Below are 57,671 nucleotides of genomic sequence, written 5' to 3' on the forward strand. Positions count from 1 at the left end.
CTGCGTCGTCTGGCGACAATGGAAGCGGCCCTCAACGAGGGCACGTAACTTGATGCGCCTGGGGCTTAGCGAAGCTCGCGCCTGCAAATCAGCCTTCAATGGCCGAGGCCCATGGTGGAGCTCAGGCGCATCTCATATGAATCAGGCGCTGCCGAAGAAACTATGGGGTCAGCTTGGGTTAGTTTCGGTACTGGATACGATAAACCGGCTTAGCCGCATAGCTTGAACCGCCGTATACGGATCCGTACGTACGGTGGTGTGAGAGGACGGCGGCTGTAAAGCCGCCTCCTACTCGATCTTGAGAAAGTGAGTTTCACTGATCCTTTTCGCAATTCACCATCCACGAGACACCAAACCGATCAACCAACATGCCGAAGCGAGCCGCCCAGAACGTGGTTTCCAGTGGCATTTCAACCTTGCCGCCGTCCGACAACGCAGAAAACACCCGTTCAGCCTCCGCAATGCTGTCGACATTCAGTGAAACCGAACAGCCGCTCATTTCGTCAGAGGGGCGATCAGGTGTTGTGTCCGAGCCCATGATTGCCTGATCGCCCACCAGCAGGCGGGTGTGGATGATCAGGTTGTGGTAGTCCGCCGGAAAGTGCTCGCGTGCGGGGCTTTCGCCGAAGGTCATCATGACTTCGATCTGGCCTGGCAGGCTTTGGGCATAGAAGGTGAAGGCGGCTTTGCAGTCGCCGTTGAAGATCAGGTAGGGATTGATTTTCATGCTTTGCTCCCGGTAACGAAGAGGCGAAGAGAGGCCGAATTCACCTCAGGCTCCGCAGTGATTGGGCTCCCTTTAGCAAAGCGTTAGATGTCGTGATTGGCAGGAATCGTTTAGATGTTTTTTCTATTGAAGCGGCGTGGCTTATGGCTTCCGGCGCCTGTGTCGATCCACGGTCACGGGGATATCGTCCTGGGTCCTCAAGCTGCTGCGCGTGGAACCGAGGGGCGTAGCAAACGTTCGATGGCTCCACTCACCAGACTCTCCAACAGCTCAACGCGCTCTCGCTCATCCAGCGAATGTTGCGCCAACCAGCCGGGTGCGCTGTTGAGTAAGTTTGCGATTGCATGTCCGGCGGCCAGCAGACCCTGTTCACTGAAGCGGGACCGGGCCCCGAGCATCAGCAACAATTTGCGCTCGTATTGCTCGCGCAGCTGCCGAACCCGTTCCTGTTGCTCTTCATTCAGGCAGCCGCTGTCACGCTCTGCCAGACGAAAATGCCAGGGCATCTCCTGATGCAGGTTCAAATGCGCTCGGATCAGGGCATGGAGTTTGTCACGTTTTGCCGGCGCCTTTTGCTCGATCCGCCCCAAGGTTGCCAGCAACTCTTCGTAGAACTCTTCGATCAGGTCGAGCAGCAAGTGCTGTTTGCTGGGGTAATGGTGATACAACGAGCCGGGAGCGAGCCCCAGGCAGGTCGCGAGCTCACGCATGCCGACCTGTCCGAAACCTTTGCAGGCGAACAGCTCCAGCACCTTGTCCCGGTACTCGGCAAAGCGCGAGCAACGCTCAGGCATAGGCATGGAAGCCACGCCCCGTTTTGCGCCCCAGGTAACCGGCGGCGACCATTTCCTTGAGCAGTGGAGCAGGGCGGTACTTGCTATCGTTGAAGCCCTCGTAGAAGGCTTCGAGGATCGCCAGCACGGTGTCCAGGCCGATCAGGTCCGCCAACGCCAACGGCCCGATTGGCTGATTGCAGCCCAGGCGCATGCCGGCGTCGATATCTTCGGCGCTGGCCAGGCCTTCCTGAAACACCAGGATCGCTTCGTTGATCATTGGCACCAGAATCCGGTTGACCACGAAACCCGGACGGTTGCCCGCGGTGATCGCGGTTTTGCCGAGAGTGGTCGCCATGTCCAGCGCCAGGGCGTGGGTGGCGTCGCTGGTTTGCAAACCGCGAATCACCTCGATCAGGCCCATCACCGGCACCGGGTTGAAGAAGTGCAGGCCGATGAAGCGCTCAGGTTGGCTGACACTGGCAGCGAGCTGGGTAATGGACAGCGAAGACGTGTTGGAGGCAATCACGCAATCGTTGCTGACCTGCGCGGCGATCTGTTGCAGCACGCGCAGTTTCAGCTCGAGGTTTTCGGTCGCGGCTTCGATCACCAGTTGCACGTTCAGCAGGCTGCTGTAATCGGTGCTGGTACGGATCTTGTCCAGGGCGGCGAGTTTTTGCTCTTGCGTCAGCGTTTCCTTGGCAACCTGCCGATCGAGGTTTTTTTCGACGGTCGCAACGGCCTTTTGCAGGGCTCTCTCGGAGATGTCGAGCAAGGTCACGTTAAAACCGGCCAAGGCGCAGACTTGCGCAATGCCATTGCCCATGGTGCCCGCGCCGATCACGCCAATGTTTTGCAGATTCATGTTCTGTCCTTCCGATCAAATCCCGCGATACCTTGGCCGCCGTAGTGGCCTAAGGCGTACTATTGGCCGCGAGTCTAGAGCCGGCAGGGCGGTTGTCCTATGCCGAAACTGTTCAACGGCACTGGTGTTTTTTGCCATTCGGGTGATGGGGAGAGAAGCGTTCACATGCGGGAAAAGGACTCGGTTTCCGCCTACTTCGTGCAGGCAATGATCCATGGGCTGGGAGACAATCCGCAACGTCAGAGGGCTGCGCTTGAACAGGCCGGCATTGATCCGGCGTTGATGGAGCAGCCCACCGCGCGTGTACCGGCGAGTGCGTTTGCCGCGTTGTGGTTGATTCAGATCCGCGAGCTCAACGATGAGTTCTTCGGGCTCGACTCCCATGGCATGCCGCCGGGCGGTTTCGCCCTGATCTGCCGGGCATTGATTCAGGAACCAGACCTGCACAAAGCCATGCGCCAGTGCCTGGCCAATTTCGCGCTATTCCTCCACGACTTTCGCGGCACGCTGACGGTGCGTGGAAAACGTGCGGTGATCAGCTTGCAAAACCACTCGCCAAACAGCGACGTCAGTCGTTTGGGCGAGGAGACGTTTCTGGTGTTGATGATCAGTCTGCTCTGCTGGCTGGGTGGCCGGCGCATCCCCATCGACCGCGCAGACTTTCGCCATCAGCGTGTGTCGCTCAGCGATGACCGTTTGCTCTGGGGACCGAACCTGACCTTTGGTGCCGAGCGTACCGAAATCGAATTCGCCAGCCACTACCTGCGCCTGCCGGTGGTTCAGGATCTGGCATCCCTGAAAGTGTTTTTGCGCACCGCGCCGCAATGGCTGGTGATCCGTTTTCGCAATCAGCACGGCCTGGCGTCGCAGGTCCACCAGCGCCTGCGTAACAGCCATTACAGCCAATGGCCGACCTTGCAGGCCTTCGCCCTGGAACAGCACCTGAGCCCCAGCACCTTCCGCCGTAAGCTCGAACGGGAAGGGTGTTCGTATCAGGAGATCAAGGACGAGGTGCGGCGTGCCGTTGCCTTCGAACAGCTGCGCCAGAGCCGAGCGAGCATCAGTGACATTGCCGAGCAGCTTGGCTTTCAGGAACCGAGTGCGTTTCACCGGGCGTTCAAGAAGTGGACGGGAGAAAGTCCGGGACGGTATCGGGCGAGGTATCAGGTGGAGCTCACGGAGTGAACCCTGTTCTTGATCGTTTCACATCATTACTCGACCAGGCGAGACGCGCCTTGCTGCTGGTCTGGGCAACGTCTCGCGGACTGTTTCTGGGATTGGTACTGGCTACGCTGATCGCCGGCGTACTTCCTGCACTAGCCGCGTGGTTAGGCCAACGTATCGTCGATGCGGTCGTCACCGCCATGCAGTTGCACGCGCAACAGGGCAGTGCGCCGTTGTGGCCGGTCGTGCGTTATGTGCTGTTTGAAGCGGGCGTGCTTGCGTTGCTGTCCGGGACTCAGCGTGCGCTGTCGGTCCAGCAATCGCTGTTGCGGGTGCAGTTGGGGCAAAAGGTCAACACGATGATTCTGGAGAAGGCCCAGACGTTATCGCTGGTGCAGTTCGAGAATTCCGAGTTCTACGACAAACTGGTTCGGGTGCGCCGCGAAGCCTCGACCCGGCCATTGGCGCTGGTGATGAAGTCGTTGGGGCTGATCCAGAATCTGATCGTGTTGATCAGCTTCGGCGTGTTGCTGGTGCATTTTTCGCCTTGGGCGCTGGTGTTGCTGGTGATCGGCGCGTTGCCGGTGTTCTTTGCCGAAGCGCATTTTTCCGGTGATGCTTTCAGACTGTTCACTCGCCGTGCGCCAGAAAGTCGGCAACAGACTTACATCGAAACGCTGCTCTCCCACGAGGGCTACATCAAAGAGGTCAAACTGTTCGGCTTCGCGCCGCTGCTATTGAAACGTTATCGCGAGACGTTCGCGCGGCTCTATGCCGAAGACCGGCGCCTGACGCTACGTCGAGATAGCTGGGGATTTGTCCTCGGTCTACTGGGCACCGGCGCGTTTTATCTGGCGTATGCCTGGGTGGTGGTCGATACCGTCCATGGCAACATCAGCCTCGGGCAGATGACCATGTACCTGGTGTTGTTCAAGCAGGGACAGACGGCGGTGAGCAGCAGCTTGAGCGCCATCAGCGGTCTCTACGAAGATGGCCTTTACCTCTCCAGTCTTTATGAATACCTGGCCGAACCTGTTGTGGCGGATACCGGCAACCTCTCCGTGGGCGCGGTACCCGGCGATGGCCTGCGTTTCGAAAACGTCGGCTTCCGTTATCCGGGTGCCAGTCGCGCTGCGTTGGAAGGCATCGATCTTCACCTTGTGCCCGGGCACAGTGTGGCGCTGGTGGGGGAGAACGGTTCGGGCAAGACCACGCTGATCAAATTGCTGACTCGGCTGTACCGTCCTGATCAGGGCCGCATCCTGCTGGACGGCAGCGATCTGCAAGCGTGGGAAGAAGACGCGCTGCGGCGGCGCATCGGGGTGATTTTTCAGGACTACATCCGCTACCAATTCTCCGTCGGCGAGAACATCGGTGTGGGTGACACGCTGGCGTTCAACGATGAACAGCGCTGGCAGGAGGCCGCAGCCGAGGGCATGGCCGCGCCCTTCATCGAGGGGCTGGATCGAGGGTATGCCACGCAATTGGGGCGGTGGTTCGCCGGGGGGCAGGAGCTGTCCGGCGGGCAATGGCAGAAGATCGCGTTGTCGCGCGCCTACATGCGGCGCAACGCCGATATTCTGATTCTGGATGAGCCAACTTCTGCACTCGACCCGGCGGCGGAAGCGGCGGTGTTCGAGCATTTCAGTGAACACACCGAAGGCCGGATGACGTTGCTGATTTCTCACCGGTTTTCCAGCGTGCGCAATGCGGACCACATCATCGTGCTGGACCATGGAGCGATCCTTGAGCGGGGCGATCACGACAGTCTGGTGGCCGCGGGCGGGCGCTATGCGCAGTTGTTTGATTTGCAGGCCCGCGGTTACCGATAGATCTCAAGACTCCCGAAAAATCCGCGTAACCGCCGGCCCGGCCATTTGTGTTGGTTTTGTATTCATCAAGCCGTCGAGTGCCTGGCGATACTGGGTACCGCCCCGGCTCATGCTGTTGTTGTGCGTACCACCAGGCATGCAGGCTTTGCCCGGCCTTGAAGCTGGCGGGTTTGATGTCGAATTCCTGAACATCCTTCGGCAGACCGCGATACCAACCAGCGTTGCCCGGCTCAATACGAAACAGCAGCTCGCGCTCTGTGTACTTGAGTACGCCGCAGCTCACCGGCAAGCCGACAATTAGCACGGCCATGCACAGCAGCGGCAGCCAGCGTCGGCCCAAGCGGCTCATCAAATTCGAAAACATGCAGGGGGCCGGAGGATGAAAAGGAAAGTTCGGGTTTTAACAGAAGCGTGGGGAAAGGTGGGGATAAATTCGACAGTCGTATGAATGGCCCGGATCAGTCGGTGATGCTCAGGGCCTCATCGTCGGAACGCCGCCCGGAGCAAGCTCGCTCCCACAAGGGACCGCATTTCAGTGTGGGAGCGAGCTTGCTCGCGATGAGGCCATTCCTGCCCATACATCTTCGAAGCCGTGCGCAAAGCCGCTCGCGATTACCTGAAGGAACTCGGGGATGGCAGTAAATTGTCCATCCTCTTTCGGGTGAATATGGATGGGGTGGCGAATCTGGCGACGGCTGTGAATTTTCCGGCGCGTATCTATACCGTCGTGGGAAGGAAGAGCGGTCTCTTATGAAGCCGTTTTTTTTGCCTGGAAGAAAGCTGATGGCCAGGAGAAGCTGCTTAACTACAGCGTGGCCGAAGGGCTGTTCGGCTTGCTGCTGTTGATTCTGTTCAGCAGCCTCTTCATCGCCGGGCCGAAACGGCCGGTGCTCAATGTCCGTTTCACCGGAGCCTTGCGTGATGCCCGAATCCAATCGTTTCGAGGAAGTCGTGACCCTGATCGTCAAACACCGGGTCAAGGCCGGTTTTGAAGTGCCTTACGAAGCCTGGCTTCGACACATCGTGGGTGTGGCGGGGCAGAGCGAAGGGCATTTGGGCGTGGACGTGATTCGCGGCAAGAGCGGCGGCCTGGATATGTTCACCTGCGTGCTGCGTTTTTGCTCCACCGAGGCGATGCAGCGCTGGCTCGATTCGCCGCAACGGCAAGCACTGGTCAACGAAGCCACGCCAATGCTGGCGGACGGTGATCAGACTGAGGTCAGTCCGGTTAATGAATTCTGGTTCGCCCCGCAGGCCGAAGCGGGATCGCCACCGCCGCGCTGGAAGCAGGCCGTGGTGACGTTGTTGGTGATTCTGCCGCACACTTTGCTGGTGCCGCTGATCTGGGGGCCGTTGCTGCAGCTCAACGCTTTCCTCTCCAATTACATCGTTGCCACCTTCCTGATCACCCTGACCATCGTGCTGTCGGTGGTGTACCTGTTCATGCCGATGGCGACGCGATTGTTCGCGCCCTGGCTGTCCCGCTCCGTTGATAGTCGCTGACGTTATCGGCGGTTAACACGATCCATTGTAGGAGCCGGAGCAAGCTCGGCTCCTATAGTGATATGTGTTGTTTGGGCATCAGCGGTTGTCAGGACTTTTTGTCATCGCCAGGCTCGCCACCAACATGCACACCATGGTCGTCACCCGGTTCACCGCCGACATGCACACCGTGGTCGTCACCCGGCTCACCGCCGACATGCACACCGTGGTCATCGCCAATTTCACCGGAGCGATGCACGCCGTGGTCATCGCCGATTTCACCGGAGCGATGCACGCCATGATCATCCCCCGCTTCGGCATGAGTGCCGCTACGCCCGGAGGACGATGAGGCTGAATCGCCGGAATGACCCGAGCCATGGTCGCTGCCACTGTGACCGCTGCCACTGTTGCCGCCACTTCCGCTTCCGCCGTGACCACCGCCATTGCCGCCGCCACCGCTTCCACCGCCGCCACCATTACCGCCGCCACCGCCACCATTGCCGCCGCCACCACCACCATTGCCGCCACCGCCACCGCCACCGCCACCGCCGCCACCGCCACCGCCGCCTCCACCACCGCCTCCACCACCGCCACTGCCTCCGTCTTTGGCTTGAGCACTCGACATACCGGACAGGCTATCCGGTATCAGAACGGTGGATGCCGACAGAACTGCGCCAATAGCCACTGCGAGCAAAAGCTTTTTCATGTGCATATCGTTCTCCGTCTTCTTATTCAGCTTGGAACGTTGATGAATGCAACTTGCTACCTGATTCAGTGGGTAAACACCTCACCGTACGGTTTTATTCAGTTGTCACGTCGATGAGTTCTGAAACGTCCAGCTCGACCCTGTTCCAGGGGTCAGTGAATACTCGAGGCCAGCTCGAAAATCGGGATGTACATCAGGATCACGATCACCCCGATCAGCAGGCCGATGAAGGTCATGAGCAAGGGTTCGAACAGCCGCACGAACCATTCGATCCAGCGGCTGATTTCTTCGTCGTAGAAGTCGGCGCTGCGTTCCATCATTTGCCCGAGGTTGCCGGACTGCTCGCCAGCACGCAGCAAGCGCAGGGACACCGGTGTCACGAGGTGATTGAGTTCCAGCGCGGTCGATAGCGACTGACCCTCGCGCACCCGTTCGCAGGCCTGGTCCAGACGCGCGCGGGAGGCGACGGTGAGCAGGCCGCGAACCATGCCCATGGCGGTGACGAGGGGAATCCCGCCTTGCAGCAGAATCCCCAGCGAGCGGTAGAAGCGCGCCAGTTCGTACATGAAAATGCGTTGATGGACCGCCGGGAGTTTTTCAATCACACGGTCCAGGCCTCGACGAAAGGCCGGTTGGCGCTGGAGGAAAGTGAGGGCGACGATGATCGCCAGCAATGCGCCGAAGAATTCGCCCTGATGGGTGTGCAGGAACATCCCGCTGCTCATCAGGATCTGCGACAGCCACGGCAGGTTCGAGCCCAGCCCTTCGAACACCAGGCTGAAGCGCGGCACCACGTAGCCCATCAGAAACAACACCACGCCACCGCCCACCACCAGCAACAGCAGGGGGTAGATCGAAGCGCTGACGATTTTTTGCCGAACCTCGTCCATGCGCTGGCGATAGCTGACATAGCGGCCCAAGGCGTCGCCCACGGCGCCGGTCTTCTCGCTGGACTGCACCAACGCTACGTAGAGCGGAGGGAAAACCGCCGACAATTGGGCCAGTGCCTGGGAGAACGATTTGCCTTCATAAAGCAGGCGCACCAGTTCGCTCAAGGTCTTGCGGGCCTGGGGCGCGTTCTCTTTTTCCGCCAGGCTTTCCAGCGCATCGATCAACGGCAGGCCCGCATTGAGCAGCGTCGTCAGTTCCTGGCTGAACAGCACCAGGTTGAAGGTCTCGCGCTGTCGAACCCGCAGCGCACGCCAGTGACGCTCGGCGTACAGGCTGATCACCCGATAGCCCTGGTCTTCGACGATGCACCGGGCTTCGCTGTGGCCGAGCGCCTCGACGGTCATCGAGACGACGCCGGCCTTGCCAACGGCTTTGAGATGAAAACGCATGATCGCCTCCCGTCATTGCCAGCTGGTGACTTCGGCGTTTTCGCCTTCGCCGCCGGGTTGTCCGTCCTTGCCCATGGACAGCAAGTCGTATTCGCCGTTTTCGCCGGGGCAGCGATAGCTGTAGTTACGGCCCCACGGATCCTGCGGGAGTTTTTTCTGCAAGTAAGGGCCGGTCCATTTGGTTTCATCGCTGGGCGCGGTGACCAGCGCCTGCAAACCCTGTTCGGTCGACGGGTAATGACCGACCTCCAGACGGTACAGGTCCAGTGCCTTGCCCAGGCCTTCTATTTGCGCCTTGGCAACCTTCACTTCGGAGCGGCCCAGTTGGGCGAAATATTTCGGCGCGACGATGCCAGCCAACAGCCCCAGCACCACCAACACCACCAACAGTTCGAGCAGGGTGAACCCGCTTTGAGCACGCGGGGCGGAACGCAAACGCTGATTCATGATGACCTCACACAGTCGGCAGAAGGGTCGCCATGAAGGCTTATGCAATTGCCATGCACATGCCGGACATTCTTCTGCAACCCCTGAATTACGGGCCTGCGCGCATCCGGCACAGTGCTTGCGTATGGCTGGTTTACTACCGGCCATTGGGGCATTAGCCCCATTTTTCGGGGCCGGGCAGGGAGGTAAATAATGAAAACACTCACCACAGGACTGCTCGGTCTGCTGGTGCTGACCGGCGTCGTACAGGCCGATGTGTTCGTTTCCGTGGACGCCAAGGGCAGCTACGTTCTGTCCAATGTCCACCATCCCGGCCGCACCTATGAACGGGTGATTCACGAGCCAGAATCCACCCGGGTCAGCACGGATCAGCAACCCCAGATGATTGCCCGGCAGCCCTATGCCGAGCTGGTTTCGGCGGCTGCCACGGCCAATCAGTTACCGGCGGCGCTGTTGCATGCCGTGATTCAGGCCGAGTCCGCCTACGACTCCGGTGCCCGGTCACCCAAGGGGGCTGGAGGGTTGATGCAATTGATGCCTGACACCGCCCGGGAGTTGGGGGTGAAGAATGTCTACGACCCGAAAGCCAACATCCAGGGTGGCGCCAAGTACCTGAAGCACCTGATGACCCTGTTCGATAACGACATCAGCCTCGCCGTGGCGGCCTACAACGCCGGGCCGCAAGCGGTGCTCAGCCGTGGCGGGGTGATCCCGCCGTTCGCCGAAACCCAGCGTTACGTGCCCAGTGTCTTGCGCCAATACCGACGCTTGCAGGGCCTGGCCGCGGATGCGCCGCTGTGATTGGGGGTTTCCCCCATATGTGGGGCAACCCGATCCGTACCGCCGACCGAAGACCGCAATCGTCCTGTAGCAGCTGTCGAGCTTGCGAGGCTGCGTTCGGCGCGGGCCGCGTTCGGACGCAGCCGTCGTGAGATCCGCCAACGCGGTGTTTCAGGAAAACCTCACGTTCAGGTTTTACGACGGCTACGCCGCCGAACGCAGCCTCGCAAGCTCGACAGCTGCTACAGAGCCGAACGCCGACTTCGACGGTTGTTACGAAATTTGCGTTTTGGGGGAAGTTTCTTCAGCCCGAAAAGTGGGGGGAATAGATGGGGAATATCCCCCGAGTTGTTAAGTCGTTTATGTAACAGTTTGAAAAATAACTAAATTATTTATGGCATGCGGATTGCTCAAGGGGATTTGTCGAGATTTATTCCAAATGAGTACCACAGCGAGGCCCGTGATCATGACCGGCATACCCTACGCTCCGTCCTTGTTAAATCTGCTGCTGTTGGTGGCATCGATGCTGGGCATCGAGCTGGTCGAAGCGGCCGTGCGCTGCGAGCGTAATCTGGTGGCCAACGTCGTGGCCTTGGATCAGCCGCTGATGTTCAACCGCCTCGGCGCGCAAAACGTCAACGGCATGATGTTCGCCCTGCGCCGCGATGTGGTCGATGACCACGAGATGTCCCTGGCCCAGGGCGGGGCGGCGGTGCCGGGCAAAGTCTCGCTGCGGCCCGACAAGCGTCCGCGTCCACTGGTACTGCGCGTCGCTGCCGGTGACTGCCTGACCATCAACTTGCAGAACTTGCTCGCCTACCAGGCCAACCCCGGCAGCCATGAAAACGGGGAGGAGGGTGAGGGTGAGATTGAGGGCGAAGTCGCCATCGGCAACGTAGACCAATTCAAGGTCGATGAGCAGGTCACCGACCGCCACGTCGGCTTCCAGGTCAATGGCATGCAAGCGGTCAACAGCATCGACGACATTGCGTCCTATACCGGACGAAACGCCAATACCTTGATTGCCCCCGGCGCCACCCGTTCCTACACCTTGTACGCCGAGCGCGAAGGGGCGTTTGCCGCCAGCAGCCGCGGCGCGACCTTCGGGGGTGAAGGGGATGCGGGCAACGTGGCCAACGGACTGTTCGGCCAAGTGGTAGTGGTGCCCAAGGGCGGCCGCACCTATCGCAACACCGTGACCGAAGAAGAAATGCGCCTGGCCAGTGTCGGCCGCACCCCGGCCGGTCAACCGATCGTTGATTACCAGGCGCGCTACCCGCAGCGCGAACCGTGGATCCGTGAAGGCAAGGCCGGCCTGCCGATCATCAACATGGTCAACGGCAATGAAATCATTTCCAGCGAAAGCGACGCGATCGTGATGGGCAGCAACGCCGACGGCAGCTTCCCGCCGTCGACCTATCCGCTGGAAGCCATTGGAAAACGCAACCCGGCGATCCCGAATCGTCTGGAACCGTTCCGCGATTTCGCCTCGCAGTTCCAGGATGAAACTGCCGCGACCCAGGCGTTCCCCGCTTACTGGGCGGACCCGGTGATGGCCCACGTGCTGGAGCCGACTCGCGACTCGTTCATGATCAACTATGGCTCCGGAGGCATGGGCGCCGAAGTGGTCGCCAACCGTTTGGGCGTCGGGCCGATGCACGATTGCCTGTCCTGCGCCTATGAAGAATTCTTCCTCAGCTCCCACACCGTCGGCGATGTGGCCATGCTGGTGGACGTGCCGGCCAACGCCGGCCTGGAAAATATTCGTCCCGGTGAAACGCCGAGCGCCGATCAGATCGGGGTCAAGGCGACCATGGCGCTGTACCCGTCCGAGCCGTCCAACGTCAACCACAGCTACATCGGCGACTTCATCAAATTCCGCAACACCCACAACGGTCACGAGCAGCACATTTTCCACCTGCACGGGCACCAGTGGTTGTTCAACCCCAACGACGACAACTCAGACTATGTGGACGCCCAAGGCATCGGTCCGGGCGCCGGTTACACCTACGAAATCGCCAACGGTGGGTCGGGCAACCGCAACCGGGTCGCGGGCGATGCGATCTATCACTGCCACTTCTATCCGCACTTTGCCCAAGGCATGTGGAGCATGTGGCGGGTGCATGACGTGTTCGAAGAAGGCACCAAACTCGAGGTGTCCCAACAGGGGGGCGACGGTTATCACAGCGAACCTTATGCACTGCGCAGCGGTAAACCAGCGGCAGGCGCCCGCGCCTTGCCCGATGGCGAGATCGTTGCCGGCACACCTATTCCAGCCGTCGTGCCCCTGCCAGGCAAAGCCATGGCGCCGATGCCGGGCAAAGTCGCGGTCGTGCCGAAAATCGGCGAAACCCTGGTGGCCGGTGGTGACGACGATGACGAGGAGGATGACGACAGCGAACATCACGGCGGTAACGGCGGCGCTAGGGCCATCGGTTCCCTGGCCCTGGTGGATCGCAGTGAAGCCAACCGCAATGCTGACGGCAGCTTGAAAAACCCTGGCTATCCGTTCTGGATCGGCGGCATGGAAAGCTCGGTCGGCCAACGCCCACCGACCCCTCCGCTGGACATGCTCGACGCTGCCAAGGCTCAGGCCTTGAAAACCAGCGGCAACGCCTTGTGGGCCAATCTCGACCCGGCTCAGTCCGGTGGCTGGGATGGCGGTTTGGGGCGCCATTCTCTGGACGGCTTCTCCTCCGGTGGCCAGGCGCACACCATTACCACGTCCCTGGATTTCTCCAAGGAAGTGACGCGCGCCAAGCCGATTTACATGCCGGAAGAGGGCACCGAAGTCGAACAGGCGGCCATGGCGTTCCACGCCAAAAAAGACCACCCAAGCTTCGCCGTGCTGCCCGGTAATCAAATCGTGGCGCGCAGCTTCCGCACCAACGGCGCCTTGCCGATCGCGGGCGCACCGTATTACGAACCGTGCATGGATGACCGGCAAAAACGCCTGACCAGTAGCGCCGGCACCGGCGAGTTCAACAGCGGTGAGCGGGTTGATGGCATGTCCTTCAGCGGTTCCTCGACGTTCACCGCCGACCGTCCACGGGTCTATAAAGCCGCGAACATTCAGTTCGATGCGGTCTACAACAAAGTCGGTTACCACTTCCCGCAAGCGCGCATTCTCGCGCTGTGGGAAGACGCCTGGCCGGTGATCAACAAGCAGCGGCCGCCAGAGCCTCTGGTGATGCGCATGAACACCTTCGACTGCGTGCAGTACCAGCAAACCAACCTGGTGCCGGCCACCTATGAAATGGACGACTATCAGGTGCGCACGCCAACCGACGTGATCGGCCAGCACATTCACCTGCCGAAATGGGACCTGACGGCTGCTGACGGTTCGGCCAACGGCTGGAACTACGAAGACGGCGTACTTTCCCCCGGTGCAGTGCAAGAACGCATCCACGCCATTCGCGAGTTCAACCAGTGCCAAGGCACCGATCCTCGTGACGGCACGCCGACCTGCCCGAAAGCCAAGGCTCACCCGTTCTTCGGCCAATACGGCCGGGCCGACTGGGTTGGCGCGCGCACGGCGATGCAGCGCTGGTTTGTCGATCCGGTGGTGAACGCCAAAGGCGTCGACCGTGGCCTGGGAACCATTTTCACCCACGACCACCTTGGCCCATCGACTCACCAACAGATCGGTCTGTACGCCACCGTGTTGGCAGAACCGGCCGGTTCGACCTGGTTCCACGCCGAAACCGGCGAGCCGTTGTACAGCGGCGCGCGGCAGGACGGCGGACCCACTTCGTGGCAAGCGGTGGTGTCCACCGGTGACTTGGACGGCGACGGCAAGAACGACAGCTTCCGTGAGTTCTTCCTCGAATACAGCGACTTCCAGCACGCCTATGAAGCCGGTGTGTACGTGGGCGCCGGTCCTAACGGCGTGCCTAATCCGCAAGCCTTCCCGGCCACGGCTGACAGCTTCCGCTACGCGATCAACCCACCGGTGCGAAAAGAAGCCGAGACCCTGCTTGAACAGGTGGTCGAAGCCCGCGGTGGACTTATGCCCGGTTGCCCAAGCCGGCCATGCCCACAAGCTATCTCGGTCGATGACCCTGGCATGTTCGTGGTCAATTACCGCAACGAACCGCTGGCCCTGCGGGTGTACGACCCGAACAAGGTCGGCCCGGACGGCAAGCGTGGTATGCAGGCCGACGGCCTCGGCGGCGACCTGGCGTACGCCATGCAAAGCCGTACCGACCGCGCCATCCCGGCGATGAACCTGGCGCCGAACCTGGTGACTGCAGCCACCGGCCCAACCGGCGGAACCACGCTGTTCCCGCCACACATCAACCGTGGCGGCGCCGAACCGGGTGACCCGTTCACTCCGATGCTGCGCACCTACACCGGGGACAACGTCCGGTTGCGGGTGCATGCCGGTGGTCACGAAGAAGAGCACAACGTGACCCTGCACGGCGTGAAGTGGCTGCAAAGCGGTTCCGGTTATGGCAACAGCTCCAACTCCGGCTGGCGCTCGTCGCAGATGCTCGGGATCTCCGAGCAGATGGGCTTCAATGCGCCGGTGTCGATGATCTCCAGCGCGGCCGCGACCACCGGGGATTACCTGTACTCGATGGACGCCTCCCTGGAAGGTTACTGGAGCGGGATCTGGGGCGTGATGCGCAACTACACGGCCCAGCGCAGCGACCTGTTCGCGCTGCCGAACAACGCGAAACCGGCCGGTATGCGCAACACCGTGGCATTCGATGGCATCTGCCCACGGTACGGCGCCAACCCTAACGGTATCGGCACCCGGCCGACGCCACAACGCAACTATGAAGTGGTCGCGGCGCTGGCCAACGACATCCTGGGCAATCCGCTGAACCTGTCGATGGCCGATCCGGCCGGTATCGGGCAACACGTCGGCGGGGCGTTGAAGCCGGCGGGCGGCACCCTGGTGTACAACTCGCGGGCAGTGAGCATTCCTCAGGTCACGGTGACCGACCCTGTGGAGGGGACCTTCACCATCGGCGGGCAAAGCGGGCCATTGCATGATCCGACGGCGATCCTTTATGTGCGCAAGGGCGACCTCGATCCAATCACCGGCAAGCTCAAACCCGGTGTGCCTGTCGAACCGCTGGTGCTGCGTGCGGCGGCTGGTGACTGCATCAACATCACCCTGGAAAACCGTCTGCCCATGGTGATGCCGGACCTGGCTCAGACGGCTTCGGTGATGGGCATGGTCAAGCGTGACCGCAACGATGGCGAGGGCTCGACCACCTTCAGCAATAACCTGATGCGGCCGTCCAGCACGGTGGGCCTGCACGCCCAACTGCTGGCGTACGACATCACCAAATCCGACGGGACCAACGTCGGCACCAACCCGATCCAGACCGTGCCACCGCGTGTTGGCAATGTTGGGGCGTACCCGACGCGGACCTATCAGTACTACGCCGGGCACCTGGAGCGTGAAGGCAAACCGGTCACGCAACTGGGCCGCAGTGTCGACAATATCAATGCCACGGCGGTGGAATTCGGCGGGCTGAATTTCACCCCGGCGGACGTCATCAAGCAGCCGCAAAAAGGCCTCGGTGGGGCGATGAGCATCCTGCCGGTCGGCGCCACCTGGGTTGAAGACACGCGCAAAGTAAATGCCACCGTCACTGCACCGGGGCAAAGCACCTACCGCGATTTTGCGATGGTCTGGCAGAAGGCGTTGAACATGCGCTGGGCCAATGGTCGTCCGGTGGAAGGTATTGCCTCGGAGGCCGGTGTACCGACCGATCCGCAGGACAACTCGAGCATGGCCATCAACTACAAGACCGAGCCGATGTGGTTCCGCTTCGGTCTGCCACCGGATGCGCCGTTCGGCCACGCCGACGGCCATGGTTACGGCGACGTGCCTAACGCGCACATGGCCTTCAGCAATGCGCTGGTGGGGGGCGATCCGCAAACGCCGGTGCTGTATGTGAAACCGGGGCAACCGTTCCGCACCCACATTCTGATGCCGACCGGTGGCAGCCGTGGTTCGACCTTCCAGTTGGACGGTCACGTCTGGTCGGTCAACCCGTTCCAGTCAGAGAAGAGCGACTCCGGTGGCTATCCGATGATGACCCCTGGGGTGGGTTCGGTGCGGTTCGGCTACAACCCGATGTCGATGTACATCGGCGCCCGCGAAAGCATTCTGCCGGCGGCGCATTTCAGCTTCATGCACCCGAGCGCCGGGGGCAGCAATGCAATACCGGGCGACTACCTGTTCCGAGACTACGGCGCTTACGGCAGCACCGCCGGGCTTTGGGGATTGCTGCGGGTGACCAACGAACCTGAACCGGCTCCGGTTCCGTAGGGCAGGGAAATAACGCAATACCTGCGGGAGCGAGCTCGCTCGCGATGAGGCCAGCACATTCAACATTGATGTCGACTGTCAGACCGCTATCGCGAGCAAGCTCGCTCCCACAGGGGCGCGTTACGGCAGGCTCAGATTAGAAAGGGGAGAAACGATATGAACAGGACCATCATAGTGGCCGCTTGGGCGCTGGTTGTAGGGTTGGCGCTGATCGGGCTGGGGGTATGGCGCGCGTCGCAGCCGATTATGCTCAACGACGTGGCACTGCCGAAGACCTGGAGCAAAAACACGCTTGAGCGTGACGGGGTGTCGGTGGCGCTCGAGGTGCGGCCGCTGGCGCAGGACGGCGTGCTGCGCGAGGGCGAGTTCGCCGACGTGCGCTTTCGGGTCACCGACAGCGCTTCGGGCCAGCCACTGTCGGGTGTCGCCCCCGGTGCCTGGCTCGATCCGGAAACCGTCGCCGCCGACCAGGCCCAGGGCCGCGCACACAGCTGCAAATCCCGGGTCGGGGTGTTTCTGAAATCGAGCATCGGCGCGCGACCGTTGCTCGATCTGAACAGCTACTTCCTGCTGGTGATGAACCGCGATGCCAGCGTGTCGGTGGTCGACCCGTCGGTGTCGGTGGGCGGCATCACCAGCACGATGGCGCGGATCGACATCAAGCAACCGCCGATGGATTGGGTCACGCCCCGTGACAACAAGCGGGTGTTCGTCTCAATGCCGACCGCCGATGAGATTGCGGTGATCGACAGCGAGCAATTCAAGTTGATCGACTCGGTGGCTGCCGGCAGCAACCCGGTACGACTGGCATTGCAACCGGATGAGCGTCTGCTGTGGGTCGGCAACAACGCGAAATCGCCCGAGGCGTCCGGGGTGACAGTGATCGACACGCGCAGCCTCAAGACGCTCAAACACCTGGCCACCGGTGCCGGGCATCACGAAATCGCTTTCAGCAAGGACAGTCGTTTTGCTTTCGTCACCAACCGCGATGACGGGACGGTGAGCCTCATCGACATCGCCAGCCTGACCATCAGCAAGCAACTCAAGACCGGCTCGCACCCGTTGTCCGTGGCGTACTCGCCGCTGTCCCAGGCGGTGTATGTCGCCGATGGCAAGGACGGCACGGTGACCGTGGTCGACACGACCAGCCTCGCAGTCCGGCGGGTGATCAAGATGAAACAGGGCCTGGGCCCGATGGGTTTTAGCGCTGACGGTCGCTTCGGCATCGTGCTCAACACCCTGGAGAATCAGGCCTCGGTTATCGATGCGGCCACCGACTCGTTGATCCATGAACTGGACGTGTCCGCCGAGCCCTATCAAGTGGTGTTCACCAAGGCCTACGCCTACATTCGCGGACTGGCCTCGGCCAAGGTCACGATGATCAATCTGTCGTCCTTGGGTGAAGGCCGCACGCCGATCAGCCAGGGCTTCGAAGCGGGGCCTCAGGCGCCACGGCTGGCCGGTGACCTGCCGCTGGCATCGAGCCTGGCGGTGTCGCGGGACGATAACGCGGTGTTTGTGGTCAACCCGGTGGACAACACCACCTACTTCTACGCCGAAGGCATGAGCGCGCCGATGTCCGGCTACCCCAATCGTGGGCAAGTGGCGCGGGCGGCGATGGTCATCGACCGCAGCCTGCGCGAAGTCGAGCCGGGGCTGTACAGCGCCCGGATCAAACTGCCCGCCGCCGGACGTTTCGACGTGGCCTTCCTGCTGAACCAGCCGAACATCATCCATTGCTTCACGGCTTTGGTTGAGCCGGATAAAACCCTCACCCGTCACCCGGGTGTGCCGAAGGTGGAATTCATGCTCGGCACGTCCACGGCCGCGCTAGGTAGTCTTTACGTGGTGCGTTTTCGCATCGTTCAGGGCAAGCAGAAGGCACAGCGCAGCGGGGTCAAGGACGTTCAGGTGCGCTACTTCCGGGCCCCGACGTCCCGGGTCCAGCAAGTCGCCGCGCTGGAAGTGGGCGACGGCGTTTATGAAGCCCCGGTGACCCTCGACCAGAACGGCGCCTGGTACCTGCACGTACGCGCGGCCTCGCTGGGCGCGAGTTTCGATGACAAGACTTTTGCCAGCGTTCGGGTCCTGCCCGGCGATGCCCACTAAAGGAGTTTCGACATGAACCGATTCGCACACCGTGGACTGCTGACGTTCTGTCTGCTGGCCGCCGGTATCGGCCAGGCCCTGGCCCACTCGGCGGATGAACACGCCGGTCACGAAATGCCGGCCAAAAGCGCCCGTTCGGAAAGCGCCCAGGTCAAGTTCGCCGACGTGGCGCTGGTGGACCAGAACGGCAAAGCGGTGCGCCTGGAAAAAGACCTGGTGACCAACAAGATTGTGGTCATGAGCTTCATCTACACCAGTTGCACCACGGTTTGCCCGGTGGTGTCGTCGATCATGGGCAAGGTGCAAAAACAGCTGGGTGCCCGGGTCGGCGGCGAGGTGCAAATGGTGTCGATCAGCATCGACCCGCAGCGCGATGACGCCAAACGCCTGAGCGACTACGCCCGCCACTTCCAGCACGGCCCGGGCTGGAGCTGGCTGACCGGCAGCTCGCAGTCGATCAACGAAACCCTTAAGGGACTGGGCACCTTCAGCGGGGACTTCAAAAACCATCAGCCACTGATTCTGGTGGGTGACGGCAACAGCCGCCACTGGACCCGCTATTACGGCTTCACCGACCCGACGGTGTTGGCCCGTAAAGTGGAGAAACTCAGCGGTCAGCGCAACGTCCACGCCAAGCACACGGCCATCGCGATGGAGCAGCAGCCATGAGAGCCCTCGACTGGATCTCCCTGACGGTTTGCTTTTGCCTGTTCAGTTCGCTGGCGTTCGCCCACGAAGGGCACGAAGAGCCGGCACCGGCGGTGGCCGTCGTTGCCGCACCGCCCGGCTTGGTTACGGGCACTGGCACGCGCGATGCGAAAACCTGGTTCACCGACACGCCGTTGCAGGACCAGAACGGCGAGATCCTGCGGTTCTACAGCGACGCGCTGCAGAACCGCGTGGTGCTGTTGAACGTGATTTTCACCCGCTGCAACGATGCCTGCCCGTTGATCACCCGCAAGCTCAAGGAAGTGCGTGAGTTGCTGGGCGACAAGGCCGACGGCATCACCTTTATTTCCCTTACCAGTGATCCGCTGCGGGACACCCCGGCGGTACTCAAGGCTTACACCTTGAAGCAGGGCGTCGATGGCCCCCACTGGCTTTTTCTTACCGGCGACAAGGCGCAGATGGACCTTGTATTGGGGCGCATCGGCCAGATCGTGCCGACCCCCGAGCAGCATTCAACACAACTGATCGTGGGTGACGTGGCCAACAAACGCTGGAGCAAAATCCGTCCCGATGCCCCGGCCGCCGCCATTGCCCAGCGCTTGCAGTTGCTGACAATGCCCGTGGCCGGTCGTTGAGCCCGCGCCATGAGAACTTCACTCGCTCTCGGCCTGCTACTGCTTGGCGGCCTGCATTTCGCCGCTGATGCGTTGCCGCTGAGCCCTAACGAAAGCGCCGGCAAACGGCTGTATCGCGAGGGTGTGTCCGCGAGTGGCGAGCCGATCATGGCGCGGGTCGGGGCGGCGGACATACTGTTGCCCGCCACCAGCCTGCCGTGCGCCAACTGCCACGGCGCCGATGGCCTCGGGCGGCCCGAAGGCGGGGTGCGACCGCCGGATCTCAGCTGGTCGCGGCTCACCAGCACTTACGGCCAGCAGCAAATCAATGGCCGTAATTACCCGGCGTATACCGAAGGCACGTTGGCGCGGGCCATCCAGGAAGGGCGTGATCCGGGCAACAATCGGCTCGACCCGGCGATGCCGCGCTTCGTCCTGTCGATGAATGATCAGCGCAACCTCACGGCCTACCTCAAACGCGTGGCCGAGGACCGCGACCCCGGCCTGACCCCCGACAGTCTGCACCTGGGCACCTTGTTGCCAAGCCAGGGGCCGTTGAGCGAGGAGGGCGCCACGGTGGCGGCGGTGCTCCGGGGCAGCGTGGCGCGAATCAACGAAGCGGGCGGGATTCATGGCCGGCAGTTGCGCCTGACCATCGTCGATCCGGGCCCGGACAGCGCCAGTGCCGAGCAGGCGCTGGATCAATTGATCGAGCAGGAACAGGTGTTCGCCCTGATCGCGCCGCTGGCGCCGGCACTGGACTCGGACCTGGCCGCGCGCCTGGAACGGGCCGGCATTCCGCTGATCGGACCGCTGTCATTGCTGGGCACGGCGCAGGCCAGTCGGCAGATTTTCGAACCGCTGCCGGGGTTGCGCGAGCAACTGATCGCCCTGGCCGATTACGCCACCGTTAATTTACGGGTGATCCAGGGGCCGACGCTGATCACTTACCCGGACGAGCCCAGTCAACGGTTGGCGGCGCAGAGCCTCGGCCAGTACTTGCAGGATCACGACTGGCAAAAGGTCAGTCTGAAAGCCTACGACTCGGCGCAAGACGAACTGCCACTGGGCTCGCGTTCGGTGTTTTACCTGGGCAGCGGCGGCGGTTTCAGTCGCCTCGCCGAGCGCTTGCAGGCGGCGGGGCAGGTGCCTTATCTGTTCGCTGCGTCGAACCAGGTGGCGGGTGATCTGTTGCAGGTGCCCAGTGATTTTTCCCGGCGGGTGTTTCTGGCTTATCCGTTCGTGCCCAGTGACTGGACGCTGGCCGGACGCCTGGCCCTGACCCAACTGCGCGAACGCCAGGGGCTCGGCGGTCAGCACGCGATGCTGCAAGTCGGCGCGTTCAGTTCGATGTTGCTGTTCAGCGAAGGCATGAAACAGGCCGGGCGCGACGCCAGCCGCGAGAAACTCATCAGTGCGCTGGAAGGCCTGCATGACTTCGATACCGGGCTGACCCCGCTGATCAGCTTCGGTCCCGGTCGCCGGCTCGGTTTGCGTGGCGCGCATATCGTCACCGTGGACTTGCCCGGCCAGCGCTTTTATCTGGTCGCGCCCTATAAACCCATTGCCGCTACACCCTGACTGGAGGTCTCGATCATGCCGCTCAAGACTCTGTTGCTCCTGCTCACGCTGTGGGTTCCCGTGGCGTTCTGCAGCAATGGCCCGGCCGCCGCGCGGGTCAATGGCGAGGTAATTTCCGCGTTTCGCCTGGAGCGTTATTTCGCCGAATACCTGGAGGATCAGGGCCGGGCGGTGGGCAGCATCCGCAACCCAAAGGCCTACAAGCAATTACGTCAGGCGGCACTGACAGCCTTGATTGACAAAGAATTGCTGTGGCAAGAAGCCGTCAAGCGCGGAGTGGTGGTCAGTGCCGCTGTGGTGCAACGCCAGGTCGATCAGACCCGGCAGGCCATGGGCGGTGCCGACTTGTTCGCCCGGCGCCTGGAAGAGGCCGGTTTCGACGAAGTCGGTTACACCGAGTACACCCGCCGTGAGCTCGCGGCCCAGCAAGTGTTTGCCGACCTCACCCAGGTCGCCGGGCCTGACGAAAAACAGGTCCGTGCGTTCTATGAAGAGCATCGCGTCGAGATGAGCCGGCCGGAGCAAATCCAGGCACGGCACATCCTGATCAAAGTGCCTCAAGGCGCGGATGCCGCCGCAGTTGAAGCTGCCCGGCTACGCTTAGAGGAGATGCGGGTGAAAATCAGTGCGGGTGAGGATTTTGCCAGCGTGGCCCGGGCCGGTTCCGAAGATGCTTCTGCGAGCGAGGGCGGTGATCTGGGCTATTTCCCTCGTGGACGGATGATGCCTGAATTCGAAGCAGCGGCTTTTGCCCTGGCACCGGGGGCTGTCAGTACACCGGTGCGTACACCGCTGGGCTGGCATTTGATCTACTTGCAGAACCACTTGGAGGCGACCGATGTCTCAGAGGTGCAAGGGCTTGAAATGGTCCGGGCTTACCTTGCCCGACAGCAACAGGCTCATGCTCGTCTACAGGTTCTGGCGCAGCTGCGATCGAGCAATCGAATTGAACGGATTGACGATGATTGAAGGTTCCCCCCCCCAATAATGGGGAAAAGCTTCAAGACACCTCCGAGCGCTTCCCCCGCCTTTGGGGGACAGGGTTCCTGGACGAAATGGTTTTTTCATGAAAATCAACGACGTGCAACGGTAAAAAAACCGGCGCTCAGCCTGGCATGAAGTGTGCGTTAGCCTCAGTGAAGGCGCGTACTCCCAGGGCTGGAACATCGGACCTGCGGTTTCAAGGAGTCGACCTTGTTAAACAAAGTACTGGTTGTCGAAGACGAACAGCTCCTTGCCGAAAACCTCAAGGATTACCTTCAGGCGCAAGAGCTCGACGTCCGGATTGCACATGACGGTGTGACAGGTATCGGTGAAGCCGAACAGTTTGCACCCGATGTGATGGTGTTCGATTACCGCTTGCCCGACATGGAAGGCTTTGAGGTGCTCGATGCTGTCCGCCAGAACAGGAAGTGTCATTTTGTGCTGATTACCGGGCACCCAACCGCTGAAGTCTGTGAGCGGGCCCGGCAACTGGGAGTCAGCCATATCCTGTTCAAACCGTTTCCATTGGCGGAGTTGGCCCGAGCAGTCTGCGACCTTCTGGGGATGGAGCGCGAACCCAAAGCAGGCATGAGTAATTCGCAAGGTTTTGTCGAACGACGCCAGAGCAGGACCGAGAGTTTCCCGCTGCAGTTGTACGACGGCAGTTGGGTGCTGGCAGATCGTCGACGAAGTCTATCGACCTCCAAGGCACCAGGCGACGAACAATTGCTCACCGGGGAGTAGTGGCGCGACAAGACGTTCCGGCATCCGCCGCAATGGCCTGCCGCGTCGACAGGGCTCAAAGCCCCCGGCGTTGGAGAGCATGCCATGGACCGTCTATTCCTTGCCGTCGAACCGGTGCTGTTGGACTGTGTACCGTCTCGCTTTTCCAGTGAGCAACTGGCCCAGGCACGCTCCCTGGCCGCCAGTTCCGGCGAACGGGTACTGGAAGCCCTCGGGGTGTTGTGCGAACTGGCCCCCATGCCCTTCATCCAGTGCCTCGGCGCGACCCTGCATTATCCGGTGCTCGACACCGACAGCCTGTTCAAAGCCACTCCGGTGTTCGACCGGGTCACCCTGGCCCAATGCCTCAAACGCGAATTCATCCTGCTGCGTCACGACGATGCGGTCATCGGTGTGTTTGCCGACCCCTTCGATACCTCACGCCTGGCCTGGATCGACGACTGCCTGCACGGTGCGCCGCTGTACCTGGTGCATGCCGACGACCTGAAAGCCTACCTGGCACGCCACGAAGAGAGCTTCCACGCCGTGGAGTCGCTCAACGCCCAGGCCGACGCCAATGTCGAAATCGATACCCTGCAAAGCCTGTCCCTGACCAGCATCAGCGAGGACGCCAGCGTCGTCGTCAAACTGGTCAACTCGACCCTCTACGACGCGCTGAAAATGCACGCCAGCGATATCCATCTGGGCACCACCGGCAGCGGCCTGGTGATCAAGTACCGGATCGATGGCGTGCTGAACAACATCAGCAAAATCCAGGGCAGCGAATTCGCCGAGCAAGTGATTTCCCGGGTCAAGGTCATGGCCGAACTGGACATCGGTGAAAAACGCGTGCCCCAGGACGGTCGCTTCAAGATCGGCATCAGCGGCCGGCAGATCGACTTTCGGGTGTCGATCATGCCGAGCATCTTCGGCGAAGACGCGGTGCTGCGGGTCCTCGACAAACAGGACCTGGCCGACAAGGTCTGCGGCGTGCAGTTGCAAGCCCTGGGCTTCGAAGAAGAAACCCTGCGCCATCTGCGTCGGCTGGCGGCCGAACCTTACGGCATGGTGCTGGTGACCGGCCCCACCGGTAGCGGCAAAACCACCACGCTGTACGCGATGATCAGCGAGATCAACCACGGCGTGGAAAAGATCATCACCATTGAAGACCCGGTGGAATACCAACTGCCGGGCGTGCTGCAAATCCCGGTCAACGAAAAGAAAGGCCTGACCTTCGCCCGTGGTTTGCGCTCGATCCTGCGCCATGACCCGGACAAGATCATGGTCGGTGAAATCCGCGACCCCGACACCGCGCAGATCGCCGTGCAATCGGCGCTCACCGGGCACCTGGTGTTCACCACCATTCACGCCAACAACGTGTTCGACGTGATCGGCCGTTTCACCCAGATGGAAATCGACCCTTACAGCCTGGTGTCGGCACTCAATGCGGTGCTGGCCCAGCGTTTGATCCGACTGGTTTGCTCCAGTTGCAGCGCGCCGGCTTACCCAACTGATGAAGAATTGCGCCTCTCCGGTCTCGATCCGCAACAGGTCGATCACTACCACTTCGTCCACGGCAAGGGCTGCGGCCATTGCCGGGGCACCGGTTACCGCGGGCGTACGGCGATTGCCGAACTGCTGCACCTCGACGACGAGCTGCGGCAAATGATCGTCGAACGCCAACCCATTTCGAAAATCAAGGCCCTGGCGTGCAGCCGTGGCTTGCGCCTGTTGCGCGAGTCGGCACTGGAGCTGGTTGCAGAGGGGCGGACCACGCTCGAGGAGATCAATCGTGTCACTTTTATCTCGTGATCGTTTTGTCGCCGTGCTCGGCGCCAGTGGTGTCGGTCTGGGTCAGCGCCGTGGCAGTGAAACCCTGTGGCTGGGCAGCGTCGGCTTTATCGACGAAGGTTTCCATGCCTGGGCCGTGGCGCTGGAAACCCTCGACCGTCTGCTGGGCGAACACACCCGTCCCGGTGCCGAATTGAGTGTGGTGATCTCCGGGCACTTCAGCCGCTTCTGTCTGGTGCCGTGGAGCGAACAGATCAGCAGCCCTGCCGAATTGCTCGGGTTTGCCCAATTGTGTTTCGAAGACCTTTACGGCGTACCGCCGCAACCCTGGAGCATGGTGTTGTCCGCTGAGCCGGCGGGTTATGACCGGGTCGCCACCGCGCTGCCGCAGGACTTGCTGACGCATCTGCGCACGCTGGTCACGGGTCGTGGCCTGCGCCTGCGTTCGGTGCAGCCGTACCTGATGGCGGCGTTCAATCATTTCGATAAAAGCTTCGACGCCGGCGACTTCCTGTTCGTGGTCGCCGAGCCGGTGCGCAGTGTGTTGCTGCTGGCCCGGGAAGGGCGCTGGGCATCGGTGCGTTCGGTCGGCAGCAGCGACAGCGACGTCGCGTTGACCGCGTTGATCGGTCGTGAAAGCCAATTGCAGGCGTCCACCAGCGAGCGACCGCTGAATGTTTACCTGCACGCGCCGGCACGCATTGACTCGCACCCTGACGTACCCGGTGTGCACCTGCGCACACTCAAAGAAGGCCGGGCATCCGTACGCGATTGTTTGTACGTCATGTCCCGGGCGGTGGCCTGACATGCGCGCCTTGATGCTCGACTTTCAGCCGCGCCGCCGCTCGGGCCCTTTGGGCTGGAGCCTGCTGGTCGGTGGCGTGGTGCTGACGCTGGGTTGCTTCTTGGTTCAGCAGCACCTCAGTGATCAGGCCGCGCAACAGCAAGGCCACTTGCAAACCACTCAGCGCGTACTCACCGGCGACACGGGCGGCAAGGTCAGCCTGACCCCGGCCGAAACCCGCGAACAGGCGCACAACCTGGCCGAGATGCGCAAGGTGTCCCAGCAATTGCGCCGGCCTTGGGAGCGTCTGTTCGCCATGCTCGAAGCCATGCCCCGGGACGACATTGCCTTGCTGACCCTGACGCCGGATGCCCGCAAAGGCCTGGTGCGAATCAGCGCCGAGGCGCGGAACCTGGAAGCCATGCTCGACTTCCACCGCAGCCTCGAAGCCAGCGACGAGCTGTCCGATGTGTCGCTGCTCAGCCACGAAATCGTCGCGAACGTGCCGGAACACCCGGTGCAATTCAACCTGTCGGCTAGCTGGGAGATTGGCGATGCAAATCCCTAGATTGATCGTCCACGAATACCTGCAAGGCCTGGGCATTCCCGGCCTGGCAGGGCTGGCGATGTTGCTGCTGGCGCTGGTGTATGGCTTGGTGGGCCTGATGCCGGACTGGCAGTCGCTGCAAACACTCAGCCAGCAGACGCGCGAAGCCGGCGAGTACCTGGCCAAAGTCGAAGACGGCAGTGTTGCCGCTCCGGTGGTGCCGCAACGTCAGCTCGACGACTTCCGCAGCAAGTTGCCGTCCCAGCCGCAGGCCACCGTGGCCATCGACAAGATTTACGCACTGGCGGCTCAGGAGCACATCACCCTGGCCCGTGGCGAATATTCCCTGGGCATCGACCCCAAGACGCACCTGGCCCGTTATCAGATTCTGCTGCCGGTGCGCGGCAGCTACCCGCAACTGCGGCGCTTCCTGCACGCCTTGCTCGGCCAGTTACCGGCGGTGGTGGTGGAGGACGTGGAGTTCCAGCGTAAAAAAATCGCCGACACCGACCTGACCGGGCGGATCCGCATGACCCTTTACCTGTCGAGGTCATGATGAATACCAAACGCGCAGTGGGTTGGGTGGCGTTCTTCGGCGTGGCGGCGGCGCTGACCTGGTTGCCTGAATACTTCACGTCGTCGTCCGAGGAGGGCGATGCTTCGGTGGCCGCCGTGGCCACCCCGACCAACAGCAAAACCCGTGGAGTGCTGCCCGCAACATCCGCCGGCAAAACATCGGCAGCGATCAAGGACCTGAGCCCGGTTGGCGACCTGTTCGCCGCCCGCAGCTGGACGGCTGCGCCGCAGCTCGCCACCGTCACCGAACAACCCGTCAACCTGACCCCGGAGGTGCAAGTCCCCACTGCACCACCGATGCCTTTCCAGTTCATTGGCAAGCTGAACGACCGTTCCGACCTGCAAGTGTTTTTGCAGAGCGGCGAAAAAATATACGTCGTGCGCAAGGGGGATGTGATCGACGACACCTGGCGGATCGAGGGGATTTCCGACATGGAACTCAGCTTTGTCTATCTGCCTCTGCATTTGTCTCAGACTTTGTCTGTGGGGAGCACGCAATGAACAGATCCCGTTTGCTGATAAACCTTTGCCTGTGTGCAGGACTGGCCGCGTGCAGTTCGGCGCAGGTTGCCAAGCAAGAGGCGACCGACCTGATGGAGTCGGGACAGTACGAAGCGGGCCTGGCCCGCATCGAGGAAGGGCTGAAGGAAAACCCTCGCAACACCGAGCTGCACCTGGCCCTGAACAGTGGCCGTGCCCGTGCAGTGACGGCGCTGTTGACCCAGGGCGACATGGATCGCGCCCAGCGTGATTTCGCGTCTGCCCGCCAGGCTTTCGGCCGGGTGTTGACCATCGAACCGAACAACCGCCGTGCCCAGGACTCGCTGCGCCAGCTCGATCACATGCGCAGCCTGGATGAAAAACTCGAACTGGCCCGCGGCGACCTGCGTCGCGGCGATATCTACGGCGCCGACCGCCAGGTGAAACAAATCCTCGAACTGGACCCGAAAAATGAAGGGGCCCTGGAGTTGCAAAGCAATGTCCGACTGGTACAAAGCCGCAACGTGGTTCCGTATCCACAACTGCGGACCCGTCTCGATCGGCCGGTGACCCTGGAATTTCGCGAAGCCAACCTGAAAACCATCTTCGAAGTGCTGTCGCAGGTCGCCGGTTTGAACTTCATCTTCGACAAGGACCTGCGCCCGGACATGAAAGCCACCATCTTCGTGCGTGACGTGCGCATCGAAGACGCCGTGGAACTGCTGCTGCAACAGAACCAGCTGCACCAGAAAGTGGTGAACGAAAACACCCTGCTGATCTACCCGGACTCACCGCAGAAGCTCAAGGATTACCAAGAGCTGGTGATGCGCACCTTCTACCTGACTAGCATCGATGCCAACACCGCGCTGAACATGATCAAAACCATGCTCAAGACCCGCGATGTGTTCGTCGACGAACGCCTCAATACCCTGACCATGCGCGACTCTGAAGACGCTGTCCGCATGGCTGAAAAACTCCTGCAATCGCAGGACCAGTCCAACCCTGAAGTGGTGCTGGAAGTGGAGGTGATGGAAGTCGCCACCCAGCGGATTCTCGACCTTGGCCTGCAATGGCCGAACACCTTCGGCGTGGTCAACAGTGATGGCTCGGCCGTGACCCTGCTTGACCAACTCAAAGGCATCAACTCCAGCCGGATCTCCATCTCGCCGTCGCCGCAGGCCAAGATCAACGCCCAGGACAACGACATCAACACCCTCGCCAGCCCGGTGATTCGCGTCAGCAACCGCGAACAGGCGCGCATCCACATTGGTCAGCGCGTGCCGATCATCAGCGCCACCTCGGTGCCTTCGACTCAAGGGCCGGTGATCACCGAAAGCGTCACCTACCTCGATGTCGGTCTTAAACTTGAAGTACAGCCGACCGTGCACCTGAACAACGAAGTGGCGATCAAAATCGCCCTGGAAGTGAGTAACGCCACGCCACTGGAGCCGACCCGCCAGGGCACGATTCCGGTTCAGGTCGACACCCGCAACGCCCAGACCACCCTGCGTCTGCATGACGGCGAAACCCAGATCCTCGCCGGCCTGATGCGCGACGACCATGGCGCCACCGGCAACAAAATCCCCGGCCTTGGCGACATTCCAGGTCTTGGCCGCTTGTTTGGCAGCAACAAGGACACGGTCGGCAAGTCGGAACTGGTGCTGTCGATCACGCCGCGGATCGTGCGCAACCTGCCGTACCAGAGCCCGTCGGACATGGAGTTCACCACCGGCACTGAAACCAGCATGCACATCCAGGCACCGGAACGTGGGATGGACTCGGCGAGTCCCACAGAGAGCCTCGGTACTCCGGTTGCATCCACCCGCGTTGTCGTCGAGAAGCCTTGATCATGAACGCCTCGCAACGCGGTTTTACCCTGATCGAAGTCGTGGTGACGCTGGCCTTGATCGGCCTGCTGGCTGGCATGGCTGCGCCGCTGACCGAGACCGTGGTGCGCCGGGGCAAGGAGCAGGAACTGCGCACGGCGCTGTATCAGATTCGCGATGCCATCGACGCCTACAAACGTGCGTTCGACGCTGGCTACATCGAGAAATCCCTGAACAGCAGCGGCTACCCGCCGAACCTGCAAGTGCTGGTGGACGGTGTGCGCGATGTGCGCAGCGCCAAGGGTGCCAAGTTCTTCTTTTTACGGCGCGTGCCCCATGATCCGCTGGCGCCGGTCAAGCGTAACGACGAAGGCGGCTGGGGCGTGCGCTCCTACGACAGCACGGCTCAAAACCCGCGCGAAGGCGAAGACGTTTTTGACGTCTACTCCAAGGCGCGCGGCAAGGGGCTCAACGGCATCGCCTACCGGGAGTGGTGAGATTATGCGTCGGGAAAAGGGTTTTACCCTGCTGGAACTGATGGTGGTCATGGCAATCATCGCCACCCTGATGACCATCGCCTTGCCACGCTATTTCAACAGCCTCGAGGCCTCGAAAGAGACCACGCTGCGCCAGAGCCTGTCGGCCATGCGCGAAGCACTGGACCATTACTACGGCGACACCGGGCGTTATCCCGACTCCATCGAACAGCTGGTCGAACAGCGTTACCTGCGCAACCCGCCGATGGACCCGATCGCTGAACGCAAAGACCTCTGGGTGCTGGTGGCGCCGCCTGACGGCGTCCCGGGCGGAGTCGCCGATATCAAAAGCGGGGCCACAGGGAGGGCGCGTGATGGCAGCCTTTATTCCGAGTGGTAAGCCCTCGAATGAGGCCGGGTTCACTTACCTGGGCGTGCTGTTTCTGATCATGTTGATGGGCATGGGCCTGGCCAGCGCTGGCCAGTTGTGGTCCACCGCGTCGCGCCGTGATCGTGAACGGCAGTTGCTCTGGGTCGGCACTCAATACGCCCAGGCCTTGCGCAGTTATTACCGCAGTTCGCCTGGCCTGGCCCAGTACCCCAAAGAGCTGGCGGACCTGATGCAGGACGAGCGTTTTCCGTCGCCCAAACACCACTTGCGCAACCTCTACCCGGACCCGATTGGTGGCGGCGAATGGACGTTGCTGCGCGGTTTTGACGGACGCATCACCGGCCTCAGCAGCCCCTCCACGGACACGCCGCTCAAGCAGGCGGATTTTCCCACTCAATGGTCGGACTTCACCGGCATGGCGAGCTACAAGGACTGGCAGTTCGTGGCCGAGAAGGCCTTCCTCGATGGCGCGTCCGCGCCCAAAGGCCAATCCCAAACGCCTCAGGCGTTGGGGCGCTGATGCCATGAACAGACACTGGCTAGCGGCCCTGGCCCTGATGCTGATGACGTCCTTCGTGTCGGCTGGCGAAGAAGACGAAATGATGGGTTTTATCGTCGACGACACGATCTCGCACATCGGCCACGACTTTTACTACTCGTTCAGTGAACGCCTGCGTGCCACCAGTCCGATGGATTTCAACCTGGTGGTGCGTGAACGACCTTCGGCACGCTGGGGCAGCCTGGTGACCGTGGAATATCAGCAACGATTGGTTTATCGGCGCTTCCTGCCGCCGAACACCGTGGAGTTGAAGGACGAGGCCTATGAGGCTGCCGATCTGGTCCGCGTGCAGATCGTCCAGCGCAAGCTGGAAACCTTGTTGCAGGACACCACCGACCTTGAGAGGGACGAACTATGAACACTGGAGCTTTCTCTAAACGCACGGGCATGTGGTTATTAGGGTTGGGCAGCTGCGGGCTGGTCCAGGCCACGGAGCTGGTCTACACGCCGGTCAACCCGTCGTTTGGCGGCAACCCGTTGAACGGGACCTGGTTGCTCAACAACGCCCAGGCGCAGAACGATTACGACGACCCTGACTTGAAGAACCGTACCAGCGCGGCCGGCACGTCGGCCCTGGAGCGCTTCACCAGTCAGCTGCAATCACGGCTGCTAGGGCAGTTGATGGACAACATCTCCGCGGGCAATGCCGGGAGCCTGACCACTGACGCTTTTGTTGTGAACGTCATCGACGACTCCGGTGCACTGACTATTGAAGTGACCGACCGAGCGACCGGTGAAGTTTCCGAAATCCAGGTGAATGGCCTGGCCCCTTGACGGGGACTTGGATCGATGGGGAGTCAAGGACATGAAAAAAATAATAGCGCTGGGGCTGATGTTGGCGGCATTACAAGGGTGCAGTTTGCGCGAGCCGATGGGGGCCGAGCAGGACACTGAATCACCGACCCTGACACCTCGGGCGTCGACCTATTACGACTTGCTGAACATGCCACGACCCAAGGGGCGGTTGATGGCGGTGGTGTATGGCTTCCGGGATCAGACCGGGCAGTACAAACCGACTCCGGCCAGTTCGTTTTCCACCAGCGTGACCCAGGGCGCGGCGAGCATGTTGATGGATGCGTTGCAGGCCAGTGGCTGGTTTGTGGTGCTGGAACGTGAGGGGCTGCAGAACCTGTTGACCGAGCGCAAGATCATTCGCGCGTCGCAGAAAAAGCCCAATACGCCGGTGAATATCCAGGGTGAGTTGCCACCGTTGCAGGCGGCCAATTTGATGCTTGAGGGCGGGATTATTGCCTATGACACCAACGTGCGCAGCGGCGGGGAAGGGGCGCGGTATCTGGGGATTGATATTTCCCGGGAGTATCGGGTGGATCAGGTGTCGGTGAATCTTCGTGCTGTCGATGTGCGCAGTGGGCAGGTGTTGGCCAATGTGATGACCAGCAAGACGATTTACTCTGTCGGGCGCAGTGCGGGGGTGTTCAAGTTTATCGAGTTCAAGAAGTTGCTCGAAGCCGAGGTTGGCTACACCACGAACGAGCCGGCGCAGTTGTGTGTGTTATCGGCGATCGAGGCGGCCGTTGGGCATTTGCTGGCGCAGGGGATTGAGCGGCGGTTGTGGCAGGTGGCCGGGGATAATTCTTCGCCTGATAACAATGCGACGCTTGACCGCTATTTGACCCAGAACAAGGTTGTTCCTGAAGGTGAGGAAGAGTGAGCCGAGGCGGCCTTCGGGCCGACCTGGTTTTTGTTGATGTACCCGATCCCTCTGTAGGAGCTGACGAAGGCTGCGATCTTTTGATCTCGACCTAGGCGGCCTGAAAGCCGACCTGTTCTTGCGGATGTACCTGCAACCATTGTGGGAGCTGGCTTGTCGGGTCGCCGCATCGCTGCGAAGGCGGCCTGATAGCCGACCTATTTCTTTCAGGTGTACATATCCATTCCTGCGGCAACGGCCGCTAATGGTTTCGCTTTTACAGCGAGTCCCTTTTTCAAACGCCAAAAAGGAACCAAAAGGCTTCGCCCCAGCGTCCGGCCCCTCGCTTAGGCTCGGCGTTCCTTCGTTCCGGCATTCATCTGGGGGCATCGCCTCCGGTCGGCTTCGCTTCGACCTCCTCTCGATGTGTTCGACTGCGTCGAACGGCGCTGCGCGCCTGACCCCCAGATGAACACCTCCACTCAGCCTCCCGAAGGGGCGGGCAGATCAAAAGCAGGCGAGGCGAGCTAACGCTCGGCCTCGTTGTTTGGTTGGGGGTTCGCAGGTCTGATTTTTTGTGGGAGCGAGCCTGCTCGCGAAGGCGGTCTGACAGCCGACCAGTCTCCCTCAGATGTACCCAGTCCAACTGTGGGAGCGAGCCTGCTCGCGAAGGCGGCCTAATAGCCGACCTATTTCTTTCAGGTGTACATATCCATTCCTGCGGTAACGGCCGCTAATGGTTTCGCTCTTACAGCGAGTCCCTTGTGCGCCCAGCATGGGCGCCATCCTAGAGGTGAAAATCCTCTCTTGAGCTGGCCACAGCGAATGAAGCGAAGCGCAACTGCATGAGGGCGACCGAGTGTGGGAAGGAAGCGTGGAACGTAAACCGCGAGCCGAGGTACACGAACCGCATCTGAGGCGTCACCGGTCAGGGCGAGCAGCCAAGTGACTGCGAAGCTCTTGTGGCCAAAGTCCCGGGGACGTAAATGCGGCGGTTGTGCGGTGAAGGATGGCGTTCTTACCTGGGGAGATCTCGCCTCATGCCTGAAAGGGCGACGGCGCAAGCCGGAGCGAGAAGTCAGCAGAGGCCATAGTAGCTGCGTTGCAGCGAAGGGCCGAACGAGAAGGAGTGAGGTTCACCATGGCGATACAACAAGCCTTGCATCAGATGCCCGGGAAACCGGGGCGGGACGGAGCTGCAACGGGTGAAACCCGACGCGAAGCGTCCAGCGATGAAGCCGGTTGTCCGCGTCATGACCTGAGCCACACGGGGTCAGGGCTTCTGCAAGAAGCCCTGACCAGAGAGAACCTGCAACTGGCGCTCAAGCGAGTTCGGTCCAATAAAGGTGCTGCGGGCGTCGACGGTCTTGGGATCGATGAGACGGTCGAGCATCTGAAAACGGCCTGGCCCGTGATACGGGCGCAGTTGCTGGCGGGAACGTACCGGCCAAGTCCGGTGCGCAGAGTTCTGATCCCAAAACCGGAGGGTGGCGAGCGCAAGCTGGGCATCCCGACGGTGACGGACAGACTGATCCAACAGGCGCTGTTACAGGTTTTGCAGCCTCTGTTGGCCCCGGGATTCAGTGATCATAGCTATGGTTTTCGTCCCGGTCGCAGCGCTCACCAAGCGGTACTGGCGGCGCAGCAATACATTCACTCGGGGCGGGACATTGTGGTGGACGTCGATCTGGAGCAGTTCTTCGATCACGTTGATCATGACCTTTTGATCGCTCGACTGAGCAGGAAGGTGACCGACTGAGGCGTTCTGGGTCTGGTCCGGGCCTATCTGAACAGCGGGACGTTGATCGACGGCGTAGTGGTCGCCAGTGAGCGAGGGACGCCGCAAGGTGGCCCCCTTTCACCATTGCTGGCCAATGTATTGCTGGACGAGGTGGACAAGGAATTGGAGCGACGAGGCCATTGCTTCGTCAGGTATGCGGACGATGCGAACGTTTACGTACGCAGCCTCAAGGCCGGTCAGCGGGTAATGGCAGTGCTCCGTCGCCTTTATGACCGACTTAGGCTGCAAGTGAACGAGAGCAAGAGCGCGATTGCCAGTGCGTTTGGCCGCAAGTTTCTGGGCTACGGCTTTTGGCTGTCAGCTCAAGGCGAGGTCAAACGCTGGGTGGCAAGCAAAGCGCTACAGACGTTCAAAAGCCGCATCCGACAGCTGACGTCTCGAAATGGAGGCCGAAGCCTGTCGCAAGTGGTGGAAGGTCTGAGACCCTACCTACTGGGCTGGAAAGCGTATTTCGGTTTATCGCAAACCCCTCGCCTTTGGCATAGGTTCGATGAATGGATACGCCGACGACTCAGGGCCATCCAGCTCAAACAATGGAAAACCGGAAGGAGAACGTACGGTGAACTGCGCAAACTTGGAGCAAACCCTGACTTGGCAGCGGCGATAGCCGGCAACAGCCACAGGTTCTGGCACAACAGTGTCGGTCTGATCCATGGAGTGCTGACGGTGGCGTGGTTCGACCGGTTGGGTCTACCTCGACTCTGCTGACCTCAACTTCTCGAACCGCCCGGTGCGGACCCGCATGCCGGGTGGTGTGGCAGGGGCACGGCCAGATGGCCGTCCCCTATGCCGATTTGGCAAACGCCCCAAAAGGAACCAAAAGGTCTCGCCCCAAGCGTCCGGCCCCTCGCTTAGGCTCGGCGTTCCTTCGCTCCGGCGTCCATCTGGGGGCATCGCCTCCGGTTGGCTTCGCTTCAACCTCCTCTCGATGTGTTCGACTTCGTCGAACGGCGCTGCGCGCCTGCCCCCCAGATGAACACCTCCACTCAGCCTCCCGAAGGGGCGGGTGGATCAAGATCAAAAGCGGCAGGCGAGCTAACGCTCGGCCTGTTGAGTGGTGAGAAGCGAAAGGCGAACACCAATCCCCTGTGGGAGCGAGCTTGCTCGCGATGGCGGCCTGATAGCCGACCAATCTCACACAGGGTGTACGGCCAGTAGCCCGGTGGCCTTCCCCAGCGCCCAAAGCGCTACCAAACCGAAGCATGAACAGGCAGTAAATCTCAGGGACTCGTATTGGGTCGTAGAATTAGCTGCTGGTTCTTCATTTGAGTAGGCCGGTGTATTTCCCATATAGCCAAAGAACCACCACCGCCCCTGTAACGAAATAGGCAATATGAAATGGATACGCTGCCCAGCGCTTGAGCCTTTTAGGCAACCGTTTCACTTCTTCAACTGATAAGGGTTCCTGGCGCTGAATTTTTTTAGACGAGATTAAAGCGCTGATTGCGGCCAGACGAAAAATTCTTCCATGATGCCCCGTGCCCCACGTGAGGCGGTTGACGCATATGGAATCCAGTTGCTTGAAATGCTTTTCCAGCGCTTCGAGTTTTGTGTGAGCAGCATAAAAAATGATAGCTACGTCGAAAAGGCTCAGCAGGATAAGCGCTCCCCAGACCCAGGCGAGTGTTGTTCTAGTGAGTTCCATTATTCAGAATGCTCATAGAGTTCTTGCCCAATCAGTTCGCTGCCGTCGGTCATCAGCGTTCCGGTTCCGGTGGCGCCTACCGCGCCGGCAACGAGTACACAAACGAGTTTTCCGAGCCCTTTTACTTTTGCACACACAGCGGTGCCTATTTTCGAGCCTGCTGCACCCCCGGCGACAGCTCCGGCTGTACCGCCCACCATTTTTGCGCCCTCAACAAATTTCATTTGCTTGCATTCATCCTCGCGACCAGTAGTGCATACCTCATGAATTTTTAAACTGGATGCGCCTAACTGCAGACCAATCCCGACATAACCACCGGCTTTCATATATTTTGCTGCTCGTGAGACACCCTCAATGTTCGTTGCGTACCCAGGCAACTGTGTTGGTGCCCCAGCCTTGTCCCAACGATGAATCGTTCTGCGAGTTGATAACCCCAAGGCTCGCTTGAGTTTCGGGTGATCCGCAATGCCGGTGCCTTTGCGTACGAGTGACCCAAGGCTGGCATCAAGCTTCGCCATAAGTCGTTTACGCTTGGAAAAAAACTCTGGCGAATGCAGATTGCGGTACTGGCGATATTGTTGCTGATGCAGTTCCTCCAGTTCTTTGAGGGCATTTTTCAAGCCCTCCAGATGCTGCCCAATCATGAACGACGCCACACCCAGCGATCCCGCCGACACTTCCAGAAACGGCTCTATAACCTCATGGTGCTCAACCATAAACGAAGCTTCCTCATCACTCAGATCCTTGAGCACTTCGTTAACCTTTTCCGCAGCGATCATCATCTGCGCCTCTTCACGCCGGCACATGTAGTGCCGTGAATCGCTGAAGATCACCATTTGCCCCGGTTTCACCCTTTCGCCGAGATGGCGATTGAGCGAACGAAATTCGCGACGTAACGCATCGCTTGGCGAGCTCTCGTACAGCGAGCGTTCCAGCGACTCAAGACTCATGGGCTTTTCAACTATATAAAATCCCGACTCCGCCGGTTTGGGCTGCGTGAAGGCGTGATCTTCGACCAGATGTTGCGCCGGGGGTGGTTCGGGTTGTGTCTTGAATCCATTCCATGAACCGCCACTGTTATCCAGATTGACGCGAGGCGTGACCATCACCCAATCGCCGTTGCTCACGGCCTGAATCAGTTTTTGCTGGTGGGCGGTCTGCATGTAGTTGGAGTGGTTGGCGCCCACGGCATTCAGCAGGTCGTCGAAGCCTTGTAAGTCGTACGGGTAGTTCAGGGCTTGGCGAAGGGCGTCGATGGCTTGATGGCTGTCGAGTACCTGGCCGCGCTGGCCAGCGAGTTGGTGTTGGGGGATGAGTTTGGTCACGCTTGTCGCCCAGTCCTTGGAAACGGGGCACTTTGGCGATCACGCTCTGGGGTGGATGCCGGGGGATTCTGTTTGGCTTGTAGGGGAAGTCCGAATTTTTCTCGGTGTTTGGGGGAGGGTGGTTTGTCAGTGGATTACTGGCTGAATGACAGGGCCAATCGCGGGCAAGCCACGCTCCCACAGGGAATATGTGCTGATTTGAGGAGTGTGTTTAATAGTGTTTAACGTTACTTCCTGAAAGCTACAGACCCTTGCGCCGTTGCCTACGACTACGCCAGAATCCGCCGGCTTGTGCGCTTTGGCCCTGGTCTTTATCGTTTACCCATCGCTGCCAATTCAGCGATCGGGTTTAGCGACCCGACCTGGTATAAGTGCAACAATGCACCCGTCTTTATTGCAGGCGATGTTATGTCCGCATTCGATATGGTGGCTGTGCGCGGGAGACCCTCGGGTCTGCCGGGTCTTATACCTCTCGGTTCGCTAACCCGCGTACGGCCGCCACCCTTACTTGTTTAGCGACAGGTACTGGTGGTTCCATCAGGTATAACGGAGCTTCCCCATGTTCAAACCCACACCCAATCCCCCAGAAACCGACACCGTTTCCCCCTACGCGTCACCCGATTCAAAAAAACTCCACGAAGCCGCCGACCGCGCCCTCGACCATTACCTCAATCCCCACAAAGACACACCCGAACGCAAGGTCAGGACGATGTTCGTCATCGCGCCGGACATCGATACCGAAAGCCTGTTGGCCCACGCCTGTGAATCGTTGGCTTCCGCCAGTGTCATGGCTACTGATTTCGCGGTGTTTGTGGAGGGGCCGCAGCGCAGCATGTTGTTGGGCATCCAGCAGGTCATCATGCTGGCCGACCTGGCGGTGAATCGGGCGTTGGATAACATCGATCCGCAAGACTCACCCACGTAGCTGATCGGCACAGACAAAAAAACCGCGACCCTCCAAGGACCGCGGTTTTTTTGCAGCGCGATTATTGCTGTAGCACGGTTGCCCGGTTGTCGTTGCCCATTTGCTGCACGGTCGCAGTCTGGGTCATGCCACTCTGAGTGACGCTGGCAATGTTGCCGGTGCCGCCCTGAGTGACGTAGGCCACGTTCATGGTGCCGGACTGGTCGAAGTCGGTGGTGTTGCCAGTGCCGGTGCTACTGCCCTGAGCCAGGTTGGTGGTGCCGCGCTGGTCGGCGATGAGGATGTTGTCGCTGCCGTTCTGGTCGAAGTACAGCTCGTTGTAGTTTTCAGCCTGTTTGACCGTGGTTTTGTTGCCGGTGCCCGTCTGGCTGGTGGTCATGATGTGGCCGACGCCGTCTTGTTTGAAGCTGGCGGTGTTGTTATTGCCGGCTTGGGTAATGGTTGCGCGTTGGTTACTGCCGAACTGGCCGCCCAGTTGCGGGCCTTTCCAGTTGCTGGCGTAGACCTTGTTTTCAGTGCCCACGGAGGTAGCGTTCAACACTTGGCTGTCGCCGCTTTGATAGGTGAAGTGCACGTTGCCGGTACCTTGCTGGTACAGCGCCAGGACCGAGCCGATGGAGTCGAACTGGTCCGCATAAATTGCGTTGAGGTCGCCGACTTGCAGCACCTGGGCGACGTTGTTTTCGCCGAAGCTCTGGTCGACCACGGTCTCGTTGGTTTTCCCGTACTGGTTGACGGTGGCCTCGCTGGCGGTTTGCCCGCCTTGCCAGACTTCGGCGCCGTTGAAGTCGCCGAACTGGTTGATGGTCACGGTACCGCCGTTGCCATCGCGCTGGTCGCCATAGGCGTAGTTGCCTTCGCCCGCCTGGTTGAGATTGATCTGGCCGCCCATGTGGGCGATTTGTTCGGCGGTGGCGTAGTTGGCGGTGCCGTACTGGATGATCACTGCGTTGTTGGCAGTGCCCAGTTGGATCTGTTCGATATTGGCCTCGTTGCTGTCACCAAACTGGAAGGTTTGACCTTGGGTGCCTTCCTGACTGTCCTGATAAATGAACGAGAAGTTGCCGCTGCCCTGCTGTTGTTGCAGCGCTTCGTTGCCGCCCATGCCGATCGACTGGCTGGCATGGCTGGTGTTGGAGCTGCCGACCTGTTGCTGGGTGATGGTGCTGCCGTTTTCGAACAGTTGCTCGGCGTAACCGGCGTTGTAGTCGCCGAGTTGATCCTGGGTGATGGTGCCGGTGGCGTTGTCTTGCACCGCTGCGGCATCGTTGCCCTCGCCGAGTTGCTGCTGGGTGGCGGTACTGAACGGGGCCGCGGTCTGTTTCACGTCGGCGATGTTGGCGGTACCGACCTGGTCCTGGGTGGAAACGCTGTCGTCGGCCATCGCCTGGGCACTGAGTAGGACCAGGATGGTGGCGGTGAGGGGCGTCAGTTTGAACATGATGAAACCTCCATGTGGTGCAGTGCTTTAGCGGTATTGTTTGACCGAAACGCTCATGCCGTTTCCGGATTGGGTCACGGCGCTTGAAAGCCCCGTGCCGGCCTGGTCGATGCTGGCGTCGTTGTTGTTGCCGTTCTGGGAAATCTGCGCGCGGTTGTGGCTGCCGTTTTGCGTGATTGAGGCGGCGTTGCCACTGCCTTGCTGGGTGATCATTGCCATCAGGTCGCTACCTTGCTGCAGGATGTAGGCTTCCTGATTACTGCCCGACTGGACGATGCGACCGAGCAGCGACTGGCCGTTCTGTTGCAACAGCGCAACGTTGGCCTGGCCGTTCTGATCGATCAGTGCTTGCTGGCCAATCGGTGGTGGTAACTCGCCGAGGTCGGCGCCGGGGGCCAGGTCGTCGTTCTCCATCAAATCGTCGGCGCGCGCGCCCGCACTGCTGCAGAGCAGAAGCAGGCAGAGCAGGGCGGCGGTCGAGGTTTTCATGGTTGCGTCCTTTGGGAAGAGGCCGGCCCCACCCACCGAATCGGCGGGTGGGGCGAGGGCTCAGTTCGAGATCACCGAGACCGTGCGCACGGTGCCTTGGGACGAGGTGATGGTGGCTGTCGGGTTCGCCGATGGAATCACCGCCGTGGTGTTGTTCACTGTCAGCCTCCAGCGACCGGTCGCCGGTACCGTGGTGGTGCCCAGGGTTGCCAGCCCGGTCGGGGTGGAGACCTTGATGGTGATGGTGTTGCCGGTGGTCACCGATGAGGTGCCTGCAAAGTCCCAGGTGAAGCGGTTGTTGGAGCGAGCCGACACCGTTGCCGTGGTCACCGTGAAGGTTTCCGCAGCAGGCCTTGGCGAGACTTGCACGGTGACCGTGGCCGGTGTCGACAGGGCGCCGAAGCTGTCCCGGGCGATGTAGGTGAAGGTCGTGGTGAAGGCCGTCGTGACCGTGGCCGGTGGGGTGTAGGTGATCACAGTACCGTTGCTGCTGACGGTGCCACGACCCGCCGCAGGTTGGGTCAGGCTGGCGACCGCCAAAGGCACGTTGCCTTCCGGATCGGTGTCGTTGGCCAACACGTTGATCGGTATCGCCACGCCCAGGGTCGCGACGGCGTCGGCGACTGCCACCGGTGGCCGGTTAGGCGCCACGGTGATGGTCACGGTCGCTGGGGTAGTCGAAGCCAGGCCTTTGATGTCTTGAGCCTTGTAGGTGAAGGTCGTGGTTAACGGCACAGTGACCACGGCGGGCGGGGTGTAGACCACCGCAGTCGTGCCGCTCAACGCCACGGTGCCCTGGCCGGCGGCCGGTTGGGTCAGCGCGGTGATGCTCAGTGGCGTGTTGCCGTCCGGGTCGCTGTCGTTGGCCAGCAGGTTGAGGGTGATCGGCACGCCGAAGCTGGTGCTGCCGGTGTCGGCCACAGACAGTGGCGCCTGGTTCTCGCCGGTATCCGGTGCGGTACCGACAACCACGACGGGCTCGGTATCGCTGCCGCCCGCGGCGGATTTTACCGTGACGGTGGCGGGTGGCTGGGTCAGGTCGGCGATGGTGATTTTTTGCAGAGTGCCGGATTTCGACAGACGTCCGTAACCCTGCGCGACCATGTCTGGCACCGCCACTTCGTCAGTGGACGTGGCCTCGATCAGCAGGCTGTGATTGCTCCAGTTGTAGCGAGCGGTCTGGATTTTCACCAGGTCAACGAGCTTGCTCGAGACCGCCGTAGGGCGGGTGGTGCCGGCCGGGTTGGTGGCGGTGAGCACCACGACCGGAGGCACGGGGCCGCTGAGCAGGTGTTGACCGAAGTACAACCCGGTGCCGTCACCCACCATGTTGATCAGGCATGGCGTAGGCGGTGGGCCTGGCACAAGGGCGAGGGTTTCGCGGAAGCACAATGTAGAGCTGTTGTCCGCTTTGCCAAAGACTTCGACCCGGGTGCTGGTACCGGTGCCCGAGGCGATGCGACGGTAGGTTGCACGGCTAAGGTCGACATGGGTTTGCGCACGGTTGTCGAGGACTTTACCGGCCAGCGTGAACAGGTTGCTTTGGATCGTGCCGGCCGGGCCCTGGATGCGCACAAAGTTGGTGTTGTTGGGGCTGCCGGTGACTTGTTCGGTGAGGTTCGGGTCGCCGACGAAGGTTTCGATTGCGCCGGTGTCCGGGTTCACTTCGGTATAGGGGCCGTTGACGCTGCGCAGGAATGGCCCGATAGCACCGTTGAGTGCCCCGCTGAAATTCCCCGCCGGACCTACGCCGATGTCTCTGGTGATGTTGATTGCGCGACGACCGGGGGTGGTGACGTTGACCGTTTCCACGCCATAAGGGTGAGTAATGGTGTAGGTCCCGGCGACGGGCACGTTTATCCGCATACGAATCCGCGCAAAGCTGATTTGATCGCCATCGAGCGGATTTCCGCCGGCAAAAGCTGCTTCTATCCCGGCCACGTAGGCGTCCATTCCATAGCCAGCGGCATTGTTGGGAATGTTCATCCCGGCGAGGAACCAGAAGGCTTCGTCTGGCCAGTTATCCGGGAACACCATCGGCAGGGTGTCGTCGAAAATGCCCGGTGTCGGCAGCAGGGTGCACATGTAGGCCGGTGGCGTGGCAGCCGGTACCCGCGAACTGGTGGCTCGGGATTGGCACAGTTCCATCGACAGCAGATTGTTGTCCTGATACCAGATCGGGAATTTCCCCGAGGCAAAGGTATAAGGACCGGGGTCGACGGCAGCGAGTTGCGCGAATGCACTGCCGGACAGCGATAGAGTCAGTCCCAGGGCGTTGAGCGCCAGGCGTGGCCAATTGTTCATGATGCCTCCTGATGAGGAACTGGGCATGTGAGCGTTCATTGCACGATGACCACTTCTTCGGTGTCGCTGCCGCCATTGGATGACGTCACTCGAACCTTGGCCGGTGGTATCGGCGAGATGCCGGTGGCCAGGGATTTCACTGCGCCATCGCCACTGAGGGCGCCAATGGCGACACCTGTGCCAGAGGTGGCTGTGAGCACCGGTGGCGAAGTTTCGTCGCTGGTCGAGGCCACGACCGTTATTTGCCCGGTGCTGAGGCTGTATTCGGCACGTGAAATCACCACCAGGTCCGTCAGGGGCATGGGTAAGGTGGTCGGTGTGCTGCTAGCGATGGCCAGGTGGTTGTCGGCGGTCACTTGCAACGTGCTCGGCAAGCTGGGGTTGGTCGAAGATTGCGCATACCAGTTGCCGGTGGTGTTGGCCTCGGTAAGGTTCAACACCGGGTTGTTGCTGTCCAGAGTCACTTTGGCCGGTGGCGGCGGGGCCAGGGCGAACACGTCTTGCTGAGCCACCGGAGCGCTGGCGCCGGGTTTGCGCGAGTAGGTGCTGCGCTGGGTGATCAATGGCGTCGGCCGTGCCATTGTCGCCAACTTGCCGGAGATGGCCATCACCGTCGTGCGCAAATCCAGCCCGTTGGGGCCTTCAATGCGTATGTAGTTGGTATTGAAAGGGCTGCCGGTGAAGGCTTCCACCAGGTTCGGGTCGCCGACGAATTGCTCGGCTGAACCGGTGACCGGATTGGTCTCGGTGTAGGGGCCATTGACGCTGCGCAGGAACGGCCCGACATCGCCCTTAAGGGCACCGTCGTAGGTTTTCGGCACGCCGATGCCGATATCCCGGGTCATGTTGATCGCCCGACGCCCGGGGGTGTCGACGTTGAAGACATCGACGCCGTAGGGGTGGGTAATGACGTAGGTGCCCGCGGTCGGTACATCGACACGCAGGCGGATGCGGGCGAAGCTGATCTGGTCACCTTCGACCGGGTCGCCACCACTGAAGGCGGCTTCAACGGCGCTGACGTAGGTCAGGTCGATACCTCGGGCTGCGTCGACGATGGTGCCGTCGCCGGTGAACCAGAACGCCTCATCAGGGAAGTTGGTCGGGAAGACGAGCGGTTGCGTGTCGTCGAAGATCCCGGGTGCCGGCAGCAAGTTGCACATGTACGTCGGTGCGCCCGGTGCGCTGGGCACTCGCGAGCTGACAGCCTTGGACAGGCAAAGATCGAGGGTTCGACCGTGAGTGTCCTGATACCAGGCAGCGAACGAGCCGTTGGCTTGCACGTAGGGGCCTGGGTCGACGGCAAACAGCGCCGCCTGGGCGACGCCTTGGGCCAGTGCGCTAACGACCAGGGCGGCCGCGGTTTTGGACAGTAAAGGGTGCATGAGTTAAGCCCTCTATATATCGAAATGCCTGCCCCATGGAGACGGGTCAGTTGAGAGGGCTTCGGCAACTTCCATACCAACCGTCGAAAACGGCCGGTAGAGGCCCGAGTCATGGGCGTGTCACTCACAAACGGCATCGGAGCGCGGTTTTTGGGAGCGGGCCTCTGTCCCCAGGATTGGGGGGAGATGGGGATAAGGAGTAAGTGGGGGGACGAGACCCAACGTCGGGCAAACGGCCATGAGTGGGCTATAACCCTATAGGGGAATCGTCGGGAACACGTCCATGGACATGCCTACTCAAACACTTCAGGCCGAGGAGGGTGATGTTTGCCTGAGCTCGCGCAAGCAGCCGTTCAATTTATTGCGCTGGTTTTCGCTCATCAGCATGGCGGTGATTGGCACGGTGGCGGTGGCGTTGGGGTCGGTGTCCACCCGGTTCGTGATTACCGAAAGCGTGCAACGCGATGCGTTGTTGACGTCCCAGTTCATTCAGGCGATTGCCTCGGTCGAGGTGCGCCACGTATCGATTCCCAACGTGCGGACCATGGGCGAGCTGCTCGATCCGCGCAAAGACAAGGACTTTTCCGACGTCGACCCGCTGGCCCGCGCCATTGCCCGGGGCGAATTCCTTGACCATATCGAGCACTTGCCGGACGTGATCCTGGCCAATATCTATGCCCCCGACCGCAGGGTGATCTGGTCGACCAACCCGGCGTTAATGGGCACTACGATCCATGCCGACGAAGACCTCGATCAAGCCTTTGCTTCCAAAATTCCGGTGTCGGCCAGCTATCACGATGTGAACAAGAGCCGCATGGAACAGAAGTTTGTGGCGCCCCCGGAATACATCTTCATCGAGAACTACATTCCGTTGTTCGATGTCGACGGCAAGAACGTCACGGCGATGGTCGAGATCTACAAGGAACCCAAGGACCTGATCAGCCGCATGGAGCGCGGCCTGGTGCTGATCTGGCTGGCCACTGCGCTGGGCGGCGGGCTGATTTACCTGGGGCTCTACTGGATAGTGCGCCGGGCTGCCATTTTGCTGGCGGCGCAACAAAAGCAACTGATCACCAACGAAACCTTGGTCGTCCTGGGCGAAATGTCGTCGGCGGTCGCCCACAGTTTGCGTAATCCGCTGGCGACCATCCGTTCAAGCGCCGAACTGGCGCTGGAATTCGACAGCGGCCCGGCCCACAAGAACATCAACGACATCATCGGCCAAGTGGATCGCATGTCGAAGTGGGTGAGGGAGCTGCTGCAATCCTTGCGTCCGCTCAACGATGACGCCGAGCCTGTCAATCTGGTGGCGGCGCTGCATGACAGCCTGATGGCCTTCGAGCATCAAATCACCAAAGCCTCGGTCCATGTGGTGTTCGACCCGAAGCTGACGCCCATGGTCCTTAGCCAGCAGGTGCAGTTGACGCAGATCCTCAACAGTTTGCTGGCCAATGCACTGGAAGCCATGGACAAGAGCGGCACGTTAATCATCACATTGGAGCCGACCGATTCCCGTGGCCTCAGCGTGGTGGTGAGCGACACCGGCAAAGGCATGAACGAAGAACAGCGCAGCATGGCCTTCCGGCCGTTTTTCACCACCAAACAAGGTGGGCTGGGTGTCGGGCTGGTGCTGGTCAAGCGGATCATGGAGCGGTTTGGCGGTGCGGTGGCCCTGGAAAGCCGTGAAGGCGAGGGCACGAGTGTCCGTCTGTCGTTCAAATTGGTCCCCTGAAAAAGGGTGTGAACTTTCCCCGTTAGTGGGTGTCATTCCCCAGTCGTTTTCCCCGGTTATGGCACATTGATGTTGATAAGTCATTGTTTTGTTAAGTATTAATACTTTTGTAAATAACGGTTACAGATCTGGCGAGGTCCTTGCAAAACCCCCATTACCCCCTTCACGACTCCGAGGCGGCTGGTGATGGACAGAAAAGCGCGGTACCCCTTCAAACGGTTTGGCCTCCTGACGCCTCTGAGCGTTCTTCTGACAATGACGCTGGGCACAGCGACTCTTCGCGCCAGCCCCATCGACGACGAGCGACAGCCAGAACCTTCCGACCCCTCGGCTTACTACGATGAACCGGCTGACAAAGCCGCGGCGTTGAATGCCATTTTGACCATGCCCGAGGCCAACAAGGATTCCTTCGATTTACCCGGTGGCGTCAAAGGCAGCAAAGACACCACGCGGGTGGAAAACATTCTGCCGCCGGTGGTGCAAACCAGTTTCAACTACCCCACCAACGGCAAGCCGAGTCCACTGTATGGCGCTCAGCCGTTTACTCAGCAGTTGGTGCTGTTCGAAGAATTCGGCCCGGAAAAACTCGACCCCACCACACCGGCAGCGCCGTTGGGTTTTCCACCGGCAGCCATCGGCCCGTTGCCACAGCAGGACCCCACCAGTGCGGCCCGCAGTGCGCCACCGAGTGCGGCACTCGACGCCTTTCTGCGTCAACCAGGCTTGACTCCGTTCCCCAGCCAGTATTCCAACGTGGTCGACCGTAACCCGTGGCAGAAGCAGATCGAATTTTTCCTCAACCGCCGTATCGGCTCGTCGGCTGAAGGCCGTCCGCCAGGAAAAGGCTGGTCGCACCAGCGCTGGAACGAGTTTTACCCCCAAATCGCCTACAAGACCGTGCAAACCGGCGCACGGTTGAATACCGGTGGGCGTGATAGTCGTCAGATGCACCGCTATGCCGTGGGCGAGTTTGGCCCCGGCGGCCTCTATCACAACGTGGCTGGCGTACCGGCGACCGATGGCACCGCCAAGGGCGTCGATGCGCGTTTCCACCCGAAAATGCCGGTGCAGAACCACAACTCGGTCTGGACCTTTGATGGCACCTTGCCGCCAAAATTGTTGATGGTGCGTTACGGGCAACCCGTGTTGATGCGCCATTACAACGGCTTGCCGATCGACCCGTCGGCGAACATGGGGTTCGGTTTGCACACCATCACCACCCACGAACACAACGGCCACACACCGGCTGAAAGTGACGGTTATGCCAATGCGTTTTTCTTCCCCGGGCAATTTTACGACTATCGCTGGCCGATCCAGTTGGCCGGCTACGACAGCATCAACACCAAGGCTGAAGACCCGCGTGCAGCCTTTCCGTGCTCGCCGGGCGAAACCCTATGGACCAACGACCTCATCCCCAGCCGCAAGACCTGCGAAAACGGCACCATCAAAATCCGCGGCGACTGGCGCGAAACCATGAGCACCCACTGGTTTCACGACCACATGCTCGATTTCACCGCGCAGAACGTCTACAAGGGCAACGCGGCAATGATGAACTACTACAGCGCCCTGGACCGCGGCAATGAATCGGTGAATGACGGCGTCAACCTGCGCTTTCCCAGTGGCAGCGCCTTGCCTTGGGGTAACCGCGACTATGACGTCAACCTGCTGTTTGCCGACAAGGCGTGGGATAAAAACGGTCAACTGTGGTTCAACCCGTTCAATACCAACGGCTTCCTCGGGGATCAGGTGCTGGTCAACTGGCAGTGGAAACCGACCCTGGATGTGCGCGCCCGCAGCTATCGGTTCCGCATGCTCAATGGCTCCGTGTCGCGCTTCTTCAAACTGGCGCTCGTGCGCGAGATCAAGGGCACCAGCGGGGAGTTCCAAGGGCCTGCCGGCTCGGGAGTGTCGTATGCCCGCGTGCCGTTCCACATGATTGCCAACGACGGCAACATCATGGAACACAGCGTGCCGTTCGACGGCAGCATGGACCTGGATGCCGACGGCGATAAACAGAACCACAACGCGATCCTGCCAACCCTGGGCATTGCCGAACGTTTCGACATCATCGTCAACTTCTCGAAAAACGGGATCAAACCGGGCGACAAGCTGTTCTTCGTCAACCTGCTGGTGCACGAAGACGGCAAGGGCCCGAAAGAACCCGTCTCCCTGGCTGACGTGCTGTCCGAGAAATACCGGGCGATCCTCAAGCAAACCAGCAAGGGGCCGAAGTGGGAGGACGGTGATCCGGCGGTAGGCAAGGTGTTGCAACTCAACGTCAAGGCCTACACCGGCCAGGACCTGGCCATGGATCCGGCAGCGTACGAACCGGCCAAACCGGGCAAAGCCGAAGGCTTGGTGATGATCCCGCTGAAGATTCACCGCGACAACACCGCCGACAAGGCGCTGCTGGCCAAAGCCCGTCACCGCACCTTCACCTTCGGCCGTTCCGACGGTACCGATGAAGCACCGTGGACGGTCAAGACCGATGGCGGTTTCGGTTTCTCCATGGACCCACGTCGCTTGAACACCGCGACCCAGCTGGCCAGTGGCCCCACCGATGCCGGTGTCGCCGGTTTCGGCACCCTGGAAGTGTGGAACATCAAGCTCGGCGGCGAGGGCTGGAGCCACCCGGTGCATGTGCACTTCGAGGAGGGGATCATCCTCAGCCGCGGCGGCAAGGTGCCACCGGAATGGGAAAAATGGGCACGCAAGGACGTGTACCGCATCGGCTCGGAAAAGGATGGCCTGGACAGCGTCGAAATAGCGATCAGCTTCCGCGAATTCGCCGGGACGTACATGGAGCACTGTCACAACACGCAGCATGAGGACAACTCCATGTTGCTGCGCTGGGACATTGAAAAACCGGGGCAATTCCAGCTGATGCCGACACCGCTGCCAAGTTGGGATGGTGTGCGCTACGTGAACTCCGCCGCGCTGCCAACCTTCCGCACTGGCGACGGCTCCGGCCCCGGCCCCAAAGAGGTGGTCCAACCATGAACCGCGAGGGAGCCGACATGAAAATGCATACGCCGCGCTCCCGCGCCCTGGGCATGCACCTGATTTTGATGTTGGTCACCTGCCTGCTGGCCAGTCGGGTGCTGGTGGCTCATGAAGCTGCTCCGTCCGTGTCAGCGTCACCGACGGAGTCGGCGACGCCCTGGGGCGGTGATTACTTCCCCAACACCTTGCTGACCGATCAGGACGGTCGGCAGTTGCGTTTCTTCGATGATTTGATCAAGGACAAGGTGGTGGTGATCAATTTCATCTTCACTTCGTGCAGCGACTCCTGCCCGCTGGAAACCGCGCGCCTGCGTCAGGTGCAGAAGTTGCTGGGGGATCGGGTCGGCCAGGACATTTTTTTCTACTCCATCAGCATCGACCCCTTAAGCGATACACCCGATGTGCTCAAGGCCTACGCACAACGCTTCAAGGTCGGGCCGGGCTGGAAGTTTCTCACCGGGGAGTTTGCCGACGTCACCGATCTGCGAAAAAAACTCGGGCTGTTTATCGAAGGCGTCGACAACGGACGCAGCAAGGACCACAACCTCAGCCTGATCGTCGGCAACCAGACCACGGGCCGCTGGATGAAAGCTTCACCTTTCGAAAACCCGTGGATTCTGGCCGATCAGTTGGCCAACACACTGCAGAACTGGAAGCAGCCCAGCGTTGAAGAAAACTACGCGGATGCGCCCGAGATTCGTCCGCCGAGCAACGGCGAAGAACTGTTTCGCACCCGTTGTGCGTCGTGCCACAGCCTGGGTCCGATGGACGGGCAGGGCATCGGCATGCGCAGCATCGGCCCGGACCTGATCGGCGTCACTCGCCTGCGTGATCCGGCCTGGCTGAGTCGCTGGATTCGCGAGCCGGACCGCATGCTGGCGGAAAAAGACCCGATCGCGCTGGAGCTGTTTGAGCGTTTCGACAAAATTCCCATGCCCAACCTGCGGCTGGATGAGAACGCGGCGCAGTCCATCGTGGGTTTTTTGCAGGAGGAAACCGAACGACAGCACCCGCTACAGGCCGCGCAAACGCAATAGCGGCTTAATCCTGTCATTGGGGCCGTCTGTCTCGATCAATGCCACCTACACTGATCCGAAACACGGCTGAAAAGGCTATGCAAGGCATCCGGGAAGGTCCTATGCAGATACCAGAACAACAAAAAATACCTGCGTCGGCTATGTCGGAAGCAGAAAGCAAGGACTGGCGAGGACAGTTCAACTTGCTGCGCTGGTTTTCCCTGGGCAGCTTTTTCATCATCGCCGCCGTGGCGCTGGGGTTGGGCTATGTGTCCACGCGTTTCGTCGTCGATGAGAGCATCGAGCGTGATTCCATGCTGACTGCGCAGTTCATTCAGGCCATTGGTGATGCGGAAATTCGCCATGCCGGCATCACCCTGCAAAGAACCATGGGCGAAATGCTCGATCCGCGCGATGACATTGCCTATCCCGACGTAGATCCGGCGGCCCGTGCCGCTGCCCGCATGGAGTTTCTCGATCATGTCGAACACCTGCCGGACACGCTGTTGGCGGTGGTGTACGCCCTGGATCGCACCGTGGTCTGGTCGACCAATGCACAAATGATTGGCATGCGCGTCGAAGGTGATGAGGAACTGGACGAGTCCTTCGAAATGAAGGAACCGGTGTCCACCAGCTACCACGAAATCGATGAGGAACGTCCCGAGCAGCAACTGCTGCGTGAGCCTGAATTTCTGTTCATCGAGACCTACATCCCGATGTTCAACGCCGACAAGAGCAAAGTGATCGCCATGGTGGAGATCTACAAGGAACCCGCGGACCTGGTGGAACGCATCCAGCGTGGCTTCAAGCTGATCTGGCTGGCAACTGTACTTGGCGGTCTGGCCATCTACCTCGGGCTGTTCTGGATTGTGCAGCGCGCGGCCATGCTGCTGCAAAGCCAGCAGAAACAACTGATCAGCAACGAGACCTTCGTCGCGCTGGGGGAAATGTCCTCGGCGGTGGCCCACAGCTTGCGCAATCCGTTGGCCAACATTCGTTCCAGCGCCGAACTGGCTCAGGACATCGCCAGCCAGAACGCGCAGAAGAACATCGGTGACATCATCAGTCAGGTCGACCGCATGTCGCGCTGGGTTCGGGAGTTGCTGGTGTCATTGCGACCCGTGAACGACGACTACGAAACGGTAGACCTGGTGCTTGTCATCGACGACACGTTGAGTGCGTTTGACGCGCTGATTAAACGCTCCGGCATCGACGTGCGTTTCACCCCTCAGAGTTGTCCGCCGGTCATCAGCCAACAGGTGTTGCTCACGCAAATTGTTAATAGCCTGTTTGCCAATGCCCTGGAAGCCATGCCCAAGGGCGGCGTGCTGAGTATCGATATCGAAACGCCGCAGCCCGGACTCGTGCGCATGACCCTGAGCGATACCGGCAAGGGAATGACCACACAGCAACAACAAATGGCCTTCAAGCCGTTTTTCACCACCAAACAAGGAGGGTTGGGCGTGGGCCTGGCCCTGGTCAAAAGAATAATGGAGCGTTTCGAAGGCTCGGTCGAATTGACCAGCCGAGAGCAGGAAGGAACCCGCGTTTGTCTCAATTTTAAAGTGGCAACGGGAGGGGACTATGGAGCACAGCATTCTGCTGGTCGAGGATGATGAACTCCTCGCCGAGAATATTCAGACCTACCTGGAGCGCAAGGACTTCGAGGTGACGGTCTGCCACTCGGCTGAGGACGCGTTAGAACAATTGGGCACTTTCGTCCCGGACGTGGTGCTGACCGATAACTCGCTGCCGGGCATGAGCGGTCACGACCTAATCCAGAAGCTGCGCATCAGCGCGCCGGATCTGAAAGTGATCATGATGACCGGCTACGGCAACGTCGACGACGCCGTGGTGGCAATGAAAGAGGGCGCTTTCCATTACGTCACTAAACCGGTGGCCATGCCGGAACTCAAACTGCTGCTGGACAAGGCCCTGGCCACCGACCGAATGGAACGCACACTGTCGTTCTATCAGGAACGCGAAGCGCAGAAGTCAGGGGTGCAGGCATTGATCGGCGAATCGGCACCGATGCAGTACCTGAAAAGCACCATTGGCCAGTTACTCGACGCCGAGCGGCGCATGGCCAATACCGATCTGCCTCCGGTGTTGGTGGAAGGCGAGACCGGCACCGGCAAGGAACTGGTGGCCCGTGCGTTGCACTTCGACGGCCCGCGCAGCAAAGGTCCGTTCATTGAATTCAACTGCGCCTCGATTCCTTCCAACCTGGTGGAGTCGGAACTGTTCGGCCACGAGAAAGGCGCCTTCACCGACGCCAAGGACCGCCGCGTCGGGCTGGTGGAAGCGGCCGATGGCGGGACGCTGTTTCTCGATGAAGTCGGCGAGATGGACTTGTTGCTGCAAGCCAAACTGCTGAAGCTGCTGGAGGACCGGACGATCCGCCGGGTCGGCTCGGTGAAGGAGCGCAAAGTCGATTTACGGGTGATCAGCGCCACCAACTGCAACCTTGAACAAATGGTCCAGCAGGGCAAGTTCCGCCGCGACCTGTTCTTCCGTTTGCGGATCATCTCGATCAAGGTGCCGCGCCTGTATGCCCGTGGCGCGGACATCCTGCTGCTGGCTCGACACTTCCTGGCGATCCACGGCAAACGTTATGGCAAACCGAACCTGTATTTCAGCGATCAGGCCGAGGAATTGCTGCTCAGCTACAGCTGGCCGGGCAACGTGCGCGAGTTGCGCAACATGCTTGAGCAAACCGTGTTGCTGGCCCAGAGCGACACCGTCGCCGCCCATCAATTGAACGTGTGCCTGAGCCTGGTGGATGAGCCGCTGTTGTTCCAGCAAGAGCCGCAATACTGCGAACCGCGTCCGGTTTACAACGGCACCGAGTCCATGAACCTGCCGGAAGTGGAGCGCGACATGGTGCGCAAGATGCTCGACAAGACCGACTGGAACGTCACCAAGTCCGCACGGCTGCTTGGCCTGAGCCGCGACATGCTGCGCTACCGGATCGAAAAACTTGGCCTCGCGCGCCCGGAAAAACGCCAATGGTAGACCTTATTGCATCAATGGCCCCTGACGGCTGAGGCACGCGAGCAGGCACGTGGGGTCGAGGACTTCTTCGTTCACGTAGACACCGCGTTGCTGATCGTAGGAGCGGATGAACACTCGAACCGTGGCATCCGCTACCGTCGGCAATCTTGAGTCGTAGAACTCATGCTGACTCGAAATGGGGGTGAAGTCCTGAGGCGCTGTCGGGATGTACGAGCCGGGCGGCACCGTGCTTAGTGACGGTGGCACGGGGTGAGCGAAGGGTTGGTCGGCCCCGTAATAGTTGAACTCACTGCTGTAATCGGTAGTGGGTGTCAGGCTGTCGTCCGCGTGAGCACCGGTTGTGGTGATCAGGCAGAGGGCGAGCAGTAGCCTCAGATCGGTTGTTTTCATGGCAGCACCTGCGAAATCGGTTTTTCCCGCAATTCCCCAAGGTCATTAACTATAGCTCCCGTACGAGCGCGCGTTCGCGATGCCCGGATTACAAGATTTGAACAAAGACTCAATGGGGTTTTTCAAAACGCTGATCTAGACTCGTGCCGGTCAATCAAGACCCCAGTCTGGAGCGCGCAATGGAAATGCCGACAAAAGAAAAAGCCATCGCCAGCAACCGCGATGCCTGGAATGACTCCGCCCGACACCACAAAGACAATCCCGAATGGCGGGCCCGTTTGACGGCTGTTGGGAATAGGGATTTTTGCTGCATGGACGACACCCTCCGAGGTTTGCTGGAACAAGTGGGTGTCGACGGCAAAGACGTGGTGCAACTGGGCTGCAACAACGGCCGCGAAAGCCTTTCGTTGTTTGCGCTGGGTGCCCGCCACGTCGTGGGCGTCGACCAGTCCGAGGCTTTTCTCGATCAGGCGCGGGAACTGGCGTCACGCTCGCCCCATGCGCCTGAGTTCATCGAGGCAGACATCCATCACTTGCCGCCTGAACTTCATGGCCGCTTCGACGTGGCCCTGATCACCATCGGCGTGTTGAACTGGATGCCGGACATCGACGAATTCTTCCGCCACGTCGCGCAAACCCTCAAGCCCGGTGGCAGCCTGGTGGTGTACGAAACCCATCCCTTCCTCGAAATGTTCGACCCCGAGTCCGCCGATCCGTATCGGCCGGACAGCTCGTACTTTCGCAGCGAACCTTTCGTGCAGGACCAGCCGATCGTCTACGAAGGCAAAGTCGACTAGCAGGCGGCTCCGTCCTACTGGTTCGTCCACACCCTGGGCGCCATTTTCACCGGCGCCATCGACGCCGGATTGCAGATCAGCCACTTCAAGGAGTACCCGCATTCCAACCGCGAGGAACTCTATGATCGGTATGAGCAGCAAACGGCGCAGTTGCCGTTGTGTTTTACGTGGGTGGCGCGCAAGCGAGCAGTCTAATCAGAAGAGTCTCTTAGAGCGTTGAGTGATTGACCGAATGACCCGGCTGCGCGCAGAGATCAATGCCAAGGGCGTGAATGACCTTTAATACCGTATCGAAACGTGGTTTTGCCCCTGGTGCGAAGGCCTTGTACAGGCTTTCGCGGCCCATACCCGAATCCTTGGCTATCTGTGTCATTCCACGCGCTTTCACCACATAGCCGATAGCGCGAAGAAATTCTTCGTTGTTGCCGTCTGCGAGCACTTGCGAAAGGTACTCGCTGATGGCTTCGTCACTGTCCAGCAGAGCCGCCATATCGAAAGTAGTCAAAGTCTGGCTCATGTTTAAACCTCCTTTGCCAATTTTTTCGCCCGCCTGATGTCGGCGGTTTGCGAAGATTTGTTACCACCCGCCAATAGCACAATGACGACGCTATTTCGCATAGTGAAGTAGACCCGATAGCCTGCACCGACGTCCACGCGCATTTCGGAAACACCATCACCCACCGGTTTGACATCGCCCAGATTACCCGCAGAGGCACGGTCAATGCGACGAGCGATGGCTAACTTCGCCCGCAAGTCACGAACTGAGGCATGCCATGTCGCGAAGATCATAGTTTGTTGAATAAGATAATTCATTACTCAAATGTATCCATATGGATACGAATGAGCAGTCAGGCAATTCCTTCGTTATGTATGTTTTTTCCCTGAAGTGTGTGGGCTATGGGGTATCCGTGGGGGTTAATTCGCGGTGCTGCTGCCGTCCGCTATCCTTGCTCCACGCACATCGAACGGTTTTCCCCATGCTTTCGGTCCAAGGCGTCTTCAAAAGCTACGCCACTCCCCAGGGCCCACTGCCGGTTCTGCAAGGTGTCGACCTCACCTTGAAACCCGGCAGCAGCCTGGCGTTGATGGGGGAGTCGGGCAGTGGCAAGAGCACCTTGCTGCACCTGATTGCCGGGCTGGACAAGGTCGATCGCGGCAGCATCCGCAGCGGCGAACATCGGCTGGAGCAGATGAACGAAGGGCAACTGGCGAACTGGCGGCGGACCGAAATCGGCCTGGTGTTTCAGCAGTTCAACCTGATCGGCAGTTTGCGCGTGGAGGACAATCTGGCATTTCAGGCGCGATTGGCGGGGCGCCATGATCCGCGCTGGCAGGCGCATCTGGTGCAACGTCTGGGCTTGGGTGATTTGCTGCAGCGTTATCCGGAACAGCTGTCCGGTGGCCAGCAGCAACGGGTCGCGCTGGGCCGTGCCCTGGCGTCGCAGCCAAAACTGCTGCTGGCCGACGAACCCACCGGCAGTCTCGATGAAGCCACCAGCGATGAGGTCTTGAAGTTGTTGCTGGAGTTACTCGACGACAGTCCCACCACCTTGTTGATGGTCACCCACAGCCCGCGGGTTGCCGCGCGGCTGGCCGAAAAAGTGGTGCTCCACGGTGGCCGTCTGGCTGGCGCGGACGAGCGCTGAAGTGCGGGTCTTTCGCGAGACGCTGCGGGCGCTGATCAGTCATTGGCGGCAGCATCCGGTGCAGTTTTTCAGTGTGCTGACCGGGCTCTGGCTCGCCACCAGCCTGCTGACCGGCGTGCAGGCGCTGAACAGCCAGGCGCGTGAAAGCTATGCCCGGGCCAGTCAGTTGATCGGCGGCGAACCCCAGGCCAGCCTCAGTGCACCCAGTGGCGCAACCTTCTCCCAACACGTGTTTGTCGACCTGCGCCGTTTGGGTTGGCCGGTGTCGCCGGTCCTGCAAGGCCGGGTGACGCTCAAGGGGCATGAAGACCAGCGCTTGCAGTTGATGGGGATCGAGCCTGTGTCGCTGCCCGCCGGTTCCGCAGTGGCCGGACAGGCGTTGGCGATTGAGCAGGTTGTCGAGTTTTTCAGCCCTCCGGGCAGTACCTGGATTTCGCCGCAGACGTTGCAGGCACTAGGTCTGCATGAGGGCGAAGGCCCGCTGACTTTGAGTGATCAGGTATTGCCGCCGCTGCATGCCCAACCCGATATGGCCCCCGGTGTGTTGTTGGTGGACATAGGCTTCGCCCAGCAGATTCTGGGCCTGCCGGATCAGCTGTCACGCCTGCTGCTGCCGAAGGATTTCACCGCGCCCCTGCCTGATCACTTCAAGGGTCAACTGCAGCTCAAGACCAGCGGCGAAGAGAACAATTTGTCGCGCCTCACCGAAAGCTTTCACTTGAACCTCGATGCGCTGGGTTTTCTGTCATTCGTGGTCGGCCTGTTCATCGTCCACGCCGCGATCGGCCTGGCGCTGGAACAACGCCGTGGCTTACTCAGAACCCTGCGCGCCTGCGGTGTCAGTGCACGGATGTTGATTGCCTGTCTGGCGGTTGAACTGGGTGGTCTGGCGTTGATCGGCGGACTGGTCGGCGTCGCCAGCGGCTACCTGCTGGCCAGCGTGCTGTTGCCGGACGTCGCCGCCAGCCTGCGCGGGTTGTACGGCGCCGAAGTGGCGGGGCAGTTGAGCCTCAGTCCGTGGTGGTGGCTCAGCGGCGTCGGCCTGAGTCTGTTGGGCGCGTTGTTGACGGGGGCCAACAGTTTGTTGCGGGCCGCGCGCCTGCCTTTGCTGGCCCTGGCCGACCCGCAAGCCTGGCATCAGGCTCACGCGCGCTGGTTGCGGCGTCAGGGTTGGGTTGCCGTGATCGCCGCGGTGATCGCTCTGCTGGCGTTGATCTTTGGCGACAGCCTGAGCAGTGGCTTCGTGCTGATGGCGGCACTGTTGATCGGCGCTGCGCTGGCGTTGCCGGTGGTGCTCAACTGGGTGTTGAACCTCGTGCTGCATCGCAGTCGCTCGGTACTCGGCCAATGGTTTCTCGCCGACTGCCGTCAGCAACTGCCGGCCCTGAGCCTGGCGCTGATGGCGCTGTTGTTGGCACTGGCGGCGAACATTGGAGCGGGCAGCATGACGGCCGGTTTTCGTCAGACCTTCAGCGATTGGCTCGAACAACGCCTGACCGCCGAACTGTACGTTAATCCGCGAAATCCGGCCCAGGCCAGAGAGCTGCAAACCTGGCTCAAGCAGCAACCCGGACTCACGGCAGTGCTGCCCAACTGGCAAGTATCGATCCAGTTGCAGGGCTGGCCGGCGGACGTCTTCGGCGTGATCGATCACCCGACGTATCGCCAGCATTGGCCGCTGCTGGAAGCCTTGGGCGACAACCCTTGGGACCGACTCGCCAAGGACGATGCGCTGATGCTCAGCGAGCAACTGGCCCGTCGGCTGAAGGTGCGTCTTGGCGATCACCTGACGATTCCCACACCCAATGGCACATGGTCGCCACGGATCGTCGGCATCTACGCCGACTATGGCAATCCCAAGGGCCACATGCTGGTCAACGTCAACCATCTGCTGCGTGGCTGGCCGCAGCTGACACCCAGCCGTTTCAACCTGCGCATCGACCCGACGTTGATCCCTGCCTTCCAGGCCGCGCTGCAAACCCGCTTCACGCTGGAGGACAGCCGCATCGTCGACCAGGCCCGGCTCAAGGGTTGGTCCACGCAAGTCTTCGAACGCACCTTTGCCGCGACCGCCGCGCTCAATAGCCTGACCCTCTGTGTGGCGGGCGTGGCGCTGTTCATCAGCCTGTTGACCCAAAGTCAGAGCCGACTCGGGCAACTCGCGCCCCTGTGGGCGCTCGGCGTGACTCGCCGGCAACTGATGTTGCTCAATCTCGGGCAGACCTGGTTGCTGGCGGTGCTGACCTTGGTGCTGGCGTTGCCGTTGGGGATCGCGTTGGCGTGGTGCCTGGACACGGTGATCAACGTTCAGGCCTTTGGCTGGCGCTTGCCGCTGCGGGTGTTTCCGATGCAGCTGTTGCAGTTGATGGGGTTGGCGCTGTTGGCGACTTTGTTGGCGTCGGCGTGGCCGCTGTATTCGCTGTATCGCACGCAACCGGCGGATCTGCTGAGGACGTTTGCTCATGAAGATTAAGCTCGGCGTGTTGCTATTGGCTTTGTTGGGCGGGTGCGATCACTCGGGGCCTGTTGAGAAAGGCTTCGCGGGGCTGGGTCATCAGGCTGCCGCGTTCACCCCGGTGGTGCCCGGTCAG

Annotated in this window: 48 protein-coding genes and 4 pseudogenes (1 of these 52 cut by a window edge); 36 read left to right on the top strand and 16 right to left on the bottom strand. The window is 60.7% G+C overall.

Translation table 11 applies throughout. The features are described from left to right. Positions 1-226 (top strand): annotated as a pseudogene (locus CUN63_RS32365) (group II intron reverse transcriptase/maturase); the annotation flags it as partial. A gap of 87 nt (positions 227-313) precedes the next feature. Here CUN63_RS32365 and CUN63_RS24420 read toward each other — a convergent pair. The 3 genes from CUN63_RS24420 to CUN63_RS24430 form a co-directional block, all read right to left on the bottom strand. Then, positions 314-727, bottom strand: coding sequence for a VOC family protein (locus tag CUN63_RS24420; protein WP_129443194.1), 414 nt, complete (start codon positions 725-727; stop codon positions 314-316). 197 nt (positions 728-924) lie between these two features. Further along, positions 925-1,527: a TetR/AcrR family transcriptional regulator gene (locus tag CUN63_RS24425; protein ID WP_256657584.1), complete on the bottom strand. Its 603-nt coding sequence runs from the start codon at positions 1,525-1,527 to the stop codon at positions 925-927. Next, positions 1,514-2,365, bottom strand: a complete 852-nt coding sequence (locus tag CUN63_RS24430; protein WP_129443196.1) for a 3-hydroxybutyryl-CoA dehydrogenase — start codon at positions 2,363-2,365, stop codon at positions 1,514-1,516. Before CUN63_RS24430 ends, CUN63_RS24425 begins: the two co-directional genes overlap by 14 nt. 165 nt (positions 2,366-2,530) lie before the next feature. Here CUN63_RS24430 and CUN63_RS24435 point away from each other — a divergent pair, with 165 nt between their 5' ends. Both CUN63_RS24435 and CUN63_RS24440 read left to right on the top strand, forming a co-directional pair. Continuing rightward, entirely contained in the window at positions 2,531-3,550 is a 1,020-nt protein-coding gene (locus CUN63_RS24435; RefSeq protein ID WP_129443198.1) for an AraC family transcriptional regulator, read from the top strand. Then, entirely contained in the window at positions 3,547-5,361 is a 1,815-nt protein-coding gene (locus CUN63_RS24440; RefSeq protein WP_129443200.1) for an ABC transporter ATP-binding protein, read from the top strand. The genes CUN63_RS24435 and CUN63_RS24440 overlap by 4 nt, the downstream gene beginning before the upstream one ends. Before the next feature lie 123 nt (positions 5,362-5,484). Here the strand turns inward: CUN63_RS24440 and CUN63_RS32370 are convergent. Further along, positions 5,485-5,725 (bottom strand): annotated as a pseudogene (locus tag CUN63_RS32370) (alpha/beta hydrolase); the annotation flags it as partial. Positions 5,726-6,282: 557 nt separating this feature from the next. Between CUN63_RS32370 and CUN63_RS24455 the strand changes: the two are divergent. Then, positions 6,283-6,864 (top strand): antibiotic biosynthesis monooxygenase, encoded by a 582-nt coding sequence (locus tag CUN63_RS24455; protein WP_129443202.1) that lies wholly within the window; start codon positions 6,283-6,285, stop codon positions 6,862-6,864. Positions 6,865-6,952: 88 nt separating this feature from the next. Here the strand turns inward: CUN63_RS24455 and CUN63_RS31750 are convergent, their stop codons facing one another. The 3 genes from CUN63_RS31750 to gspG form a co-directional block, all read right to left on the bottom strand. Beyond that, positions 6,953-7,555 carry a hypothetical protein gene (locus CUN63_RS31750; protein ID WP_256657585.1) on the bottom strand — a complete coding sequence of 201 codons (603 nt, stop codon included), beginning with the start codon at positions 7,553-7,555 and terminating at the stop codon, positions 6,953-6,955. A 146-nt stretch (positions 7,556-7,701) separates the two neighbouring features. Continuing rightward, positions 7,702-8,889 (bottom strand): type II secretion system F family protein, encoded by a 1,188-nt coding sequence (locus CUN63_RS24465; RefSeq protein ID WP_129443204.1) that lies wholly within the window; start codon positions 8,887-8,889, stop codon positions 7,702-7,704. Positions 8,890-8,901: 12 nt separating this feature from the next. Continuing rightward, positions 8,902-9,336 (bottom strand): type II secretion system major pseudopilin GspG, encoded by a 435-nt coding sequence (gspG, locus tag CUN63_RS24470; protein ID WP_129443206.1) that lies wholly within the window; start codon positions 9,334-9,336, stop codon positions 8,902-8,904. A 32-nt stretch (positions 9,337-9,368) separates the two neighbouring features. Here gspG and CUN63_RS32380 point away from each other — a divergent pair, with 32 nt between their 5' ends. From CUN63_RS32380 to ltrA, 22 genes and pseudogenes are all read left to right on the top strand, one after another. Continuing rightward, positions 9,369-9,494, top strand: a complete 126-nt coding sequence (locus tag CUN63_RS32380) for a hypothetical protein (protein ID WP_256657586.1) — start codon at positions 9,369-9,371, stop codon at positions 9,492-9,494. 34 nt (positions 9,495-9,528) lie between these two features. Continuing rightward, positions 9,529-10,137, top strand: coding sequence for a lytic transglycosylase domain-containing protein (locus CUN63_RS24475; protein WP_129443208.1), 609 nt, complete (start codon positions 9,529-9,531; stop codon positions 10,135-10,137). A 445-nt stretch (positions 10,138-10,582) separates the two neighbouring features. Beyond that, positions 10,583-16,408 (top strand): manganese-oxidizing multicopper oxidase MnxG, encoded by a 5,826-nt coding sequence (mnxG, locus tag CUN63_RS24480; RefSeq protein ID WP_129443210.1) that lies wholly within the window; start codon positions 10,583-10,585, stop codon positions 16,406-16,408. Positions 16,409-16,564: 156 nt separating this feature from the next. Next, positions 16,565-18,517, top strand: coding sequence for a cytochrome D1 domain-containing protein (locus CUN63_RS24485; protein ID WP_129443212.1), 1,953 nt, complete (start codon positions 16,565-16,567; stop codon positions 18,515-18,517). Between the two features lie 12 nt (positions 18,518-18,529). Then, the gene (locus CUN63_RS24490) at positions 18,530-19,186 is read left to right on the top strand and encodes an SCO family protein (protein ID WP_129443214.1); all 657 of its coding nucleotides are present in this window, start codon (positions 18,530-18,532) and stop codon (positions 19,184-19,186) included. After that, entirely contained in the window at positions 19,183-19,821 is a 639-nt protein-coding gene (locus CUN63_RS24495) for an SCO family protein (RefSeq protein ID WP_129443216.1), read from the top strand. The genes CUN63_RS24490 and CUN63_RS24495 overlap by 4 nt, the downstream gene beginning before the upstream one ends. Before the next feature lie 9 nt (positions 19,822-19,830). After that, a complete protein-coding gene (locus tag CUN63_RS24500; RefSeq protein ID WP_129443218.1) occupies positions 19,831-21,381 on the top strand; it encodes an ABC transporter substrate-binding protein in 1,551 nt (516 codons plus the stop codon). A gap of 15 nt (positions 21,382-21,396) precedes the next feature. Next, a complete protein-coding gene (locus CUN63_RS24505; RefSeq protein WP_129443220.1) occupies positions 21,397-22,350 on the top strand; it encodes a peptidylprolyl isomerase in 954 nt (317 codons plus the stop codon). Between the two features lie 225 nt (positions 22,351-22,575). After that, entirely contained in the window at positions 22,576-23,109 is a 534-nt protein-coding gene (locus CUN63_RS24510; RefSeq protein ID WP_129443222.1) for a response regulator, read from the top strand. Positions 23,110-23,193: 84 nt separating this feature from the next. Then, on the top strand, positions 23,194-24,900 hold the full coding sequence (locus tag CUN63_RS24515) for a GspE/PulE family protein (protein WP_129443224.1): 1,707 nt from the start codon (positions 23,194-23,196) through the stop codon (positions 24,898-24,900). Beyond that, positions 24,881-25,684 (top strand): hypothetical protein, encoded by an 804-nt coding sequence (locus CUN63_RS24520; protein WP_129443226.1) that lies wholly within the window; start codon positions 24,881-24,883, stop codon positions 25,682-25,684. Before CUN63_RS24515 ends, CUN63_RS24520 begins: the two co-directional genes overlap by 20 nt. A gap of 1 nt (position 25,685) precedes the next feature. Further along, positions 25,686-26,231, top strand: a complete 546-nt coding sequence (locus tag CUN63_RS24525; protein WP_129443228.1) for a PilN domain-containing protein — start codon at positions 25,686-25,688, stop codon at positions 26,229-26,231. After that, positions 26,218-26,766, top strand: coding sequence for a GspMb/PilO family protein (locus CUN63_RS24530; protein WP_129443230.1), 549 nt, complete (start codon positions 26,218-26,220; stop codon positions 26,764-26,766). The genes CUN63_RS24525 and CUN63_RS24530 overlap by 14 nt, the downstream gene beginning before the upstream one ends. After that, positions 26,766-27,287, top strand: a complete 522-nt coding sequence (locus CUN63_RS24535) for a hypothetical protein (RefSeq protein ID WP_129443232.1) — start codon at positions 26,766-26,768, stop codon at positions 27,285-27,287. Before CUN63_RS24530 ends, CUN63_RS24535 begins: the two co-directional genes overlap by 1 nt. Beyond that, positions 27,284-29,113: a secretin N-terminal domain-containing protein gene (locus CUN63_RS24540; RefSeq protein ID WP_129443234.1), complete on the top strand. Its 1,830-nt coding sequence runs from the start codon at positions 27,284-27,286 to the stop codon at positions 29,111-29,113. Before CUN63_RS24535 ends, CUN63_RS24540 begins: the two co-directional genes overlap by 4 nt. Positions 29,114-29,115: 2 nt before the next feature. Further along, on the top strand, positions 29,116-29,589 hold the full coding sequence (locus tag CUN63_RS24545; RefSeq protein ID WP_056746580.1) for a type II secretion system protein: 474 nt from the start codon (positions 29,116-29,118) through the stop codon (positions 29,587-29,589). Between the two features lie 4 nt (positions 29,590-29,593). Further along, on the top strand, positions 29,594-29,968 hold the full coding sequence (locus tag CUN63_RS24550; protein WP_129443236.1) for a type II secretion system protein: 375 nt from the start codon (positions 29,594-29,596) through the stop codon (positions 29,966-29,968). After that, the gene (locus CUN63_RS24555) at positions 29,943-30,479 is read left to right on the top strand and encodes a type II secretion system protein (RefSeq protein ID WP_129443238.1); all 537 of its coding nucleotides are present in this window, start codon (positions 29,943-29,945) and stop codon (positions 30,477-30,479) included. Before CUN63_RS24550 ends, CUN63_RS24555 begins: the two co-directional genes overlap by 26 nt. A gap of 4 nt (positions 30,480-30,483) precedes the next feature. Then, positions 30,484-30,876: a curli production assembly/transport protein CsgE gene (gene csgE / locus CUN63_RS24560; protein WP_129443240.1), complete on the top strand. Its 393-nt coding sequence runs from the start codon at positions 30,484-30,486 to the stop codon at positions 30,874-30,876. Then, positions 30,873-31,292 (top strand): curli assembly protein CsgF, encoded by a 420-nt coding sequence (locus CUN63_RS24565; protein WP_129443242.1) that lies wholly within the window; start codon positions 30,873-30,875, stop codon positions 31,290-31,292. The genes csgE and CUN63_RS24565 overlap by 4 nt, the downstream gene beginning before the upstream one ends. Before the next feature lie 31 nt (positions 31,293-31,323). Continuing rightward, on the top strand, positions 31,324-32,190 hold the full coding sequence (locus CUN63_RS24570; RefSeq protein ID WP_056746588.1) for a CsgG/HfaB family protein: 867 nt from the start codon (positions 31,324-31,326) through the stop codon (positions 32,188-32,190). 1,120 nt (positions 32,191-33,310) lie between these two features. Beyond that, a pseudogene (ltrA, locus tag CUN63_RS24580) lies at positions 33,311-34,678 on the top strand (group II intron reverse transcriptase/maturase). Positions 34,679-35,231: 553 nt separating this feature from the next. On the opposite strand, the gene CUN63_RS24590 reads toward ltrA, so the two are convergent. Next, positions 35,232-35,615: a hypothetical protein gene (locus CUN63_RS24590; protein WP_129443244.1), complete on the bottom strand. Its 384-nt coding sequence runs from the start codon at positions 35,613-35,615 to the stop codon at positions 35,232-35,234. Beyond that, a complete protein-coding gene (locus tag CUN63_RS24595; protein ID WP_129443246.1) occupies positions 35,615-36,940 on the bottom strand; it encodes a hypothetical protein in 1,326 nt (441 codons plus the stop codon). Before CUN63_RS24595 ends, CUN63_RS24590 begins: the two co-directional genes overlap by 1 nt. Before the next feature lie 559 nt (positions 36,941-37,499). On the opposite strand from CUN63_RS24595, the gene CUN63_RS24600 reads away from it, so the two are divergent. After that, a complete protein-coding gene (locus CUN63_RS24600; protein ID WP_129443248.1) occupies positions 37,500-37,865 on the top strand; it encodes a DUF6124 family protein in 366 nt (121 codons plus the stop codon). A gap of 61 nt (positions 37,866-37,926) precedes the next feature. Here the strand turns inward: CUN63_RS24600 and CUN63_RS24605 are convergent, their stop codons facing one another. Genes CUN63_RS24605 through CUN63_RS24620 form a run of 4 tightly spaced genes read right to left on the bottom strand, consistent with a single transcriptional unit; the run spans position 37,927 to position 43,481 of the window. After that, complete coding sequence (locus CUN63_RS24605; RefSeq protein WP_129443250.1) at positions 37,927-39,306, bottom strand: curlin; 1,380 nt, start codon at positions 39,304-39,306, stop codon at positions 37,927-37,929. A gap of 27 nt (positions 39,307-39,333) precedes the next feature. Further along, on the bottom strand, positions 39,334-39,795 hold the full coding sequence (locus CUN63_RS24610; RefSeq protein ID WP_129443252.1) for a curlin: 462 nt from the start codon (positions 39,793-39,795) through the stop codon (positions 39,334-39,336). 60 nt (positions 39,796-39,855) lie between these two features. Then, positions 39,856-42,099 (bottom strand): Ig-like domain-containing protein, encoded by a 2,244-nt coding sequence (locus CUN63_RS24615; RefSeq protein WP_129443254.1) that lies wholly within the window; start codon positions 42,097-42,099, stop codon positions 39,856-39,858. A 35-nt stretch (positions 42,100-42,134) separates the two neighbouring features. Next, positions 42,135-43,481, bottom strand: a complete 1,347-nt coding sequence (locus CUN63_RS24620) for a hypothetical protein (protein ID WP_129443256.1) — start codon at positions 43,479-43,481, stop codon at positions 42,135-42,137. Positions 43,482-43,764: 283 nt separating this feature from the next. Between CUN63_RS24620 and CUN63_RS24625 the strand changes: the two genes are divergently transcribed. From CUN63_RS24625 to CUN63_RS24645, 5 genes are all read left to right on the top strand, one after another. Further along, positions 43,765-45,213: an ATP-binding protein gene (locus CUN63_RS24625; RefSeq protein ID WP_129443258.1), complete on the top strand. Its 1,449-nt coding sequence runs from the start codon at positions 43,765-43,767 to the stop codon at positions 45,211-45,213. Between the two features lie 186 nt (positions 45,214-45,399). After that, on the top strand, positions 45,400-48,213 hold the full coding sequence (locus CUN63_RS24630) for a multicopper oxidase domain-containing protein (RefSeq protein ID WP_129443260.1): 2,814 nt from the start codon (positions 45,400-45,402) through the stop codon (positions 48,211-48,213). Between the two features lie 17 nt (positions 48,214-48,230). Further along, a complete protein-coding gene (locus CUN63_RS24635) occupies positions 48,231-49,253 on the top strand; it encodes an SCO family protein (RefSeq protein ID WP_371928190.1) in 1,023 nt (340 codons plus the stop codon). Between the two features lie 101 nt (positions 49,254-49,354). Further along, entirely contained in the window at positions 49,355-50,848 is a 1,494-nt protein-coding gene (locus CUN63_RS24640; protein WP_129443264.1) for an ATP-binding protein, read from the top strand. Further along, positions 50,817-52,247: a sigma-54 dependent transcriptional regulator gene (locus CUN63_RS24645; RefSeq protein ID WP_129443266.1), complete on the top strand. Its 1,431-nt coding sequence runs from the start codon at positions 50,817-50,819 to the stop codon at positions 52,245-52,247. The genes CUN63_RS24640 and CUN63_RS24645 overlap by 32 nt, the downstream gene beginning before the upstream one ends. Before the next feature lie 3 nt (positions 52,248-52,250). On the opposite strand, the gene CUN63_RS24650 is transcribed toward CUN63_RS24645, so the two are convergent. After that, entirely contained in the window at positions 52,251-52,637 is a 387-nt protein-coding gene (locus tag CUN63_RS24650) for a hypothetical protein (RefSeq protein ID WP_129443268.1), read from the bottom strand. 179 nt (positions 52,638-52,816) lie between these two features. Here CUN63_RS24650 and CUN63_RS24655 point away from each other — a divergent pair. Next, positions 52,817-53,629, top strand: a pseudogene (locus CUN63_RS24655) (class I SAM-dependent methyltransferase). A gap of 13 nt (positions 53,630-53,642) precedes the next feature. Here the strand turns inward: CUN63_RS24655 and CUN63_RS24660 are convergent. Together CUN63_RS24660 and CUN63_RS24665 are read right to left on the bottom strand one after the other, a co-directional pair. Further along, the gene (locus CUN63_RS24660) at positions 53,643-53,951 is read right to left on the bottom strand and encodes an addiction module antidote protein (RefSeq protein ID WP_129443270.1); all 309 of its coding nucleotides are present in this window, start codon (positions 53,949-53,951) and stop codon (positions 53,643-53,645) included. 2 nt (positions 53,952-53,953) lie between these two features. Next, complete coding sequence (locus CUN63_RS24665; RefSeq protein ID WP_129443272.1) at positions 53,954-54,247, bottom strand: type II toxin-antitoxin system RelE/ParE family toxin; 294 nt, start codon at positions 54,245-54,247, stop codon at positions 53,954-53,956. A 164-nt stretch (positions 54,248-54,411) separates the two neighbouring features. On the opposite strand from CUN63_RS24665, the gene CUN63_RS24670 reads away from it, so the two are divergent. The 3 genes in view from CUN63_RS24670 to CUN63_RS24680 are tightly spaced (at most 1 nt apart) and all read left to right on the top strand, a layout consistent with a single transcriptional unit that may run on beyond the window. After that, on the top strand, positions 54,412-55,080 hold the full coding sequence (locus tag CUN63_RS24670) for an ABC transporter ATP-binding protein (RefSeq protein ID WP_129443274.1): 669 nt from the start codon (positions 54,412-54,414) through the stop codon (positions 55,078-55,080). Position 55,081: 1 nt separating this feature from the next. Further along, the gene (locus CUN63_RS24675; protein ID WP_129445149.1) at positions 55,082-57,553 is read left to right on the top strand and encodes an FtsX-like permease family protein; all 2,472 of its coding nucleotides are present in this window, start codon (positions 55,082-55,084) and stop codon (positions 57,551-57,553) included. Then, on the top strand, positions 57,543-57,671 hold the 5' portion of the coding sequence (locus CUN63_RS24680; RefSeq protein WP_129443276.1) for a lipocalin-like domain-containing protein. It continues 936 nt past the right edge of the window; only the first 129 of its 1,065 coding nucleotides appear in the window; it begins with the start codon at positions 57,543-57,545; its stop codon lies off the right edge, out of view. The genes CUN63_RS24675 and CUN63_RS24680 overlap by 11 nt, the downstream gene beginning before the upstream one ends.

Source organism: Pseudomonas sp. ACM7, from assembly GCF_004136015.1.
Taxonomy (GTDB): Bacteria; Pseudomonadota; Gammaproteobacteria; order Pseudomonadales; family Pseudomonadaceae; genus Aquipseudomonas; species Aquipseudomonas frigoris.

What these genes read in the sequence shown, in the direction of transcription:
- CUN63_RS24550 (WP_129443236.1), top strand. Translation starts at nt 29,594, where the DNA reads ATGCGTCGGGAAAAGGGTTTTACCCTGCTGGAACTGATGGTGGTCATG.
- csgE (WP_129443240.1), top strand. Translation starts at nt 30,484, where the DNA reads ATGAACAGACACTGGCTAGCGGCCCTGGCCCTGATGCTGATGACGTCC.
- CUN63_RS24530 (WP_129443230.1), top strand. Translation starts at nt 26,218, where the DNA reads ATGCAAATCCCTAGATTGATCGTCCACGAATACCTGCAAGGCCTGGGC.
- CUN63_RS24660 (WP_129443270.1), bottom strand. Translation starts at nt 53,951, where the DNA reads ATGAGCCAGACTTTGACTACTTTCGATATGGCGGCTCTGCTGGACAGT.
- CUN63_RS24430 (WP_129443196.1), bottom strand. Translation starts at nt 2,365, where the DNA reads ATGAATCTGCAAAACATTGGCGTGATCGGCGCGGGCACCATGGGCAAT.
- CUN63_RS24515 (WP_129443224.1), top strand. Translation starts at nt 23,194, where the DNA reads ATGGACCGTCTATTCCTTGCCGTCGAACCGGTGCTGTTGGACTGTGTA.
- CUN63_RS24610 (WP_129443252.1), bottom strand. Translation starts at nt 39,795, where the DNA reads ATGAAAACCTCGACCGCCGCCCTGCTCTGCCTGCTTCTGCTCTGCAGC.
- CUN63_RS24570 (WP_056746588.1), top strand. Translation starts at nt 31,324, where the DNA reads ATGAAAAAAATAATAGCGCTGGGGCTGATGTTGGCGGCATTACAAGGG.
- CUN63_RS24490 (WP_129443214.1), top strand. Translation starts at nt 18,530, where the DNA reads ATGAACCGATTCGCACACCGTGGACTGCTGACGTTCTGTCTGCTGGCC.
- mnxG (WP_129443210.1), top strand. Translation starts at nt 10,583, where the DNA reads ATGACCGGCATACCCTACGCTCCGTCCTTGTTAAATCTGCTGCTGTTG.
- CUN63_RS24625 (WP_129443258.1), top strand. Translation starts at nt 43,765, where the DNA reads ATGGACATGCCTACTCAAACACTTCAGGCCGAGGAGGGTGATGTTTGC.
- CUN63_RS24620 (WP_129443256.1), bottom strand. Translation starts at nt 43,481, where the DNA reads ATGCACCCTTTACTGTCCAAAACCGCGGCCGCCCTGGTCGTTAGCGCA.
- CUN63_RS24630 (WP_129443260.1), top strand. Translation starts at nt 45,400, where the DNA reads ATGGACAGAAAAGCGCGGTACCCCTTCAAACGGTTTGGCCTCCTGACG.
- CUN63_RS24475 (WP_129443208.1), top strand. Translation starts at nt 9,529, where the DNA reads ATGAAAACACTCACCACAGGACTGCTCGGTCTGCTGGTGCTGACCGGC.
- CUN63_RS24590 (WP_129443244.1), bottom strand. Translation starts at nt 35,615, where the DNA reads ATGGAACTCACTAGAACAACACTCGCCTGGGTCTGGGGAGCGCTTATC.
- CUN63_RS24540 (WP_129443234.1), top strand. Translation starts at nt 27,284, where the DNA reads ATGAACAGATCCCGTTTGCTGATAAACCTTTGCCTGTGTGCAGGACTG.
- CUN63_RS24615 (WP_129443254.1), bottom strand. Translation starts at nt 42,099, where the DNA reads ATGAACAATTGGCCACGCCTGGCGCTCAACGCCCTGGGACTGACTCTA.
- CUN63_RS24505 (WP_129443220.1), top strand. Translation starts at nt 21,397, where the DNA reads ATGCCGCTCAAGACTCTGTTGCTCCTGCTCACGCTGTGGGTTCCCGTG.
- CUN63_RS31750 (WP_256657585.1), bottom strand. Translation starts at nt 7,555, where the DNA reads ATGCACATGAAAAAGCTTTTGCTCGCAGTGGCTATTGGCGCAGTTCTG.
- CUN63_RS24670 (WP_129443274.1), top strand. Translation starts at nt 54,412, where the DNA reads ATGCTTTCGGTCCAAGGCGTCTTCAAAAGCTACGCCACTCCCCAGGGC.
- CUN63_RS24635 (WP_371928190.1), top strand. Translation starts at nt 48,231, where the DNA reads ATGAAAATGCATACGCCGCGCTCCCGCGCCCTGGGCATGCACCTGATT.
- CUN63_RS24525 (WP_129443228.1), top strand. Translation starts at nt 25,686, where the DNA reads ATGCGCGCCTTGATGCTCGACTTTCAGCCGCGCCGCCGCTCGGGCCCT.
- CUN63_RS24495 (WP_129443216.1), top strand. Translation starts at nt 19,183, where the DNA reads ATGAGAGCCCTCGACTGGATCTCCCTGACGGTTTGCTTTTGCCTGTTC.
- CUN63_RS24425 (WP_256657584.1), bottom strand. Translation starts at nt 1,527, where the DNA reads ATGCCTATGCCTGAGCGTTGCTCGCGCTTTGCCGAGTACCGGGACAAG.
- CUN63_RS24465 (WP_129443204.1), bottom strand. Translation starts at nt 8,889, where the DNA reads ATGCGTTTTCATCTCAAAGCCGTTGGCAAGGCCGGCGTCGTCTCGATG.
- CUN63_RS24650 (WP_129443268.1), bottom strand. Translation starts at nt 52,637, where the DNA reads ATGAAAACAACCGATCTGAGGCTACTGCTCGCCCTCTGCCTGATCACC.
- CUN63_RS24565 (WP_129443242.1), top strand. Translation starts at nt 30,873, where the DNA reads ATGAACACTGGAGCTTTCTCTAAACGCACGGGCATGTGGTTATTAGGG.
- CUN63_RS32380 (WP_256657586.1), top strand. Translation starts at nt 9,369, where the DNA reads ATGAAGGCTTATGCAATTGCCATGCACATGCCGGACATTCTTCTGCAA.
- CUN63_RS24545 (WP_056746580.1), top strand. Translation starts at nt 29,116, where the DNA reads ATGAACGCCTCGCAACGCGGTTTTACCCTGATCGAAGTCGTGGTGACG.
- CUN63_RS24605 (WP_129443250.1), bottom strand. Translation starts at nt 39,306, where the DNA reads ATGTTCAAACTGACGCCCCTCACCGCCACCATCCTGGTCCTACTCAGT.
- CUN63_RS24420 (WP_129443194.1), bottom strand. Translation starts at nt 727, where the DNA reads ATGAAAATCAATCCCTACCTGATCTTCAACGGCGACTGCAAAGCCGCC.
- CUN63_RS24435 (WP_129443198.1), top strand. Translation starts at nt 2,531, where the DNA reads ATGCGGGAAAAGGACTCGGTTTCCGCCTACTTCGTGCAGGCAATGATC.
- CUN63_RS24455 (WP_129443202.1), top strand. Translation starts at nt 6,283, where the DNA reads ATGCCCGAATCCAATCGTTTCGAGGAAGTCGTGACCCTGATCGTCAAA.
- CUN63_RS24485 (WP_129443212.1), top strand. Translation starts at nt 16,565, where the DNA reads ATGAACAGGACCATCATAGTGGCCGCTTGGGCGCTGGTTGTAGGGTTG.
- CUN63_RS24645 (WP_129443266.1), top strand. Translation starts at nt 50,817, where the DNA reads ATGGAGCACAGCATTCTGCTGGTCGAGGATGATGAACTCCTCGCCGAG.
- CUN63_RS24665 (WP_129443272.1), bottom strand. Translation starts at nt 54,247, where the DNA reads ATGAATTATCTTATTCAACAAACTATGATCTTCGCGACATGGCATGCC.
- CUN63_RS24500 (WP_129443218.1), top strand. Translation starts at nt 19,831, where the DNA reads ATGAGAACTTCACTCGCTCTCGGCCTGCTACTGCTTGGCGGCCTGCAT.
- CUN63_RS24535 (WP_129443232.1), top strand. Translation starts at nt 26,766, where the DNA reads ATGAATACCAAACGCGCAGTGGGTTGGGTGGCGTTCTTCGGCGTGGCG.
- gspG (WP_129443206.1), bottom strand. Translation starts at nt 9,336, where the DNA reads ATGAATCAGCGTTTGCGTTCCGCCCCGCGTGCTCAAAGCGGGTTCACC.
- CUN63_RS24640 (WP_129443264.1), top strand. Translation starts at nt 49,355, where the DNA reads ATGCAGATACCAGAACAACAAAAAATACCTGCGTCGGCTATGTCGGAA.
- CUN63_RS24555 (WP_129443238.1), top strand. Translation starts at nt 29,943, where the DNA reads ATGGCAGCCTTTATTCCGAGTGGTAAGCCCTCGAATGAGGCCGGGTTC.
- CUN63_RS24600 (WP_129443248.1), top strand. Translation starts at nt 37,500, where the DNA reads ATGTTCAAACCCACACCCAATCCCCCAGAAACCGACACCGTTTCCCCC.